Annotated in this window: 25 protein-coding genes (1 of these 25 cut by a window edge); 12 read left to right on the top strand and 13 right to left on the bottom strand. The window is 67.1% G+C overall.

Features of this window, described 5'->3' with window-relative positions; translation table 11 throughout:
- Nucleotides 1-82: 82 nt before the first annotated feature.
- Together ACAG21_RS22735 and ACAG21_RS22730 are read right to left on the bottom strand one after the other, a co-directional pair.
- Nucleotides 83-934: an aldo/keto reductase gene (locus ACAG21_RS22735; RefSeq protein WP_370498526.1), complete on the bottom strand. Its 852-nt coding sequence runs from the start codon at nt 932-934 to the stop codon at nt 83-85.
- Nucleotides 935-1,780 carry an aldo/keto reductase gene (locus ACAG21_RS22730; RefSeq protein ID WP_370498525.1) on the bottom strand — a complete coding sequence of 282 codons (846 nt, stop codon included), beginning with the start codon at nt 1,778-1,780 and terminating at the stop codon, nt 935-937.
- Between ACAG21_RS22730 and ACAG21_RS22725 the strand changes: the two genes are divergently transcribed.
- From ACAG21_RS22725 to coaD, 6 genes are all read left to right on the top strand, one after another.
- A complete protein-coding gene (locus tag ACAG21_RS22725; protein WP_370498524.1) occupies nt 1,779-2,897 on the top strand; it encodes an alpha/beta hydrolase in 1,119 nt (372 codons plus the stop codon). The two genes, ACAG21_RS22730 and ACAG21_RS22725, sit on opposite strands and share 2 nt — an antisense overlap.
- 90 nt (nt 2,898-2,987) lie before the next feature.
- Nucleotides 2,988-3,755 carry a DsbA family protein gene (locus ACAG21_RS22720; protein WP_370498523.1) on the top strand — a complete coding sequence of 256 codons (768 nt, stop codon included), beginning with the start codon at nt 2,988-2,990 and terminating at the stop codon, nt 3,753-3,755.
- A complete protein-coding gene (locus ACAG21_RS22715) occupies nt 3,752-4,390 on the top strand; it encodes a vitamin K epoxide reductase family protein (protein ID WP_370498522.1) in 639 nt (212 codons plus the stop codon). Before ACAG21_RS22720 ends, ACAG21_RS22715 begins: the two co-directional genes overlap by 4 nt.
- Nucleotides 4,391-4,400: 10 nt before the next feature.
- Nucleotides 4,401-7,784: a pyruvate carboxylase gene (locus ACAG21_RS22710; RefSeq protein ID WP_370498521.1), complete on the top strand. Its 3,384-nt coding sequence runs from the start codon at nt 4,401-4,403 to the stop codon at nt 7,782-7,784.
- The gene (rsmD, locus tag ACAG21_RS22705; RefSeq protein ID WP_370498551.1) at nt 7,781-8,335 is read left to right on the top strand and encodes a 16S rRNA (guanine(966)-N(2))-methyltransferase RsmD; all 555 of its coding nucleotides are present in this window, start codon (nt 7,781-7,783) and stop codon (nt 8,333-8,335) included. Before ACAG21_RS22710 ends, rsmD begins: the two co-directional genes overlap by 4 nt.
- 24 nt (nt 8,336-8,359) lie before the next feature.
- On the top strand, nt 8,360-8,833 hold the full coding sequence (coaD, locus tag ACAG21_RS22700; protein WP_370498520.1) for a pantetheine-phosphate adenylyltransferase: 474 nt from the start codon (nt 8,360-8,362) through the stop codon (nt 8,831-8,833).
- Between the two features lie 17 nt (nt 8,834-8,850).
- Here coaD and ACAG21_RS22695 read toward each other — a convergent pair whose 3' ends face one another.
- Nucleotides 8,851-10,401: an HNH endonuclease signature motif containing protein gene (locus tag ACAG21_RS22695; protein ID WP_370498519.1), complete on the bottom strand. Its 1,551-nt coding sequence runs from the start codon at nt 10,399-10,401 to the stop codon at nt 8,851-8,853.
- A gap of 293 nt (nt 10,402-10,694) precedes the next feature.
- On the opposite strand from ACAG21_RS22695, the gene ACAG21_RS22690 reads away from it, so the two are divergent.
- The 3 genes from ACAG21_RS22690 to ACAG21_RS22680 all read left to right on the top strand — a co-directional run bounded on the left by ACAG21_RS22690 (nt 10,695) and on the right by ACAG21_RS22680 (nt 26,552).
- Nucleotides 10,695-12,215: a PfaD family polyunsaturated fatty acid/polyketide biosynthesis protein gene (locus ACAG21_RS22690; RefSeq protein WP_370498518.1), complete on the top strand. Its 1,521-nt coding sequence runs from the start codon at nt 10,695-10,697 to the stop codon at nt 12,213-12,215.
- 646 nt (nt 12,216-12,861) lie between these two features.
- Nucleotides 12,862-19,176 carry an SDR family NAD(P)-dependent oxidoreductase gene (locus ACAG21_RS22685; RefSeq protein ID WP_370498517.1) on the top strand — a complete coding sequence of 2,105 codons (6,315 nt, stop codon included), beginning with the start codon at nt 12,862-12,864 and terminating at the stop codon, nt 19,174-19,176.
- A gap of 5 nt (nt 19,177-19,181) precedes the next feature.
- Nucleotides 19,182-26,552, top strand: a complete 7,371-nt coding sequence (locus ACAG21_RS22680; RefSeq protein ID WP_370498516.1) for a beta-ketoacyl synthase N-terminal-like domain-containing protein — start codon at nt 19,182-19,184, stop codon at nt 26,550-26,552.
- On the opposite strand, the gene ACAG21_RS22675 is transcribed toward ACAG21_RS22680, so the two are convergent.
- On the bottom strand, nt 26,546-27,715 hold the full coding sequence (locus tag ACAG21_RS22675; RefSeq protein WP_370498515.1) for a permease: 1,170 nt from the start codon (nt 27,713-27,715) through the stop codon (nt 26,546-26,548). The genes ACAG21_RS22680 and ACAG21_RS22675 overlap by 7 nt on opposite strands.
- 171 nt (nt 27,716-27,886) lie before the next feature.
- Between ACAG21_RS22675 and ACAG21_RS22670 the strand changes: the two genes are divergently transcribed.
- From ACAG21_RS22670 to pks2, 3 genes are all read left to right on the top strand, one after another.
- On the top strand, nt 27,887-28,138 hold the full coding sequence (locus tag ACAG21_RS22670; protein WP_370498514.1) for a hypothetical protein: 252 nt from the start codon (nt 27,887-27,889) through the stop codon (nt 28,136-28,138).
- Between the two features lie 110 nt (nt 28,139-28,248).
- Entirely contained in the window at nt 28,249-29,988 is a 1,740-nt protein-coding gene (locus ACAG21_RS22665) for an AMP-binding protein (protein WP_370498513.1), read from the top strand.
- Nucleotides 29,985-36,497, top strand: a complete 6,513-nt coding sequence (gene pks2, locus ACAG21_RS22660; RefSeq protein WP_370498512.1) for a sulfolipid-1 biosynthesis phthioceranic/hydroxyphthioceranic acid synthase — start codon at nt 29,985-29,987, stop codon at nt 36,495-36,497. Before ACAG21_RS22665 ends, pks2 begins: the two co-directional genes overlap by 4 nt.
- Nucleotides 36,498-36,531: 34 nt before the next feature.
- Here pks2 and ACAG21_RS22655 read toward each other — a convergent pair whose 3' ends face one another.
- The 9 genes in view from ACAG21_RS22655 to ACAG21_RS22615 are tightly spaced (at most 44 nt apart) and all read right to left on the bottom strand, a layout consistent with a single transcriptional unit that may run on beyond the window.
- The gene (locus tag ACAG21_RS22655) at nt 36,532-36,894 is read right to left on the bottom strand and encodes a VOC family protein (RefSeq protein WP_370498511.1); all 363 of its coding nucleotides are present in this window, start codon (nt 36,892-36,894) and stop codon (nt 36,532-36,534) included.
- A 6-nt stretch (nt 36,895-36,900) separates the two neighbouring features.
- A complete protein-coding gene (locus ACAG21_RS22650) occupies nt 36,901-38,154 on the bottom strand; it encodes a trans-acting enoyl reductase family protein (protein ID WP_370498510.1) in 1,254 nt (417 codons plus the stop codon).
- Entirely contained in the window at nt 38,151-39,407 is a 1,257-nt protein-coding gene (locus tag ACAG21_RS22645; protein WP_370498509.1) for an acyltransferase, read from the bottom strand. The genes ACAG21_RS22650 and ACAG21_RS22645 overlap by 4 nt, the downstream gene beginning before the upstream one ends.
- A gap of 12 nt (nt 39,408-39,419) precedes the next feature.
- Nucleotides 39,420-40,250 (bottom strand): ABC transporter permease, encoded by an 831-nt coding sequence (locus tag ACAG21_RS22640; RefSeq protein WP_370498508.1) that lies wholly within the window; start codon nt 40,248-40,250, stop codon nt 39,420-39,422.
- Nucleotides 40,250-41,026, bottom strand: a complete 777-nt coding sequence (locus tag ACAG21_RS22635) for an ABC transporter permease (protein ID WP_370498550.1) — start codon at nt 41,024-41,026, stop codon at nt 40,250-40,252. Before ACAG21_RS22635 ends, ACAG21_RS22640 begins: the two co-directional genes overlap by 1 nt.
- Nucleotides 41,027-41,070: 44 nt before the next feature.
- Complete coding sequence (locus tag ACAG21_RS22630; RefSeq protein ID WP_370498507.1) at nt 41,071-42,060, bottom strand: ATP-binding cassette domain-containing protein; 990 nt, start codon at nt 42,058-42,060, stop codon at nt 41,071-41,073.
- Between the two features lie 9 nt (nt 42,061-42,069).
- Nucleotides 42,070-46,473 carry a type I polyketide synthase gene (locus ACAG21_RS22625; RefSeq protein ID WP_370498506.1) on the bottom strand — a complete coding sequence of 1,468 codons (4,404 nt, stop codon included), beginning with the start codon at nt 46,471-46,473 and terminating at the stop codon, nt 42,070-42,072.
- Nucleotides 46,474-46,475: 2 nt separating this feature from the next.
- Nucleotides 46,476-51,848: a type I polyketide synthase gene (locus ACAG21_RS22620; protein WP_370498504.1), complete on the bottom strand. Its 5,373-nt coding sequence runs from the start codon at nt 51,846-51,848 to the stop codon at nt 46,476-46,478.
- On the bottom strand, nt 51,848-57,671 hold the 3' portion of the coding sequence (locus ACAG21_RS22615) for an SDR family NAD(P)-dependent oxidoreductase (RefSeq protein WP_370498503.1). 677 nt of this gene lie beyond the right edge of the window; only the last 5,824 of its 6,501 coding nucleotides appear in the window; its start codon lies beyond the right edge, outside the window; it ends in the stop codon at nt 51,848-51,850. Before ACAG21_RS22615 ends, ACAG21_RS22620 begins: the two co-directional genes overlap by 1 nt.

The raw sequence follows: 57,671 nt of genomic DNA, 5'->3' as shown, positions 1-57,671 counted from the left end.
CGGGATCCAGCCAGGGCGCCTGCCGTTCTGCCAGCCAGCGCCTCGCCGATCACCCCGGCGACGCGTAAGTCGTGCCGGCTCGTCAGGTGCCTTCGTAGGTGTCGGGATCCGGGCGCAGCCGGGTTCCGTCGTTGAGCGCGTTGATCGCGTCCATGTGCTCGGCGGCCAATTCGAAATCGAAGATGTCGAAGTCGGTGGCGATGTGCTCCGGTGATGCCGAGCGGAAGACGACCGCGTTACCCAATTGCACGTTCCACCGTAAGAGCACCTGCGAGGCCGTCTTGCCGTACTCACCGGCCACCGAATTCACGGTCGGGTTGTCGTTCAGCTTGCCCAGGGCCAGCGGTGTGTAGGACTGCGTCGCGACATTGTGCTGCGCGTTGGACTTGCGCATGTCGTCCTGGTTCAGCAGCGGGTGCAGTTCGATCTGGTTGACCGCCGGGGTGGTGAAGGTCAGGTCGATCACCATCTCGAGGTGCTCGGCGGTGAAATTCGAGACACCGATCGAGCGGGCGTGTCCGGCGGCGCGGACCTGCAGCAGTCCACCGAAGGAGTCCACATACTTGCCCAGCGCCGCGGCCGGCCAATGGATCAGATACAGATCGAGGTAATCCAGGCCGAGCCGTTCCAGACTGGCTTCGCAGGCATCCTGCGCGCCCTTGAGACCCTGGTCGGCGGTGGCCAGTTTGGTGGTGACGAACAGCTCCGCGCGGGGGATCCCGGATGCGGCAATGGCGCGACCGACGGCTGCTTCATTGCCGTAAGCCGCAGCGGTGTCGATCAGCCGGCAGCCGATCTCCAGCGCCGCCGATACGGCACGTTCGGTCTCGTCTTCCGACAAATCCGCGACGCCGAGGCCAAGCACCGGCATCGTGTTTTCGTCATTCAGAGTGATCGAGGGCACGGCGAGGCCCGCATCGCCAGTCAACGTCATTCACCTACCTGTGAAACTGAAAGTTCGTGGATCAGGACCAAGCCGAGTTCCGTCGTCGAGCGAGGAAATCGTCGCCATTTCATCGGCGCTGAGTTCGAAATCGAACACGTCGAAGTTACTCGCAATCCGGGCAGGGTTCACTGACTTGGGGATCACGATATTACCGAGCTGGATGTGCCATCTGATCAACACCTGGGCGGGTGTCCGCCCACAACCTTGCGCAACGGCGGTGACGGTCGGATTTGTCAGCAGGGCTCCTTGCCCCAGCGGCGCCCAGGCCTCGGTCGCGATTCCGTGCTGGGCGTGCACCTTTCGTAATTCCGTCTGAGGAAAACGAGGATGCAGCTCGATCTGATTGACCGCGGGAACGATGCCGGTGGCATCGATCAAAACCATCAGATGCTCGGGTGCGAAATTGCTGACTCCGATGGAACGGATCCGGCCCTGGTCGCGCAGATGCGCGAATGCCTTGAAGGTTTCCACAAACTTCCCCAGCGCCGGCACCGGCCAGTGAATGAGGTAGAGGTCGAGATAGTCGAGTCCGAGCCGGTCCATGCTGGCATCGAAGGCCGTCAACGTGCTGTCGTAACCCTGCTCGGAGTTCCACAGCTTGGTGACCACGTAGAGTTGATCGCGCGGCACGTCGGAGTCGGCGATCGCGCGCCCGGTTTCCCGTTCATTGCGGTAGGCGGCAGCGGTGTCGATATGCCGACAACCGGCTTGCAGCGCGGTACGTACCGCCTGCTCGGTCTCTGCCGGAGGGACCTGGAAGACTCCGAACCCGACGGCGGGGATCGCATGACCGTCATTGAGGGTGACTGAGTTTGTTTCAAGGGGGCCGGACATGACACCGAGTCTGCCAGGTGCGCCGGACCTGCATCACGGAGCTCGACGCGGATCGACGCGCTGGGCCGATCGCGTGCAGGAGGTCGTCACCAACGTCGGCGTCAAGGCCATTCCCTGGATCCCGACACCGGCGAAGCGCCTGATATTCGGCGGCCGGTCGATCATCATCGACGGCAACACGCTCGATCCCACGCTGCAGCTGGTCCTGTCCGCGACCCGGCTCTCCGGCATCGAGGGGCTGGACGTCAATGACGACCCGGTGGCCTCGCGGGCGCAGATGCGCCAGACGCTGCTGTCGCTGCCCGGTCCCCAAATTCACGTCATGGTCGACGACCTCACGATTCCTGGCCCGGCGGGCGAGATCGGAGCCCGCCACTACCGTCCGGCCAGCGATGGGCCCGCGGACTTGCTGGTCTTCTATCACGGCGGCGGCTGGACGATCGGAGACCTGGATACCGCCGATGCGCTGTGCCGCCTGACCTGCCGCGACGCCGGCATTCAGGTGCTGTCGATCGACTACCGGCTGGCGCCGGAGCACCCGGCGCCGGCCGCGATCGACGACGCCTACGCGGCATTCAAGTGGGCCCACGACCATGCCGCGGAACTCGGCGCGAACCCGGGGCGCGTCGCGGTCGGGGGAGACAGTGCGGGCGGCAACCTGGCCGCCGTCGTGTGCCAGTTGGCGCGCGACGAGGGCGGCCCGGCGCCGCTGCTGCAGTGGCTGATCTACCCGCGGACCGACTTCACCGCGCAGAATCGCTCGCTGAGCCTGTTCGCCCGCGGCTTCTTGCTGACCAAACGCGATATCGACTGGTTCACCGCGGAGTACCTCAGCGGTACCGGCATCGACCTGACGGATCCGCGCGTCTCGCCGGCGTATGCCGAATCATTGTCCGGGTTGGCGCCCGCGCTGATCGCCGTCGCGGGGTTCGACCCGTTGCGTGACGAAGGTCAGGCTTACGCCGCCGCACTGCAGGATGCCGGCACCCCGGTGGACCTGCGGTACATGGGCTCGCTGACACACGGATTCGCCAGCCTGTTTCAGCTGGGGGGCGCCAGCGCGGCCGCGACCAGTGATCTGATTTCCGCACTGCGCGCTCACCTGAGCCGGGCCTGATTTGCCGCGCCGCGCTCGCCGGTAATCTAGTAGCGCGGTCTCCGACGCAACGCCCGCACGCCGACCCAACACAGAAGGATCACCGAAGCTGTGGCCGACAAATCGAAACGTCCCCCCCGATTCGACCTGAAGGCGTCAGACGGGAAGTCCGGCCGGCTCATCCAGATCGGCGGCACCGCGTTCATCATCGTCTTCGCGGTCGCGCTGGTGTTCTACATCGTGACATCGCACAAGGACAAGAAGGGCGGCATCGCCGGTCAGGGTGACACCGTTCGCGTGACGTCGAGCAAGGTGGTCAACCAGCCCGGGACCAACAACCCCAAGGCTGTCGTGACCTTCTACGAGGACTTCTTGTGCCCGGCCTGCGGCAATTTCGAGCGCACCTTCGGGCCGACGATCTCCAAGCTGATCGATTCCGGAGCGATCGCGGCCGACTACTCGATGGTGGCCATTCTCGACAGCTCCAAGAACCAGAACTATTCGTCGCGGGCGGGGGCGGCAGCGCTGTGCGTCGCCGACGAGAACATGGACGCGTTCCGCCGGTTTCACACCGCGCTGTACACCACCGGGATCCAGCCCGACGAGCGCGGCAGCAGCTTCCCCGACAACGCGAAATTGATCGAACTCGCCCGCGAGGCCGGCGTCGTCGGCAAGGTGCCGGATTGCATCAACAGCGGAAAGTACATCTCCAAGGTCAGTGGCGAAGCTTCGGCCGCGGGCATCACCGCGACCCCGACGATCAAGATCAATGGTGAGAATTACGAGCCGTCGACACCCGATGCGCTGGTCGGAAAGATCAAAACCATCGTGGGCGACGTGCCGGGTATCGACGCACCCGTCGCTCCGCCGGCTTCGTGACGGTCCCGGTGTCGGTCGAGCCCGCCGGGCGATCCGGCGATCCGACATCGGCTTCGACGCGTGAGTCATCCGTACCGGCGCGCAGCGCGTGGTGGGTGCTGATCGCCGGGGCGATCGGGCTGGCCTCCTCGGCGACCCTGACCGTCGAGAAGATCGATCTCCTGCTCAACCCGTCGTATGTGCCGTCGTGCAACCTCAACCCGATCCTGTCGTGCGGTTCGGTGATGGTCACACCGCAGGCGTCGTTGTTCGGCTTCCCGAACCCGTTGCTGGGCATTGGGGCGTTCACCGTGGTGCTGGTTGCCGGCGTCCTGGCGGTGGCGAAAGTCCCTATACCTCAATGGTATTGGATTTCGCTCGAGGTCGGACTGCTGGTCGGTGCGGGGTTCGTACACTGGCTGATCTTCGAAAGTCTGTACCGGATCGGGGCGTTGTGCCCCTATTGCATGGTGGTGTGGGCGATGACGATCACGCTGCTGGTGGTGGTCGGGTCCATCGTCTTTCGTCCGGTACTCGACAGCACCGCGGCGCTGCTGCTCTATCAATGGCGATGGTCGATCACCGCGCTGTGGTTCACTGCGGTGTTTCTGCTGATCATGGTGCGGTTCTGGGACTATTGGTCGACACTTCTGTAAGGAGTCGCGGGTGATCTCCAAGGTGCTGGTGGCCAATCGCGGTGAGATCGCGATACGCGCGTTCCGTGCGGCCTACGAACTCGGCGTCGGCACGGTGGCCGTGTACGCGTACGAGGACCGCAATTCGGTACATCGGCTCAAGGCCGACGAGTCGTATCAGATCGGCGACGTCGGTCATCCCGTGCGCGCTTACCTGTCCGTCGACGAGATCGTCGAAACCGCCTCCCGGGCCGGCGCCGACGCCGTGTATCCCGGGTACGGATTCCTGTCGGAGAATCCGGCCTTGGCCGCCGCCTGCGCGGCCGCCGGTATCACGTTCGTCGGTCCGAGCGCCGAAATCCTTGAGCTGACCGGCAATAAGGCACGGGCAATCGAGGCCGCCCGCGAAGCCGGGCTGCCCGTGCTCACATCTTCGGCGCCGTCGGCGTCGGTCGAGGAGCTGGTGTCCGCGGCCGCCGACATGCGGTTTCCGTTGTTCGTCAAGGCGGTGGCCGGTGGTGGGGGACGAGGGATGCGGCGCGTCGCCGACATCGATGCGCTGACCGAGGCGATCGAGGCCGCCAGCCGGGAGGCCGAGTCGGCGTTCGGTGACCCGACGGTCTATCTGGAGCAGGCGGTGGTCAAGCCGCGCCACATCGAGGTGCAGATCCTGGCCGACAACACCGGCAACGTGATCCACTTGCACGAGCGCGACTGCAGCGTGCAGCGTCGCCACCAGAAGGTCATCGAATTGGCGCCCGCGCCAAACCTTTCCGCCGAGTTGCGGGACAAGATCTGCGCCGACGCCGTCTCCTTCGCCCGGCATATCGGGTACAGCTGTGCGGGCACCGTCGAGTTCCTGCTGGACGAGAGCGGTCATTACGTCTTCATCGAGATGAATCCGCGGATACAGGTGGAGCACACGGTGACCGAGGAGATCACCGACGTCGACCTGGTGTCCAGCCAATTGCGCATCGCCTCCGGTGAGACGCTGGAGGATCTGGGCCTGAGCCAGCAGAACATCCGGCCGCACGGCGCCGCATTGCAATGCCGGATCACTACCGAAGATCCGGCGAACGGGTTCCGCCCCGACACCGGCCGGATCAGCACCTACCGCAGTCCCGGTGGTGCCGGCATCCGTCTGGACGGCAGCACCAACCTCGGCGCGGAGATCAGCGCCCACTTCGATTCGATGCTGGTCAAGCTGACCTGCCGGGGCCGCGACTTCCACACGGCGGTGTCCCGGGCCCGGCGCGCGATCGCGGAGTTCCGGATTCGCGGGGTGTCGACGAATATTCCTTTCCTGCAAGCGGTTCTGGACGATCCGGACTTCCAGGCCGGCCGGATCACCACGTCGTTCATCGATGAGCGCCCACACCTGCTGACCGCGCGTGGTTCGGCGGACCGGGGCACCAAGATCCTCAACTACCTGGCCGATGTCACGGTCAACCATCCGCATGGCACGCATCCGTCGACGGTGTACCCACACGACAAGCTGCCAGTGGTCGATCTCGAGGCCGAGCCGCCGGCCGGATCGAAGCAGCGGCTGGTTGAGTTGGGGCCCGAGGGTTTTGCGCGCTGGCTGCGCGAGTCGCCCGCGGTGGGCGTGACCGATACGACCTTCCGCGATGCCCACCAGTCGCTGCTGGCGACCCGGGTGCGTACCAGCGGGCTGATGATGGTGGCGCCTTATCTGGCCCGGACGATGCCGCAACTGCTGTCGGTGGAGTGCTGGGGCGGCGCGACTTACGATGTGGCGCTTCGCTTCCTGAAAGAAGATCCGTGGGAGCGGCTGGCCACGCTGCGCGAAGCGATGCCCAACATCTGTCTTCAGATGCTGCTGCGGGGCCGAAACACGGTGGGGTACACCCCATATCCGGAACTGGTCACCTCGGCGTTCATCGAAGAGGCGACCGCGACCGGTATCGATATCTTCCGCATCTTCGACGCGCTCAACAACTTGGACTCGATGCGCCCGGCTATCGACGCCGTCCGCGAAACCGGTTCGGCGATAGCCGAAGTCGCGATGTGCTACACCGGTGACCTCTCCGACCCGGGGGAGCGGCTCTACACGCTGGATTACTACCTCGACTTGGCTGAGCGCATCGTGGACGCGGGTGCGCACGTGCTGGCCATCAAGGACATGGCCGGCCTACTGCGGCCACAGGCCGCACATCAGCTGGTCAGCGCGCTGCGCAGTCGGTTCGACCTGCCCATCCACGTGCATACCCACGACACCCCGGGTGGCCAGCTGGCCAGCTATATGGCCGCCTGGCACGCCGGTGCCGACGCCGTCGACGGTGCCGCCGCGCCGCTGGCGGGCACCACCAGCCAGCCGGCACTGAGCTCGATCGTCGCCGCCGCCGCGCACACCGAGCACGACACCGGTCTGTCGCTTTCGGCGGTATGCGCGCTGGAGCCCTACTGGGAAGCGCTGCGAAAGGTCTACGCGCCCTTCGAATCCGGTCTTCCAGGTCCGACGGGGCGGGTTTACCGCCACGAAATCCCGGGCGGCCAGTTGTCGAACCTGCGCCAGCAGGCGATCGCGCTGGGATTGGGCGATCGATTCGAAGAGATCGAAGAGGCGTACGCGGGCGCCGACCGCGTGCTGGGCAGGCTGATCAAGGTCACCCCGTCGTCGAAGGTGGTCGGAGACCTGGCGCTGGCCTTGGTCGGTTCGGGGCTCACCGCAGACGAATTCGCTTCGGATCCTTCGCGATTGGACATCCCGGAATCGGTGGTGGGATTCCTGCGTGGCGAGCTCGGGGATCCGCCCGGAGGCTGGCCGGAGCCGCTGCGCAGCGCCGCGCTGGAGGGTCGCGGGCCCGCCAAGCCGGTTCAGCAGCTCAGTGCAGAAGACGAGGCCGGGCTCGCGCTCAGTGGCGCCAAACGCCAAGCCACTCTCAATCGACTGCTATTCCCCGGTCCGACAAAGGAATTCGAGGAGCACCGGGAGACCTACGGTGACACGTCGCATCTGTCGGCCAACCAGTTCTTCTACGGTCTGCGCCAAGGCGAAGAGCACCAGGTGACACTGGAACGCGGGGTCGATCTGTTGATCGGCCTGGAGGCCATCTCCGAGCCCGACGAGCGCGGCATGCGCACGGTGATGTGCATCATGAACGGCCAGCTGCGTCCGGTGCTGGTGCGCGACCGCAGCATTGCCAGCACGATCCCGACCGCCGAGAAGGCCGAACGAAACAACCCCGACCACATCGCGGCACCCTTCGCCGGGGTCGTCACGGTGTCGGTGGCCGAGGGCGATCGGGTGAGCGCGGGCCAGACGATCGCCACGATCGAGGCGATGAAGATGGAAGCGCCGATCACGGCTCCGAAGGACGCCACGGTGGGGCGGGTGGCGGTATCGAGCACCGCGCAGGTCGAGGGTGGAGATCTGCTGGTGGTGCTGAGCTGACGCGCATCATCGGAGGCGTCGCCGGAGGGCGACGCCTCGCAGTGCCGCCGCGCGGGACCCGGCCGACCACCGATCGGGTGCGCGAGTCGTTGTTCAACATCGTCACCGCGCGGCGTGATCTGACCGGCTCGGCGGTGCTCGACCTCTACGCGGGCTCGGGCGCACTGGGTCTGGAGGCGCTCTCGCGCGGTGCGGCCTCGGCGCTGTTCGTCGAGTCCGATCAGCGCACCGCGGCCGTCATCGCACGCAACATCGAGGCCCTGGGTCTGCCGGGCGCAAGGGTACGCCGGGGCCCGGTGGCCGCGGTGCTGGCCGGTGGGGCCGCATCCCCGGTCGATCTGGTGCTGGCCGACCCGCCCTACGACATCGAGGCCGCCGAGGTCGAGGCGGTCCTGGACGCGCTGAGCACCCATGGCTGGGTGCGCGCGGCAACGATCGCAGTCGTCGAGCGGCCCGCCGGCGGCGCCTCGCTGACCTGGCCGGACGGCTGGACCCCATGGCCGGAGCGGATCTACGGCGACACCCGCTTGGAGCTGGCCGAATATGACTGAGACGCCCTGCTACCTTGGTCGCTTATGAGCGGCGCCGTATGCCCGGGCTCATTCGACCCGGTGACGTTGGGCCACATCGACGTCTTCGAACGCGCCGCGGGTCAGTTCGACGAGGTCGTCGTGGCGATCCTGACCAACCCCGCCAAGAAGGGCATGTTCGAGATCGACGAGCGCGTGGCGATGATCGAGGAAGCGACGGCTCATCTGCCGAATCTGCGCGTCGAGGTCGGGCAGGGCCTGGTGGTCGACTTCGTCACCTCCCACGGGATGACCGCGATCGTCAAGGGCCTGCGCACCGACACCGATTTCGAGTACGAGTTGCAGATGGCGCAGATGAACAAGCACATCGCCAACGTGGACACCTTCTTCGTGGCGACCGCGCCGCAGTATTCGTTCGTGTCGTCGTCGTTGGCCAAAGAGGTCGCGATGATGGGCGGCGACGTCTCGAAGCTGCTGCCGGAGTCGGTGAATCGCCGCCTGCGCGACAGGCTGTCGTGAGGTTCTCAGTGGGCTTATCAATAGGGCGGGTCGTCGGGCAACCGCGTCGGGGCGTCGGGGACCCAATCAGCGGATAGTTCCTCGGGCTCACGGGGTTCGTTGATCCAGGTGCAGAACGGACTGGTGCTCGATGCGCCCTTGAATGCGAACAGGCTGTCGCGCATATAGTTTCGGAACTTGCGTGCGGCGACTTCCTCTTGGCGGGCTTTCGACCGCCGATTATGCATGCGCGCTCGACTGATCCGGGCACGTCGCTGCTTGGAACGGTCACGACGCACCGGGGTCGGCGTGGCACACGCCGGTCCGCGCGGCTCAGCGAAAAGATCCGCCCCTGCCGGGTGCGTCCGGTACACCTGCCCGGTGGGGGAGGTCCAGCTGACGGTGCCGTCGGCAAGTTGTGTGTCGCGCCATCCGCCGTGGAAGGTCTTCAGCCGATGATGTTGGCGGCAAAGGCATTTGAGGTTGTGTGCCACCGTCAGGCCACCGGCCGTTGGATCCTGGTGGTTGAAGGGGATGGTGTGGTCGATATCACATCCCACTGCGGGACGGCTACATCCCGGGAAGCGACAGGTCAGATCCCGGCAACGGACGAAGCGTTCGAGTGCCGCGGATGGCTGGTAGCGCAGTGCCTCCGCCAGACTGGCGAGCGGGTCGGCAACGAGTTGTGCTGCGGTGCCGGACAATTCACGGACCTGTTCGGCGCCGATGACCCCGTATCCCTCGAGGTAGCCCGGCTCATCGCTGTTGGCATAGACCGTCTGTTCGCTGGCGACCACGTTGATGACCACTCGCACACCGGCTGAATCCGGTTCGCTGTCGCCGGCGCCGGCCGTGGCAGGACAGTCCGGCTGTTCGCAGCGGCAGACCAGGCCGCGCCCCTGAGTCAGCGCGGCCAAGGCATCGGCGCGGCGCTGATCCATCGTCCGCGGGTCGGCGGCGCAGACTTGGCCCGCGAGTTGGGAGAGCCGACGATCAAAGGCGGTCGCGGCCGTGGCCCCGACGGTGCCGTAGATGTCCGCCATCCCGTTGTCCAGCGAGCTGATCGCGATATACCGGTCCTTCTCGGCGGTCTCGCGTCGTTGCCGGGCGGCATCGGGATCGACCGCTCGCACGGTGGCGTCGACCGCATTGACGATGCGTTGTCGTGACCAGCCGTGCCATTTGCCGATGCGGCTGGCCAGCGAACGGTCGACCTCGGCGATCAACTTGTCATCGGTGATCAGGTCGGTGCGGCTGATGATCAATCGGACGGTGCGCCAATCGGTGCGGCCCTCGGACAGCAGCGCCGCGAGGTTGGGAAGCCTGCTATCGAGTGCCTCGGCGTACGACACCAGATAACTTGCTGCCATCGGGGACAGGTTCATCGCGGCGGCCACCTCGGCCGCGGTCCGCTCGAACCCGTCGATCACGGCATAGCCCCGGCGACGTTCGGTCTGTTCGGTGGCGGCCACTCGGTGCCGAAGCAATGCCGCCACGGCGGCCATCCGCCGCGCCACCAGCATCGACTCCTGCCGGTGCGTTGACTCGATCTCCGTCACCAGATCGCCGGGATCGGCTAGGTCGAACATAGGTTCGATTCTAGCGACGGCCACCGACAAGTTTCTGGACGGAGTTGAGATTCCTCAGCCGCACGGTCGCGGTCCATGAGAAGCTCATTCTTGATTTTTCGATAGATGGCTTCGGCCACCGCGGGGGATACGCGTCAACGCTGTGATGGAAGGACTCGGCAGTGGATGAGCGACCTACCGCTGTATTAAGCGATCGCACCGAAGCGGCTGTGAGCCCGAGTTTGGGCGGGTGGCGAGCGACGACCGCACCGGCCGCATTCGCGCCGCAAGATATCGCTCACATCCTCCAGTACGTGCGCCACCCGGTCCACGTCGTCCGCGAGGACGCCTCCGGCCAGCTGGGCCTGGCGATGGGCGGCGAGCTGGTCGGCGCCGGTGCGTCCGACATATCACTGATGGGGACGCTGCCCCCGATCTATCCGGAATGGCTCGGCGACCGCGAGTTCTGCGAGGCGCACGGGATCCGCTTCCCCTATGTCACCGGCGCCATGGCCAATGGGATCGCCACTCCCGCACTCGTGGTGGCCATGGCGGAGGCCGGGATGCTGGGCTTCTTCGGCGCGGGCGGTCTCTCCTTCGCCGCCGTCGAACGAGGGCTGGCCGAGATTCAGGCGAGGCTGGCCGGCAGACCACTTGCCTGGGGCGCCAACCTGATCCACTCGCCCAACGAGGTTGCGCTCGAGGGACGGGTCGCCGAGCTGTTCATCGAACGGGGCGTCCGCGTCGTCGAGGCCTCGGCGTTCATGAAGCTGACCCCCGCGGTCGTGCACTACGCCCTCTCGGGCTTGTCGACCGACCCGGCCGGCGCGATCGTTCGCAAGAACCACGTAATGGCCAAGATCTCGCGTCCCGAGGTCGCCCGCCTGTTCATGGAGCCCGCGCCCGCGGCGTTGGTGTCGGCGCTCGTAGCGTCCGGCAAGCTGACTCAGCGGGAAGCCGAGCTCGCCCAGCATGTACCGGTGGCCGAAGACATCACGGTCGAGGCCGACAGCGGCGGGCACACCGACAACCGCCCGCTGCCGGCGTTGTTCTCCGAAATCGTGCTGCTGCGCGACAAGCTGGCACAGCTGCGAGGCCTGGCCACCCGGATCCGTGTGGGGGCCGCAGGGGGTCTTGGAACACCACAGTCCGTCGCGGGCGCGTTCGCGATGGGCGCCGCCTACGTACTGACCGGCTCGGTCAACCAGTCGTGCACCGAGTCGGGCCTCTCGCCGCACGCCCGCGGCATGCTGGCCAAGGCCGGAGTGGCCGACGTGATGATGGCCCCGGCGTCCGACATGTTCGAGATGGGGGTGAACCTGCAGGTCCTCAAGCGTGGTGCGATGTTCGGCCCCCGGGCCAAGAAGCTCTACGAGTGGTACGCGGCCAACCCCAACCTGAGTGCCGTCGTGGACAAGCACGGAGCGGAGCTGGAAAAGATCCTCGGCAAGAGTGTCGGGGAGGTCTGGGCCGAGACACATCAGTACTGGGAGCAGCGCGACCCCGCGGTGCTTGAACTCGCGACCCGAGACTCGAAATATCAGATGGGGCTGGTCTTCCGCTGGTACCTCGGCAAATCAAGCCGGTGGGCGATCGACGGGCAACCGGATCGGGTCCTGGACTACCAGATCTGGTGCGGCCCCTCGATGGGAGCCTTCAACAGCTGGGTGGCGGGTAGCTACCTCGAGGATGCTGAGCAGCGCAAAGTCGACCAGGTGGCGCTGAATCTGCTCGAGGGCGCCACCCACATCAGCCGCGCCCATCAGGCGCGCAAATGTGGCGTGCCCGTTCCGGCGGATGCGTTCAATTACACCCCGCGGCCGCTTTCTTTGTAGGCATCGTCGGCGTCCGGCGGACAAAAAGCTGAATGATTTCGCATGGCGACCAACTGGGCCGGCGTTGGCGGAATTGTGATGCCGCTGACGTGCGGTTAGCGCATTGGTGATCCGATAATTCCGCTGGGCCGACCCGCATTCGGCACGCACCAGAACTGACACGGTTTATTCAAGTGCCGCAAAACGCGGCGGAACTCGGACAATATCCAATCATTTCCTGTTACTCGCCAGTAACTGCGAACTGACACATTTGGAGACGCCCGAATTGCACGCCGCCGACCGCTGCAGCGACGCAAGCGCACGTCTTAGCAAAGCTCGCCGGGTGTGTTTACGCCTGCGCGCGGGGGCTGTTGCGGCGGCGACCGTATGAACGGTGTACCGCACCGGAAATTGCTGGCAGAAGCGCCCGCACCACGCACAACCGGCTATGTCAACCCAGGAAACCGTTGGTCACTAGCGGCCTCGAATGTCGGTCAAACGGTATTGACAGTTCGTCAGTACAAGAGGCGCGGTTCTGATATGGTCCCCGCGAGCGCTCGGCCTGTCTGGGGGGACAGGTCAATGCAGCAAAACCCGGACGATCAATCTTCGGCGTGCCGCAAGTAAACACTCGATGTTGCTCGTCTAGCCAATGCAAAGGTGATCGATGGCATCCAAGCACCCCCCTGTTGCGGTTGTTGGCGTCAGCGCGCTGTTTCCCGGGTCGCCCGAAGCCGAGCGCTTCTGGCGCAACATCATCGGCGGCGTCGACCTGTTCTCCGAGGTCCCCGAGTCGCACTGGCGCATTGACGACTACTACCACCCCGATCCGCATATGCCGGACAAGGTATACGCGCGTCGCGGCGGATTCTTGCCCGATGTCGACTTTTCACCAATGGATTTCGGCATTCCGCCGAATGTTTTGCCCGCAACCGATACCGCCCAGCTGCTCGCACTGCGGGTCGCGCAACAAGTTTTAGAGGACGCCGCGGGGGGTGATTTTTCTCACATCGATCGCGAGCGGATCAGCGTCATCCTCGGCGCCTCCGGCGGCACGGAGCTGATCACCTACATCAGCGGCCGTCTGCACCGGCCGGTCTGGGAGCGAGGACTGCGCGCTGCCGGTCTGTCGGAACCCGAGGTGGCGGCGTTCAGCGAACGCGTGACGTCGAACTACGCGAACTGGCAGGAGAACACCTTCCCCGGGCTGCTCGGCAACGTGATCGCCGGGCGGATCGCGAACCGCTTCGATCTCGGCGGTACCAACTGCGTGATCGACGCGGCGTGTGCCAGCTCGCTGGCGGCACTCGAAGCCGGGCTGCACGAGCTGTACCTCCGCGAATCAGACATGGTGCTCGCCGGCGGGGTCGACGCCTTCAACGACATCTTCATGTACATGTGCTTCGCCAAGGTGACGGCGCTGTCGGCCAGTGGCGACTGCCGCCCCTTCTCCGACCAGTCCGACGGCACGATGCTGGGCGAAGGGCTGTCCATGTTCGCGCTTAAGCGTCTCGACGACGCCGAGCGCGACGGCGACCGGATCTACGCGGTGATCCGGGGCATCGGCACCTCCTCGGACGGCCGGGCAAAGAGCATCTACGCACCCAGCCCCGCGGGTCAGGCGAAAGCCCTTCGGCGCGCCTACGAGGCCGCGGGCTACGGCCCGGAAACGGTCGGGCTCGTCGAAGCGCACGGCACCGGGACCAAAGCCGGGGACGCCGCCGAGTTCGAAGCGTTGCGGGAAGTCTTCAACGCGTCGGGGCGCGAGGATCGGCAGTGGTGCGCTCTCGGCTCGGTCAAGTCCCAGATCGGGCACACCAAGGGTGCGGCCGGCGCGGGTGGGCTGTTCAAGGTGGTGATGGCGCTACATCACAAGGCCTTGCCGCCGACGATCAAGGTCGACCGTCCGAACCCCGCACTCGCGATCGAACAGTCGCCGTTCTACCTGTCCACCCAGGCCAAGCCATGGCTGGCCGACAGCGGCGTGCCGCGGCGCGCGTCGGTCAGCTCGTTCGGCTTCGGCGGCACCAACTTTCACGTCGCCGTCGAGGAGTACACGGGCACCGGAAAGCGTGCATATCGGTTCCGCTCCTGGGATTGCGAACTGGTCGTGCTCGGCGCGCCTTCCGCGGCGGCGCTCTCCGGGCAAGCGGCTGCACTGTCCGCGTCGCTGGTCGAGGATCCGGACATGCTCAGCTGGATCGCGCGCAGCACGCAAGCCGCGTACAACGCCGCGCAGCCGCACCGCCTGGCCGTCGTCGCCGACAGTGTTGAGACCTTGCAGACGATGCTCGACGAAGTCGCCGCGAAGCTCGGCGCGGCGGATGTCCCGTCGTCGTTCGCTTCGCCGAGAGGCTACTTCTACTCGGCGCAGCGACCCGGGCCCGTCGCATTGCTATTCCCGGGCCAGGGCAGCCAGTACGTCGGCATGGGCGCCGACCTGCCGCAGCTCCATGAGCCTGCGTTGGCGGCATGGGAGTGTGCGCGAGCTGACCGGTTGAATGCCGATCGCGATCTGCACGACGTCGTCTGGCCGAAGACGGCATTCACCGATGACGAGCGCGCGCGGCAGTCCGCCGAGCTGACGAAAACCGAATGGGCACAACCGGGCATTGGCGCGCACAGTCTGAGTCTGCTCTCGGTGATTCACTCGCTGGGCATCGCACCCGTTGCCGTCGGTGGTCACAGCTTCGGCGAAGTCACCGCGCTGTGTGCCGCAGGCGTTTTCAGCGGCGAGGTGGCGCTGCAGATCGCGCGTAAGCGCGGTGAGCTGATGGCCGAAGCGGCCACTAACAGCGACGGCGCGATGTGTGCGGTGACCGCGCCCGTCGAGCAGGTCCGCCAACTGATCGGGGAGTGGGGGCTCCCGGTTGTCATCGCGAACCACAATGCTCCCAATCAGGCTGTGCTGTCAGGAAATAGCACCGCGATCGACCACGCGGCGCAGCGGTTCGCCGCGGCGGGCATCAACGCCCGACGTCTGGATGTCGCCACCGCATTCCATTCCGACATCGTCAGCCCGGCTGCGGTTCCGTTCGGTTCCTTCCTGGCCGGTGTCGCGTTCGGCATGCCCGAGGTGCCCGTCTACGCCAATGCGACGGCGCAGCCGTATGCCGGTGACGCGCAACAGATGCGGACCACGCTCGCCAACCAGATCGCTCAGCCGGTGCGGTTCGTCGAGCAGATTCAGGCAATGTGGCGCGCCGGTGCGCGCACCTTCGTCGAGGTCGGCCCCGGCGGCGTGCTGACAAATCTCGTCGGCAAGTGCCTTGCCGGCGAGGAGCACTCTGCGGTGGCACTGGATACCAAGGGCCGCAACGGTATTCGATCGCTGTGGATCGGATTGGCCCAACTCGTCGCCGCCGGAGTTCCGATGAATTTCGAGGGGCTGTGGGCCGACTATCGCATCGGTGACGATCCGCGTAACCGCGAAAAGCCGAAGCTGACGCTGAAGATCAATGGTTCCAACTATGGAAGGCCGCCAATCAGCGACGAGCTGGTGCGGCGGCCGTCCGATATCGAAACAATCCTCGACCGCAGTGGCCGCAGCAACGGGCACAGGAGCGAATCGGAGTCCACATTCATGCCATCTGAATCCATTACCCCCTTCGTCCACATCAACCGCACGCCGTCTGCGGTTCCGCCACCGGCGCCGGTTGCCCCGACGGTGATGCCGGCCGCTCCCGCGGCCGCGCTCAACGGTCATGCCGCGAGCAATGGCAATGGTCATGCCCACCTCGGTGCCTCCGCGACTGCCGTGATCGCTGCGCCGGTGACGGAGGCGGCTCCTGCGCCGGTGGCGGCTTCTGCACACTTAGCGGCACCCGTGCTGAGTGCCGAAGCGGTGACGGAGATGATCGCAGCGGTAGGAACGCTGCGGGACGCCTTCGACAGTCTGCAACGCGTTTTGCAAGGTCTCGTGGCCCCGTCAGCGGTAGCCGCGCCCCCCGCCCCAATTCCCGTCATTGCCAACGGAACTCCGGTGGTGGCCCCGGCCGCTCCGGTGGCTCCAGTGGTGGCTCCGGTGGCGGTGCCTGCGCCGACTTCGGGGGTGGATTTGGTGGGTGAGATGTTGGCGGTGGTGGCGGAGAAGACGGGTTATCCCGTTGAGATGCTTGATTTGTCGATGGCGTTGGAGGCGGATTTGGGCATCGATTCGATTAAGCGGGTGGAGATTTTGTCGGGGGTGCAGGAGCGGGTTCCGGTGTTGCCTGATGTGGAGACTGCGGCGATGGGGGCGTTGGGGACGTTGCAGGAGATTGTGGATTATTTGCAGTCGCTGATGTCCCCGGCGGTCCCGACGGCTCCGGCTGTTGCGCCTGCGCCGGTGGCTCCGGTGGCTCCGGTGGCGGTGCCTGCGCCGACTTCGGGGGTGGATTTGGTGGGTGAGATGTTGGCGGTGGTGGCGGAGAAGACGGGTTATCCCGTTGAGATGCTTGATTTGTCGATGGCGTTGGAGGCGGATTTGGGCATCGATTCGATTAAGCGGGTGGAGATTTTGTCGGGGGTGCAGGAGCGGGTTCCGGTGTTGCCTGATGTGGAGACTGCGGCGATGGGGGCGTTGGGGACGTTGCAGGAGATCGTGGATTATCTGCAGTCGCTGCTGGCCCCCGTCGCCCACACGGGCGCCCCACCGATGCCTGCACCACCGCCGGCCCCCGCCATCCCCAACGGCGCCGTGGCGGGTGACCGCCTCCCTTTTGAGTTAGCCGGAGTAGCGATTGCGCGCCACGCGGTGCGCGCAATCGCTGCTCCGGCAAGCGGAATGGCGATGCCGGGCCTCTACAGCGCCAGCAACGTAGAGATTGTCGCTACTGCATCGGGCGTCGGTGAGGCCCTGGCCGCCATCCTGCGCACGCACGGGATCAGCGCCACCACCGTGACCGAACCGAGCGCCAATGCCGAGGCCGTGATCCACCTCGGCGGGCTGCAGCAGACAACCAGCCGGGCGGACCTGCTGACGCTTAACCGCGTGGTCTTCGCCGATGCCCAACGCGTCGCCGCGCAATTTGAAGAGCACGGCGGCGTCTTCGTCACCGTTGCGGACACCGGCGGCACCTTCGGTCTGCTCACCGAGCCGGGCTCGCGCGCATGGGCCGCCGGCATCAGCGCCCTGGCCAAGACAGCCGCGCAGGAATGGCCAACAGCACAAGTCAAGGCCATCGACATCGCGGCCGCACAGCTTGGCCCGATCGCCATCGCCGAGCACGTCGCGCACGAGATATTGGCGGGCGGGGCCGAACTGGAAGTCGGTCTGGGCAGCACGCACGGACGAGTCACGGTGGTCGCCGACCCGGCGCCGGTGGCCACCCACACCCGTCGCATCGACCAGCATGACGTCATTGTCGTGTCGGGTGGCGGCCGCGGTGTGACCGCCGCGTCCGTGATCGCCCTGGCCGAACAGACACGGGCCAGCTTCGTGCTGATCGGGCGCACCGAACTCGGCGACGAACCAGCCGCCGTGCAGGGGCTGACATCTGACGCCGAGCTCAAGCGAGCATTGCTGACTCGCGCTGCGGCACAAGGACTTAAGCTCACGCCCAAACAGCTGGAACAGCAGGTGCAGCGCATTCTGGCCGATCGTGAGGTGCGCGCCACGCTTGCGGCCCTGTCCGCCGCCGGCTCCCGGGTCCGCTACGCCACGGCCGATGTGCGCGATGCGTCTCAACTCGGTGTGCTGCTCGACAACGTGCGCGCCGACTTCGGGCCCATCACCGGGTTGGTCCACGGCGCCGGTGTATTGGCCGACGCGCCTTTGCGCAAGAAGACCCTGGACGGGTACGACCGTGTCTTCGAGACGAAGGTCGGCGGTCTGTGTGCCCTGCTCGATGCGACAGCCGGTGACCCGCTGAAGCTGGTGTGCCTGTTCTCTTCGGTGGCAGCGCGCAGCGGCAACGTCGGCCAAAGCGACTACGCCATGGCCAACGAGATCCTCAACAAGGTTGCCCTGGCCGAACAGGCGCGCCGCGGCCCCGGCTGTCTGGTTCGCGCATTGGGCTGGGGCCCTTGGGATTCCGGTATGGTGACGCCGGGTCTCAAGGCGATGTTCGAGTCCCGGGGTATCTCGTTGATCCCGCTTGCCGACGGTGCCCACGCATTCGTCTCCGACGTGCTGGACGCGCAGACGGCTAGTCCGGAGGTGATCCTCGGAGACGGCGTATTGGCAGGTGTGCCAACCCATCCGGTGTCCGCGCAGGGCCGGGTCGCACGTGTGGTGGCCCATGCCGCACGCCAGCCGTATCTGGCCGACCACCGCATCCAGGGCAACGTGGTCCTGCCCATCGTCCAGGCGCTGGAATGGTTTGTGCGGATGGCGCAGGCATGCCGGCCCGGCCAGCGGGTGGATCGCGTAGTCGACCTGCGGGTGCTGCGGGGCGTGACGCTGTCCGAGTTCGAGCAACGCGGGGACGCACTGCTGGTGCGTTGCGGGTCGATTGACGGTCACCCACACCGGCTGGCGTGTACGTTGTCCGACGCGTCCGGATCGACCGCCTACTATTCCGCGACGCTCGAATTGGGCCGGGGCTCAACGGCGGTACCGACCCTCGCCAGCGCGCCGGCCGGCGGTAAACAGCTCAATCGCGATACCTGTTACACCAACGGTGCGCTCTTCCACGGACCGGCCTTCCAGGTCCTCGAAAGCGTCGACTGCCAGACGTCGTCCGCCACGGCCCCCTTGTCCGGACTGACGGTGGCGGGTTGGGCGGGCGAAGGCTGGGCGACCGATCCGGCCGCGCTCGACGGCTGCCTGCAAGCGGCACTGGTGTGGAGCTTTGAACAGCTCGGGGCCAAGGTGCTGCCGCTGCGGGTCGGCGAGATCGTGCGCTACCGAGCTGGTGCGCTCGGTGCTGGGTTGCGTTGCGTGCTGTCCAATGGCGTGGCGAACAGCAGCCGGGCCGTCTGCGACCTTGACCTCGTTGACGCAGACAATCACGTGGTCGCCAGCATCAAACGGCTTGAGATGTACCCGTACGGCAGCTGATCGTCTTGAAATTTGAACCCATCGCGATCGTCGGCCAGGGCTGCGTACTGCCCGGCGGCCTGAGTCCCGACGGGTTGTGGGACACGGTGCGTGCGGGCCGCGACGCGCTCGGCTCGGCGCAGCCCGGCTATTGGGGCGTATCGGCGGAGCACATCCTGCGCGACCCGAAGAACTCCGCATTCCTGGACCACACCTGGTCGGACCGCGGTGGCTATGTGCGCGGCTTCGATCAGGCCTACGCGCCTGGGGACCTACTCCTGGACGCCAAGGCGCTCGAGGGTCTCGATCCGCTGTACCTCTGGGCCATCGAGGCGGCCCGGCAGGCCATTGTGGGCGCGGGCTGGCGTGCCGGTGAAGTCCCGGGCTCGGCCGGGGTGGTCCTCGGAAACTTGAGCTATCCGACCAAGACGATGACGGACCTGGCCGAAAAAGTCTGGCGCGCAGCAGCACACAGGATCGACTGGCGTAACCGGTTCATGTCCGGCCTGCCCGCTCATCTCGTCTCGAACGCGCTCGGCCTTACCGGGGGCGCCACCGCTCTGGACGCGGCGTGCGCTTCATCGCTGTACGCCATCAAGCTCGCCTGCGACCGGCTGCACGACCGCACCGCGGATGTGATGCTGGCCGGCGGCGTCAACGGGGCCAGCGATTTGCTGTTACACGTCGGCTTCAGCGCGCTGCAGGCGCTGAGCCGGTCCGGCAGGTCGCGTCCGTTCCATCAGGACGCCGACGGTCTGGTGCCGGCCGAAGGCGCGGCGATTCTGGTGCTGCGCAGACTGGAGGACGCGCTCGCCGACGGTGACACCATATGGGGCGTCATCAGGGCGGTCGGCCTCAGCAACGACGGCCGCGGACACGGTCTGTTGGTGCCCTCGCAACAGGGGCAAGAACGCGCGATGCGACTCGCCTACGAGATGGCCGAGCTTGAGCCGCAAGACATCTCCCTGATCGAGTGCCATGCCACCGGAACCGCACGGGGCGATCTGACCGAATTGATGAGCATGGCAAGCATTTTCGACGGAATGACGAACGTGCCGATCGGATCGCTGAAATCCAATCTCGGCCACTCCATCACGGCATCCGGCGCTGCGGGAGCCATCAAGGTGCTCGCGGCGATGCGGGCGCGAGTACGTCCGCCGACACTGCACGCCGACGACCCGCTGCCGTTTATCGCCGACTCGCCGTTCCGACTGCTCACCGAAGCCGAAACCTGGCATTGTGTCGGGCCGCGCCGCGCCGCGATCAACAACTTCGGCTTCGGCGGCAACAACGCCCATCTGCTGCTCGAAGAATGGGTCGAACCTGCCAACAAACACCTCGCCCGTCCGCAACGTCCGGTGACCGCGACCGCGGTCGACGCTGACATCGCGATCGTCGGGCTGGGACTGCTCGTAGGCGATGGGCACGAAACCCTTTCGGTAGCTGATCATCTGGTGAAGAACCAGCCGATTGTCCACCGCGACGACAGCGGTGCGGTACGGGCGCGGATGTCTGAGGTTTGCCTCGATCTTACTCAGACACGTTTCCCCCCAACCGATCTCAAGCAAACATTGCCTCAGCAAATCGCCCTTCTCGGTGCGGCGATGAATGTCGGCGGTCTGATCAAGGATCTCCCGCCGGACAGCACGAGCGTTATCGTCGGGATGGGCTGCGACGCCGAGGTGGCCCGACTCGGGGTGCGTTGGCGGCTGGCCGGCGAGATCGATGACCCGGATCTGCTGGCGACGGCGCGCGACGCCGTGGTGCAAGGATGGACCGCCGCCGGAGTGGTCGGCGCCATGCCCAACATTGTGGCCAACCGGTTGAACAGCCAATTCGACCTGCGCGGACCGAGTTTCACGGTGTCTCGCGAGGAGCTTTCCGGCACCACGGCACTGGAGATGGCCGCGCGCGCACTGCGGGCCGGCGAGATCGACGCGGCAGTGGTGGGGGCGGTGGACCTCAGCTGCGAACCCGTGCACGAAGCGGCGGCCCGGGAGCTGCTGGGAACCGGTGCGCAGATACCCGGTGATGCCGCCGTCGTGCTGGTTCTCAAACGCGCCGACGACGCACGCCGTGATGACGACACGGTTCTGGCCACTGTGCCCGCGGGGCGGCGACCGAACGGCGATTGCCTTCGGTTGGGCACCGCACCCGGCGCAACGGACCTCTCGCCCCTACTCGGGCACGCCCACGCCGCATCCGGGCTGTTGCACGTCGCCGCCGGTGTGCTCTACGGCTTTCTCGGCGTGCGTCCCGACGGCACGCAATGGTCGTCGCAGCGGCGAGAAATCGTCATCGCCCTCGACGCGCTGGCCGGCCAGGAACAGCAAATCGTGCTGGTGGCACCGCCGGTCGACCAGCATGACGCCGGCGCGCTCGACGCACACCGGACCGAGACGGGATCCGGGTCGGGGAAGTCGACGTGGCTGCGATTTCCCGGTCATCTTCCCGACATTCTGCTACCGGAAAATGTTGTTGACGTAGAACGGGATTCACGCTTGATCAAAGGGAAGCAGCGCATGGCAACACACCTCCCGGTTCCGCCGGCTTTGCCTAAGGCGCAGCAGGCATTGGTGCGGGTGCCGCTCGGCACGGCCCTGACCGCGCGGACGCCGCCGGAGCCGCTGGTGGTTGCCTACGACTTCGACACGCGCCCGCCCGCCACCGCAGACAGCGCGCGCAACGGCTCTGCCCACAACGAGGCCACATCCACTGTGCACAGTGGCGACGTCGTCTCGAAACCATTGGCGCCCAACGAGGTCGACCAGCTGCCCCTTGCCGGTGCCTGCAGAGCGGTTCAACCGGTTCGGCCGGCGGACAAGCATGTTCCGGTGCCCACACCCAAGCGCGCGCCGGTCGGTCTCGCGCTCGACAAGGACGGCCTGCGGGTGCACGCGTCGGGGAAGATCTCCGATATCTATGGCCAGGCGTTCGCGCCGCAAGACAACTACCTTCGTCAGGTCCGGATGCCGGAACCGCCGCTGCTGCTGGCGGATCGCCTCCTGGGCATCGACGCCGAGCCGGGCCGCAACGGCACCGGAACCCTGTGGACCGAAACCGATGTCACCTCCGATGCGTGGTATCTGCATCAGGGCCGGATGCCCGCGGGCGTCATGATCGAAGCCGGGCAGGCCGACCTGATGCTCGTCTCATGGATGGGCGCCGACTTCGCCAACAAGGGTGATCGGGTGTACCGCCTGCTGGGCTGTGAGGTGACCTACCTGGGCGGCCTACCCGAAATCGGGGACACGCTACGGTTCGACATCCACGTCGACGGCCACGCCCGTCAAGGCGACATCCGTATCTTCTTCTTTCACTACGACTGCACGATCGACGGTGTCGAGCGCATGTCGATGCGCAACGGCCAGGCCGGATTCTTCTCCGACCAGGAGCTGGCCTCCTCCGGCGGAATCCTCTGGCGTCCCGAGGATGAGACCGTCGACGGTCCGATGGAACCGACGCCGTCGCAAACCTCGCGGACCTCGCTGACCCGTGCCGATCTGGAGGCGATGTCGGGCGGTGAGATTTGGCGCACATTCGGCCAGGGGTTCGAACGCGCGGCCAGCCACACGCGCACGCCCAGCATCGGCGGCGGCGACATGTTGTTCGTCGACGAGGTCGTCCAGCTGGATCTATCCGGTGGCCCGTGGGGGCGCGGCTACCTGCGGGCGGTCGCATACATCGACCCCGAAAAGTGGTACTTCGCAGGACATTTCAAGAACGACCCGTGTATGCCAGGCACGCTCATGTTCGAAGCGACCATGCAGACCATGGCGATCTACATGACCGCGCTCGGGATGACGCTGGAATGCGACGGTTGGCGCTTCGAACCCGTGCCGTTCGAGACCTACAAGTTGTCGTGCCGAGGGCAGGTCACACCGCAATCGCGGGAACTGGTCTACGAGGTGTTCGTACGTGAGGTGCTCGCCGGGCCCGAGCCGACGCTGTTCGCCGACCTGCTGTGCACCGTCGACGGGTTGCCGGCGTTTCACTGCCGCCGGATGGGTCTGAAGCTGTCGCCCGGCTGGCCGATGGACCTGGGCGTCAAGGAGTTGGTCGGATACGTCGAACCCGCACCCGTCGCCGAAGTCGACGGCTTCCGGTTCGACTACCAAGCGATGCTGGCAAGCGCTATCGCCAAGCCTTCTTTGGCGTTCGGCCCGCTGTTCGAGAAGTTCGACTCCCATCGCAAGGTGGCCAGGTTGCCCGGCCCGCCTTACCACTTCATGTCCAGGGTCACCGAGCTGGCCGGTGAGATCGGGGTTGTGAAAGCCGGTGCGCAAGTCGTCGTGGAGTACGAAGTCCCCAGCGATGCTTGGTATTTCGCGGTGAACGGGACGCCGACGATGCCCAACGCGGTGCTGATGGAGGTCGCCCTGCAGCCCTGCGGCTGGCTGGCCAGCTACGTCGGCTGCCCGTTGAACAGCGAGAAGGATCTTTACTTCCGCAACCTCGATGGCACCGGTAGACAGCACCGCGAGGTGACACCGTCGACCGGAACCCTGCGGACCAAGGTCTGTTTGAAGAGCATCGCCCAGGCGGGCGGGACCATCATCGTGACCTTCGACGGTCAGATTCACGCCGACGAGGGGTCCGTCTACACCTTCGACACGGTGTTCGGATACTTCGGTCGCGAAGCGTTGCAACAGCAGGTGGGGCTCCCGGTTACCGACGAGCAGCGCGCCATCGCGCAGCGCCCATGCGACGCACCGGTCATCGACCTTTCCGCGCGTCCGCACGAGTTCTTCGGCCCCGGAGCGCGGTTGGCCGATCCGATGCTGTTGATGATCGACCGCGTGACGGGACGATGGCTGACCGACGGTGAGGCCGGCCTCGGCCGGTGGCGCGCCGTCAAGGACGTCGACCCGGCGGAATGGTATTTCAAGGCCCACTTCTATCAGGATCCGGTGCAGCCCGGTTCGTTGGGCATCGAAATGATGCTGCAGCTCCTGCAATTCGCGATGCTGGACCACGGGCTGGGCAAAGAGGCGGGACCGTCGGCACGTTTCGAGCCGGTGGCGCTGGGCGATGCGATCACCTGGCGCTATCGCGGACAGATCGTGCCGACGAACAAGCAGATCTCCTCCGAGCTCGAGATCACCCGCATCGCCCGCGACGACGAGGGCATTCTGGCCGTCGCCGACGCCTCGCTATGGGTGGACGGTAAACGGATCTACACCGCGACCAACCTCGGCATGCGCATCACACGCCGTGTGCCGCAAGGGCAATCGGAAACGCAGCTCGGCTCGACGACGTCACCCGCCTTGCCCGCCACGCCCACGGCCCCGCCGGCTTCGACGCCGCGGGCCACGACGGTGGAGACGACCATCGATCCCGCCACCGACAGCTGGATCACCGACCACTGTCCGACGTATGTCATTCCGTCACTGCCGATGATGTCGGTGCTGGATCTGCTGGCGCAGGCGGTCAGCCGCGCCGCCGGCACGGCCAAAGTGGTCGAGGTCACCGACTTGCGGGTGCTTCGCTGGATCATCGTCGATTCACCCAAGCGGCTGCGGGCCATCGTCGAGCCCGTCGGACCCGGACGTTTCGAGGGCCGGCTCGAAGTGTGGCGAGACGCCCCGAAAGCGGCGTTGTCGCGCTGGGAGACTCACGCCCACGCCACGATCGTCACCGCGGAGCAGTACGCCGGTGCACCGGCAGCTCCGGCCCCGCTGACCGCAGCGGTGCCCTTCGCCACCCCGTATGCCAGCAGTGCGGTGTTCCACGGCCCCGCATTCGCCACGCTGACCGACGGGGCCCGGATAGGACGCAACGGGTCGTCCGGGACGCTTGCGGTGCAACGGTGCAAGGTTCCGGCGGGCCTGCAGCAGCCGGGACTCCTCGACGGTGCGCTGCACATCGTTCCCCACGCCGCGATGAGCGTATGGACCACGGACAGTTGTGCGGTCGAGTCGTATGCGGACGCGGCGGACCCGACCGTCGCATTTCCGAGCCGGATCGTCTGGGCGCGGTTCTTTCGCGACGCCCCCACCGAGGGCACCGTGGACGTGGAATCCCGATTCGTCGGTTTCGACGACGACGACGCCCGCTTGCCGGTCATCGATCTGTGGTTGAGCGCCGGCGGCGAGCCGTGGGCCCACCTCCGGCTCGTCGAAATCCTGCTGTCCAAGGGACCGCTCGCCCGGGCCGGGGGCTTGCAGCGCCGCGCGTTCCTGGCCGAACGCCGGGCGGTGCCCGCGATGTCGCTGAGCGAGCGGCTCGACGATGGCGTGGTCACGCTCGATTCGGTCCGCGCGGCAACGCTGGACTGGTTCAAGGGCACCCTGCATGCCGTGTATCGCACTGACAGTCAAGGGGATTCGCTACTCGTCGACATTGCCGCCAAGGAAGCGGTCGCCGATGCCGCGCACAACGCCATACACCCCTGCCAGGTTCTGGTTGCCGAGGGGCAGGTGAGCTGCCCGGCGCTGCCGCTGGAGCGCATCCGGATCGAGATCGAGCAACCGCGCCAGCGGGTGTGCCGCGCCAGCGCGTCGTTGCAGACCGATTGGCGACCGGTGCGCGACTGGTGGGCCGCCACGCTCGGGATGCAGCGCGACGGTTTCGCAGATGTGCTCCACGGGGCCCTGCTGTCACGTTATGTCCGGCATGTCATCGTCGTGGACCCGCCGGCGATGGCGGCGATTCGGGGTCGCCCGGCCCTGCTGCTGGGCAACCACCAGGTGCAGATCGAATCGCTGTTGGGCACCACGATCGCGTCGTGGCTGACCGGCACGCAGGTGGTGCCGATCGCGCATGCCAAACACGAAAACCGTTGGATCGGTGAGCTGTTGCGGTTGCTCGACGCTGTGGCGGGCAAGCGGCTGCGCACCATCAGATACTTCGATCAGCAGAACCCGCAGCAGTTCCTGCACCTGGTCGAGGAAGTCAAGCGCGATATCAACGCCCGCGCCGTGTCGACGTTGGTGCACGCCGACGGGACTCGCCATGTCCGCTCCGGTCAGCGCGTCGAGCGGCTGACTTCCACCCTGCTGGACATGGCGATCGAGATGTCACTGCCGATCGTGCCGGTGTACTTCGCCGGGGGTTTGCCCGAGGATTCGGTGCGTCACAAGCTCGAAGTGCCGTATCGCCAGGCCGCGCAGGACTACATCTTCGGCCGGCCGATCATGCCGGAGCAGCTGAGTGCATCGCCGTACGCGCACCGACGGCGTCTCGTCATCGACGCCATCAACGAACTCGCTCCGTTCAGCGATGCGCCCAACCCGCCAAACCCGGCCGTGGAGAACCGCATTGCGGCCGCCGCCCCCGGTGCATCGCCCCTGGAGTCGGTATGGGCCTGCATCGAGGACGCCCTGGATTCCGTTGGCGTGAATTGGCGCGACATGATCAGCACCGAGCAATGGACGGCGGCGCTGGCGCGTCAGTGATGGTGACCGTCGGCCGCCTCGGGGGAGCCGCCCATCATCCGTACCATCGGCATTCCCCCGGACGTGACGAACCGGACGATCAGCACCGCCGCGATGACGAGAAAGACGATGTTGAGCCAGCTGGTGTAGTTCCACGAGATCGACGCTTCCATCACCGTGGCGTTACGCTCGGCCGGTATGAGGTTCGTTGTGCCGAACAGCAATTCGACGAGATACCCGGCCCCGACCATCGAGGCGTAGAAGGTGCCGAGCAAGGTCAGCATCATTGCGGTGCCGTAGTACTTCCGATAGATGTTCAAGATCGGCAGGATCAACAGGTCGGCGTAAATGAAGGCGATGACGCCGCCGAAGCTGATGCCGCCGTTCCACAGCACCGCGGCCAGCGGCACGTTGCCGATCGAGCACACGAAAGACACCATCGCCACGACCGGCCCGACGATCGGGCCCCACACCGCGGCCCAGCCGGGGTCGTCGGCCAAGAAGAAACCTCGCCAGAAGGTTTCGGGCACCCACGCCGCGATGGCGCCGGCGATCAACAGACCCAGCACCAGGTCCCGCAGGATCGCCAGCCATTCCATGACAAACACGTGCGACACCGACGTGAAGCCTTCCGCGGAAAACAGGCGCTGGGTGAATGAACCGTCCCTCTTGATGGACATGTCCATGGCGGCGTGTCCTTCCATCGATCCGGCGATGCCGCGCTCGGCCTGCTCGCGCGCGGCGGCGACGAGGCGGGACCGGACGAACAGCCGGAACAGGACAGCCAGGATGATGATCATCAGCGGGCCGCCGACGAACTCGGCGGCGGTGAACTGCCAGCCCATCAGCAGCGCCAGGATGATGCCCAACTCGACGACCAGGTTGGTGGAGCCGATCTCGAACGCCATGGCCGCGGTGAAATGCGCACCCTTGCGGAACAACGACCGGGCCAGGGCGACCGCCGCATACGAGCACGACGACGATGCCGCCCCCAAGCCGGCCGCTATCGCCAGGGTGCGCGGACGATCGTCGCCCAGCAGCGCCACGATCGTCGAGCGCCGCACCACCGCCTGCACCACCGCCGACAGCACGAAGCCGAGAATCAGCGCCCATAAGATCTCCCAGGTCATCGACCCGGCCAGCGCCAGGGCGTGCTCGATTGCTGCCAGCGCCTTGCCTGTCATGGGCCGCTTCCTCTCGTCGGTGTCGATCATCGCGCATGCGCCGGCGCCGTGCAGCGGCTATTTGTGGGACCAGCGTGCCGATCACCGGCCGATATTGGCTGGTCAACGATATCGCCGATTCGCCAACGTGGCCGCGAGAGAACGGGTAGGTTGCTCGCCGTGGAGGTGGTGATGACCGCGGGCGCTCGCCCCTGTCAGCTCAGCGCGCCGGCGGTGCTACACCGGGCGCCGGAAAAGCGCGGGCAGACTGGGTCGTCGCTGAACCGCCCGGCGGTACACTTCGTCGAACAGCGGGTGGAGCAGATCGTCGGAGTGCAAGCCGGCGCGGTCGCGCAAGCCACGCGCTCGCGGACTGGCGTCGCCGCCGCGGACACCCGCCTCACCTATGAAGTCTTCTCATCCAGGGTGGTGCTGCACAGATAGAAGTTCGTATCGGTTAGTGGCATGGGGTGGTGCCGCGAAAAACCAGGCCGCGGCATCCCGTGGGGGACGCGATGCGCACCGATATTTTGAAGAATCAGAAGGGTAGCGTTATGTCCGTTATCGAGTCCTCCATCCCCGCGGTGCTGAGCGACAATGCTCGCCGGCAGCCTAATGACACCGCATTCACATTCATCGACTACGACGTGGATCCGAAAGGCTTCGCAGAAAGCCTGACCTGGTCGCAGCTGCACCGGCGCGCATTGACCGTTGCCGCGGAACTGCGGCGCTGCGGAACGACCGGGGATCGGGTCGCGATATTGGCTCCGCAGAGCCTCGACTACGTCGTCGGTTTTCTCGGGGCGCTAGAGGCGGGCTTCATCGCGGTTCCGCTGTCGGTCCCGCAATTCGGCGCCCACGACAGCCGCATTTCGTCGGCACTACAGGATTGCACTCCCGCCGCCATTATCACGACGTCCGCCGCCGTTGATGGAGTCGTTAAATATGCGGAGTCGCACGGCGGATCGGCCGCGCCGACGGTCCTTGAAATTGACTCACTCGACTATTACTCCGCCGGGGAATTGACGGCCGAATACGAGCATCCCAAGGAAGCGTATTTGCAGTACACGTCGGGGTCGACGGGCCAGCCCGCCGGCGTCGTGATCACCCACGAGAACGTGGTGACGAATTGCCAGCAGCTCGAGTCGGGCCTGTTCGACGTTTCCGGGCCGCCCGAAACGCTGGTGTCGTGGCTGCCCTTCTACCACGACATGGGGCTCATCCAGGGAATCTGTTACCCCATCGTGTGGGGGCTGCCCGCGGTGCTGACCAGTCCGATCGCATTCCTGATCGAGCCGGCCCGCTGGATGCGGCTGCTGGCGAGCAACCCCCGGCCGTTCTCCGGCGGACCGAACTTCGCCTTCGATCTGGCGGTGCGCCGAATCTCGGACGACGACATGGCCGGGCTCGACCTGAGCGGCGTGGTGGGTCTGGCCAATGGCAGTGAACGGGTGCAGCCGGCCTCGATCGCTCGCTTCATGGAGCGGTTCTCCCGATACGGCCTCCCCGACACGGCGATCCGTCCGTCCTACGGCCTGGCCGAGGCGACGCTGTACGTCGCAAGTGCGAAGACGGGGCAGGCGCCCAAATCCGTGCGCTTTCAGTACGAGCAGTTGTCGGGCGGTCGGGCCACGCCGTGCACCGAGGCGCAGGGCGGCAGCGATCTGATCAGTTACGGCGCCATGAAGTCACCGCTGGTGCGAATCGTCAACCCCGACACCAGGACCGAGACGGCGCCCGGAGTCATCGGAGAGATCTGGGCGCACGGCCGCAACATCGGCAACGGCTATTGGCGCAATCCGGAACGGAGCAAGCGTACATTCGGTGCCCGGATCACCCAGCCCTCCGCGGGCACACCCGAGGGCCCCTGGCTGCGGACCGGCGACCTGGGGTTCATCTCCGACGGCGAACTGTTCATCATGGGCCGGCTGAAGGATCTGCTGATCGTGGACGGCCGCAATCACTACCCGGATGACATCGAATCGACGATCGGGCAGATCACCAAGGGACGGGTGGCGGCGATTTCGGTTGCCAACGACACCACCGAGCAACTTGTCGCCATCGCCGAGGTCAAGAGCAAGGCCGGCTCCGACGAGGATGCTCAACAGAAGCTCCGTTCGATCAGGCGCGATGTCGCCGCGGCGATTTCGAGTGCGCACGGTGTGCGTATCGCCGATCTCGTGCTGGTGGCGCCGGGTTCGCTTCCCCTCACGACGAGCGGCAAGGTGCGACGGTCGACGTGTGTCGAGTCCTACCGGCTCGAGGAGTTCGAACGTTTGGACGTTTCGGCGTGACGTCGGCCGGTCCTGATGCGGCCGGGGGGCTCGAGCGCTGGTTGATCGACTATCTCGTCAGCGAGATCGGTTGTGATCGTGGAGATGTCGGCCTCGATGTGGCGTTCAACGACTTGGGAGTGGGTTCGCGCGATGCGGTCGTACTCTCGGGCGAGTTGGCGACATTGGTCGGCCGGTCGGTCTCGCCGCTGGATTTCTGGCAGCACCCCACGATCAACGAATTGGTGCGGTTCCTGACCACACCCGAGTCGGAGTCCGAGCTGACCGCCGACCCGGAACGTGGTTGGGCCGACGAGCCCATCGCCGTGATCGGACTGGGATGTCGTTTTCCCGGTGACATTTCAGGACCCGATGCGTACTGGCGGTTCCTTTGTGAGGGGCGTTCGTCGATAACCGAGGTGCCCGCGGACCGATGGCTGCCGTTCGACGACGGCTCACCGGAGATCACGAAGGTGCTGGCCGGCACCACCCGGTGGGCTTCGGTGTTGAGCGACGTCGACGGTTTCGACGCCGAGTTCTTCGAGATCTCCCCGCGTGAAGCGGCCGCGATGGACCCGCAGCAGCGGCTGTTGCTGGAAGTGGCCTGGGAAGCGTTGGAGCACGCCGGGATTCCCGCGGAATCACTGCGTCGTTCCCAGACCGGGGTCTTCGCCGGTGCGTGTGCGACCGACTACGGGTACCTGGCCGGGACCGATCTGTCTCGTGTCGACGCGTGGAGCAACATCGGCGGCGCGCTGAGCATCATCGCCAACCGGTTGTCGTATTTTCTGGATCTTCGCGGCCCGTCGGTGTCGGTGGACACGGCCTGTTCGTCGTCGCTGGTGGCCGTGCACCTGGGATGTCAGAGCCTGCGCACCGGGGATTGCGATCTGGCCATCGCCGCGGGAGTGAACCTGCTGTTGTCGCCGGCCATCTTCCGCAGCTTCGACGGAGCCGAAGCGCTGTCGCCGACGGGGCAGTGTAAATCCTTCGACGCCGACGCGGATGGATTCGTCCGCGGCGAAGGGTGCGGCGCGGTGATACTCAAGCGGGTCAGCGACGCTATGCGCGACGGTGATCGGGTGCTGGCGGTGCTGCGTGGATCGGCCGTCAATCAGGATGGCCGATCGAATGGGCTGATGGCACCGAATCCGGCTGCGCAGATGGCGGTGCTACGTGCGGCGTGTGCCAACGCCGGCGTCGCTCCGCATCAGGTCGATTACGTCGAAACCCATGGAACGGGAACGCTTTTGGGCGATCCCATCGAGGCGCGTGCACTGGGTACGGTGCTGGGCCGCGGGCGCTCCGAAGACGGTCCGCTGCTGATCGGGGCCGTCAAATCGAACATGGGTCACCTAGAGGGCGCGGCGGGAATCGCCGGCCTGATCAAGGCGGTGCTGGCGGTACACCGCGGGCATATCCCGCCGAACCTCAATTACCGCACCCCGAACCCGCACATTCCGTTCGACCAGATGCGGCTGAAAGTCGTTGCCGAACCTACTGATTGGCCGGACACCGGGCTGCCGCGACGGGCGGGCGTGTCGTCCTTCGGCTTCGGCGGCACCAATGCCCACGTGGTGATCGAGCAGGCCCCCGAGACGGATCCCGTTGCTTCCCAACCGGGCCCGGCGGTGAGCACACTGGTGCTGTCGGGCAAGACGACCGAACAGGTGAGTTCGCTGGCGTCGGCGTTGGCGGACTGGATGGACGGTGACGGCGCGGATGTGGCATTGCCCGATGTCGCGCACACGCTCAACCACCACCGGTCCCGGCACCCCGTGTTCGGCACCGTGTGCGCGCGCGATCGCAAGCATGCGATTGTCGGACTGCGCGCGCTGGCCGACGGCACGCCGGCTGACGGTGTGGTGGCCCCGCACCACGCACCGTCGCGACCCGGCACCGTGTTCGTGTATTCCGGGCAGGGCTCGCAGTGGGCAGGGATGGGCCGCCGGCTGCTGGCCGACGAGCCGGTGTTCGCCGCCGCGGTCGCCGAGCTGGAGCCGATATTCGTTGCGCACGCCGGGTTTTCGCTGCAGCAGGTGTTGGCCGGCGGCGAGCCGGTTACCGGTATCGAGCGGATTCAGCCGCTGCTGGTGGCAGTGCAGCTGGCGCTGACGGCGTTGTGGCGCTCCTATGGCGTCGAGCCGGACGCGGTGATCGGGCATTCGATGGGCGAGGTCACCGCGGCGGTGGTCGCCGGAGCGTTGAGCGTTGCCGACGGATTGCGCGTGATCTGTACCCGGTCGCGACTGATGTCGCGGCTGTCCGGTCAGGGGGCGATGGCGCTGGTGGAGTCCGATGCCGCGGCCACCGAGGCGCTGCTGGCCGACTACCCGCGGGTGAGCCTCGCGGTGTACGCCTCGCCCAGGCAGACGGTGATCGCCGGCCCGCCCGATCAGGTCGACGCGGTGATAGCCGTCGTGGCCGGCACCGACCGGCTGGCCCGGCGCATCGAGGTCGACGTGGCCTCTCATCACCGAATCATCGAGCCGATCCTGGACGAATTGCGTTCTGAACTAGCCGATTTGGACCCGGATACGCCGGCGATCCCGGTGATCAGCACGACGAGGGGCCCCGGCGACGACACGCCGGGCTTTGATGCCGACCACTGGGTGGCCAACCTGCGCAACCCGGTTCGGTTCAGCCAGGCCATCGCGGCGGCCGGGCAGAGCCATGCCACCTTCGTCGAGATCAGCCCCCACCCGTTGCTCGCCCACGCCATCAACGACACCCTTGGCGCCGGGGACCACCGGATTGTCAGCACCCTGCAGCGTGACGCCGACGACACCCTCACTTTCCACACCAATCTCAACGCGAGCCACACCGGCCATCCACCCCAGACCCCGCACCCGCCCGAACCGCACCCGGCCCTGCCGTCGACGCCGTGGCACCACACCCGCCACTGGCTCGGCGCCGCGGAGCATCGTGCGCAGCTGCCGGCCCGCGACTCCGAGACAGCCGGTGGCCGAACCGTTTCCGTGCATCCCCTGTTGGGTGCACACGTGCGGCTGCCCGAAGAGCCCGAGCGTCATGTCTGGCAGGGCGAAGTCGGCACCGCGGCGCAGCCGTGGCTGGCAGACCACCAAGTGCACGGCGTTGCGGCTCTGCCCGGAGCCGCCTACTGCGAGATGGCGCTCGCGGCGGCGCGCGCGACGCTGGGCGACGCGTCGGAGGTCCGCGACATCCGGTTCGAGCAGATGCTGTTGCTCGATGGTGAGACGGCGCTGAGCGCCGACGCGGCGGTCCAGTCGCCCGGCGTGGTGTCCTTCGAGGTGCAAACCGATGAGGAGGGCGAGTACACGCGGCGGGCCGTGGCAACCTTGCAGGCCATCGACGAGCTGGGCCAGCCGCCCGCACACGATGTCGCCGCGCTGCTCACTGCCCATCCGAACCGGATCGACGGGACGTCGCTGCGGGAATGGTTCGACAACCGCGGAGTCCGGTTCGGCGCCGCGTTCGCCGGCCTGACGGCGGTGCGCACCGGCAGTGCAACGACCGGCACCGTGCTGGCCGAAGTCGCGGCACCGCAGCACGTTAGCCTGCAGCACAGCGCGTTTCGTGTGCATCCCGCGTTGCTCGATGCCTGCTTCCAGTCGATCGCGGCTCATGCGCGCAGCGGTGAAATCGCCGAGGGCGCCCTGCTGTTGCCACTGGGGGTCCGTCGGCTGCGCAGTTACGGATCGCTACGGGACGCTCGGTACTGCCTGAGCCGGGTGACCCAGGCCAACCAGACCGGGATGGAAGCCGATCTCGACGTATTCGACGAGAACGGAACGGTGCTGCTGGTCGTGCGTGGGCTGCGAGTGGGCGGTGACGTCTCCGAAAGTACTGTGCGCCAACGAGTACTGGCCGAACGTCTGTTGGCGATCGAGTGGGAGCCCCGCGAGCTGCCCGCCGGCGAGAGCGCTGATGCCGGGAACTGGCTGCTGCTGGCCGACGACGGCCCGCTGGCCGCCCGGCTGGCCGAGGCTCTGAAAAGCCAAGGCGCCCAATGCGAGATCGCTGGACAGCTCGGCACACCGCGCAACGATGTCGCCGGTGTGGTGGTGCTGGCCGGACCGCCGGCCGCCGCCGTCGACGAGAAGTCCCCGGCCCGCGGCCGCGAGCAGGTGCGGGCTCTGGTGCGGATCGCCCGCGCACTGGACGAGGGCCAGGACGAGCCGCCCCGGTTGTACGTCGTGACCCGCAATGCCCAGACGGTGTTGCCCGGCGACCAGCCCAACCTGAACCAGGCGGGCCTGCGCGGCTTGATGCGAGTGATTTCCGCCGAAGACGCCGAACTGCGGGCGACCCAGATCGATATCGACGAGGAAACCGACGCCGCGCAGTTGGCGCGCCAGCTGCTGGCCGGATCGGACGAGGACGAAACCGCCTGGCGCGCCGGACAATGGTATGTCGCGCGGCTGCGGTCGGCCCCGCTTCGCCCCAGCGATCGGCAGACCGCTGTCGCGAATCATCAGCTTGACGGCATGCGCCTGGAGATCCGCACGCCCGGCGACCTGGAGGGTTTGGAACTGGTTGCGTTCGAACGCACCGCACCGGGGCCGGGCCAGATCGAGGTCGCGGTCACCGCGTCCAGCCTCAACTTCGCCGATGTGCTCATCGCCATGGGCCGATTCCCCAGCGTCGACGGGCGTCAACCGTGCCTCGGTATGGATTTCGCGGGCGTGGTGACCGCGGTCGGGCCGGATGTCACCGACCATCAGGTCGGTGACCGGGTCGGTGGTGTATCCGAAAATGGCTGTTGGGCAACGTTTGTCACCTGCGATGCCAAGCTGGCCGTGACGCTTCCGCCCAGTCTGGATGCCGAGCAGGCCGTCGCGGCCACGACCGCGTATGCCACCGCCTGGTACGGCCTGCAGGACCTGGCCAGGCTCAAGCCGGGGGAGCGGGTGCTGATTCACTCGGCAACCGGCGGAGTGGGGCGGGCCGCAATCGCGATAGCCCGTTCGGTCGGGGCGGAGATCTTTGCCACGGCGGGCAGCCCGCAGCGGCGGGCGCTGCTGCATGACATGGGCATCGAGGGTGTTTATGACTCGCGCAGCACCGAATTCGCCGACCTGATTCGCCGCGACACCGACGGGTATGGCGTCGACGTCGTGCTCAACTCGGTCACCGGTGCCGCGCAGCGAGCGGGCTTCGAGCTGCTGGCCATCGGTGGACGGTTCGTCGAGATCGGAAAGCGCGACGTCTACGGTGATACCCGGCTGGGCCAATATCCGTTCCGCCGCAACCTCACATTCCACTACCTCGACCTCGCGCTGATGGCGGCCAGCCAGCCGCGGCAGGTCGGGGATCTGCTGCGTACGGTCTACCGGCTCGTCGGAGCAGGTGAGTTGCCGCCGCTTGAGCACACAACGTACCCACTTGACCAGGCGGCCAAGGCAATTCGGGTGATGGGTGCGGCCGAACACAACGGCAAACTCGTGCTGTCCGTACCGCGGGAGGGACACAGCACAGTGCTGGTGCCCCCGGAGCGGGCCACTGTGTTCCGCGGTGATGGTGCCTACATCATCACCGGCGGGCTGGGCGGGCTCGGGCTGCTCCTGGCAGCCGAGATGGGCAAGGCAGGCTGCGGCCGGATCGTGCTGACCGCCCGGGCCAATCCAACTCCCAAGGCGCGCCAGGTCATTGATCGGATCCGGGCCGGCGGGGTCGACGTCGTCGTGGAGTCCGGCAACATGGCCGAGGCCGATACCGCGGCCCGGGTGGTGGCCGCGGCCACGGCCACCGGGCTGGCGCTGCGCGGGGTGCTGCATGCCGCGGCGGTGGTTGTGGACGCCACGCTGGCCAACATCACCGACGAGGTGATCGACCGTGACTGGGCGCCAAAGGTTTACGGCGCATGGAATCTGCACCGCGCCACGCTGGGCCAGCCACTGGACTGGTTCTGCTGTTTCTCCTCCGCGGCAGCCCTATTGGGCACGCCGGGACAGGGCGCCTACGCGGCCGCCAACAGCTGGGTGGATGCCTTCACGTCGTGGCGGCGCCGCCAGGGCCTGCCGTCGCTGGCTATCGCATGGGGGGCGTGGGGCGAGGTCGGGCGTGCCAAGCACCTGGCCGACGGCGGACGTACCACGATGATCACCCCCGACGAAGGGGCGCAGGCGTTCACCGAGCTGCTGCGCTATAACCGCGGCTATACCGGCTACGTCCCGATGACCGGTTCGTCGTGGCTGGCCGAGTTGGTGGCGCGCCGTCCGTTCGCCGAAGCCTTCCGGCACGCGGGACCGCACCAGGCCGGCGAGACCACGTTGCGCACCGAACTTCGATCGCTGCCGCAGGACGAGTGGCCCACCCGGCTTCGGCGTCTGATCACCGAGCAGACCGGTCTGATCTTGCGTCGCACCGTCGACCCGGACCGCCCGTTCGTCGAACACGGACTGGACTCGTTGGGCAATCTGGAGCTGCGGACTCGCATCGAAGCCGAGATCGGTATCCGTGTGACGCCGAAGGCCATTGCCACCCACAACACGGCCCAGGCATTGAGCGTCCATCTGGCCGAGACGCTGGTGGCCGAGAAAACGTAGCGGCTCTGTCGGATCGCTGTGGCACGACCGCCGGCTACCCGGGGCCAGACAACATAAAGCGGTGTCCTTCCGGCGATCTCAAGCCCATCTCTCGTCGGCCCCATGGTTCGGTCGTGGGTGCCTTGATCACCTCGGCATTCAAGGACACGGCTCGCGCGTGGTAATCATCCACCCGGTCGACGTGCAAGTAGGCGATATAGCTGTGATCGCCCAACTCCGATGCGGGAACCACCTCGGGGCAGCGGCCGAGTCTGAACGTGACCGCCCCCGCGGTGCAGAATATCCAGTTACCCGGGTCGGGTTCTGACGTGGTGCATCCGAGAACTGAACGAAACCACTGGGCTGCCTGGGCCAAATCGTGTACCGCCAAGACGGGGTCGGCGCCGAGAAGCTCCATGGTGGTTCAGGCTAGCCGGGTGGTGGTCAGGGTCACCCCGGCGGCCGGCAGTCGCGCCACCAGTGCGTCGCCCATTGCCGCAGCGGGAGTGAGCACACCGGATAATCCGGACAGGCGGTCGCGATCGAGTGCGAGCGCCAGCCCGCTCTCGCCGAGCATGACCGAGGTCGCGTGGTACGCGTCGCAGTTCTGTGCGTACGTCGCCAGGTAGCGGGCCCCGGTCGTGGTGGTGGTGTAGGTCTGCATCGTGAAGTGACCACGTTGTTGGGAGGCGTCACTCGGACCGGCGCCCGATTTGGGCAGCAGCCGCTGGACCCATCGCCGCGGCAATCGGTGCGAATGCCGATTCGCCAAGCGGAAGCCGCCCGCCAGGGCAGCCGTGACGGTCCTGGCGGCGACCGGAGCCACAAGCGACCTTCCCAGACTCATCGTTTCCGAATAACGGAACCGCCGGCCATACGCCCATTCTTGTAATGCATTGCTGCGTCGGACTATTCGGTCGTTGTAAGGACCTTGAAAGAACCCTCCAACCGAGAACCCGGCCAGTTCGGGCGCGATGTCGCGGCCCCGATGCCACGAAAAGTCGGGCTGCGGACCAAGTTCGGGTTCGGCGCCGCGGTCGGTGGTCAGCGTGTAAGGATCCTCGACGAGGCGGCGCGCATGCGCGTCGGCAGACGCTGTGCGCATCGCATCGAAATACGATGCCAGGGTTCCGCCGGAGGCCCCGGTTTGGCGAAACGCACGCAACACCATGGTCGTGTCGGTGAGCTCCCCGGCCCCGTCTTCGCGCGCCTTGCGATACAGCCGGTAGACGTTGAGATCCGAAGGGATCGAGTCGAATCCGCACGACAGCACGATCCGGGCACCGGTGTCGACGGCCTGCTTGTGGTATTGGTCGATGGCGTCGCGGGCGAACATCAACTCGCCGGTCAGGTCGGCGTAGTCCGTTGCGGCCGCGGCGCAGGCGGCCACCAGTGGCAGGCCGTATTGGGCGTAGGGCCCGACGGTCGTCAGCACCACCCGGGTTCGCGACGCCATCGCGGCCAGCGTCGACGGTTGCGCGGCATGGGCGACGATCACCGGCCAATCCGCTGCCTGCCTCCCCAGTGTCTGCCGCACGGCCAGCAGGCGTTCACTGCTGCGGCCGGCCAGGGCGACGCGTGCCGGGGATCGGCAGCGGGCGAGGTATTCCGCGGTCAGCTTGCCGGAAAAGCCGGTGGCCCCGTACAAGACGATGTCGAACTCACGCTCGGTGGTCACTCCATCATCCAGCTGTCCTCGGCGGGTGCTGCGCACAACAGGGCATGGACTTGCTTCAGAGACTCCTCGTGGCCCGGCAGGTTGGAGTGGCGCTCGATGTACAGCTGACCCGCGAAGGTCCAGCAACTGTAGAGGTCGACCGGCGCGTGGGCCGCGAAGTGGAATTCGCCGCCGACGTCAGTGATCTCGATGCCTTCGGGCGTGCGCAGGCCGGGGATCGAGCCGACGTCCGTGCACATCACGAACGGGGGAAGCCCGGGCAGGCTGCCTTCGTACTGCAAGCTGAAGTGCAGCGACGACTGTTGGATCAGGCCTTCGGACAGGTCGGCGCGAAACGCCTCCACGATGTCGCCGGCCAAGCCGACGAGATCGGTGTCGGCCCCGATTTCGGCCAGATAGCTCGCCAACCCCAGCGGCATCGTGGCATCGGTTGCACCGACCGGGGGCGTGAGGTGATAGCGCAGGTCAACCGGATAGAAGTAGGGAATCGGGATGTGCGGGGTGTTGCGGATTTCCCATTCGGCCAGCAGCAGTGCCGCGGCCACCAGGGAGTTGAGGCTGAGCTGGTTGTCCCGGCCCAACTCCAGCAACGCCGATGTCTCCTGCTCGGTGAAGCGGACTCGCGCCACCGGAATGTGTTGCATTAGATCGGAATTCGTCATGATGACCGGCTTCTCGACGATGGGCAGGTCGTAGGCGAAGGCCGCCGGGAAAAGTCGCTCCAGTCCCGAACGCTGCTGCTTGGCCACGCCGCGCTGTTCGAGCAGCGCCTCGAGCGATTCGGGAGCGGGTCGCGGGGTTACCGGGCCGGCATGACCGGTTTCCACCACGTTGGTATAGCGGGACAGCAGCTCTTCGAACAGACCGAAGACGTGGTGCCCGTCGGCCAGCGCGTGGTGCGCGTATAGCGTCAGTTCGCTTTGTTCGCCGCTGATTTGCAACCGAAGATTCAGCAGGGATTGGTTCTGATCCAGGCGCATGCCCGCGATCGCGGCCTCCGACGTGTGCTCATCGACGATCCACACCCCCGGATGCATGACGTCTTCGGCGACAATCTGATGCCGGTCGTCGTCGGCCTGCTCGAGGTGGCCGGCCCAGATCGGGTACATCTGCAGAAGCGCGTCGAACGCATCTGCCATTGCGTCGATATCGACGTCGCCGGTGATGTGTATCTTCAGCCCGAAAAAGGTCTCATTGGCCGCGAACACTTCTTCGCTGTGCGCGAGCTTGCGGATCACGGATCCGGAAAACACTGCTGACTTCCCCTATCTGCGTGTGCTGGCCCGTCGATAGCCCAGCAGCGTTGGTCCGATGCAGACCGCGGTGATGCCGGCGACCCACAGCAATGTCTCGATCATCGGCGAGCGCACCGGCCCGCCCAGCGCCAGTGCGCGCATCGTGTCGATCGCGCAGCTGATCGGCTGGTGGGCAACCACCGGCTGAATCCACTTGGGAAATTGGTCTATCGGCAGGAATCCGGTCGAGAAGAGGATCGCGAGCAGATGCACCAGCGTAATCGCCTCGAGGAGAAAGTTCTTCGACGCATACCAGGCGATCGTGGTGATCAGGGTCGCGAACGCGAGCCCGAACAGCACCGGGATGCCCAGCCACACCAGGGTGGGCAGGATGCCCTGTTTGAAGCGGAAGCCCAGCACCATGCCCGCGACCAACACGATCCCCGTCGTGACGACGATCCGGACCATCTCCGCGACGATCCGCGAGCAGACGCCCGACGCCCGATGCACGGGCACCACCCACAGCCGGCGCAACAGGCCCTCGTCGCGCTCGACGATCAGGCCGATCGCACCGACCGCCGAACCGTTGACCGCCGCGGCGAGCACGTTCATCGGAACCGTGTTGAACAGCGCGTCGTATCCGGCGACTTGGGTAACGGCATGGCCGAGAACAATATTCATGGTGATCAGAAACAGCACGGGCAGCACCGTGACCATGATGATCGCGGTGATGTCGCGTGACCACTTGGTGAGTATTCGCCGGGTCTGCACCAGAGTTTGCGGGAGCAGCAGGCGCGCCGAATTCTCGTGCACGCGCGGCGCGGCCGCCCGGCGCATGGTTTCCTCGTATACCAGAGTCATCAGGCCCGCTTCGACAAAACGATCACCGATACCGGGACCAGCAGGGCGGCCAATCCGCACAACCACGCCAGCGTCGGCGCCAACACGGACCAGGTCAACGACGTGTGGAACGGTGCGACGTCGCCGGCCGCGGCATGCAGGCTGTCCACCAGCGCGGAGATCGGCTGGTTGCGAACGAAGGGCTGGACCCAGCGCGGGAACTGCTCCACCGGTTGAACACCGACCGACAGCAGCCCAAAGATCAACGGCGGCAACGTCAGCATGGGTGCCATCGCCTCGGGGTTGCGGGATCCGGTGCCTAACAGGTCCGCCGCGAATGACAGCACCGCTCCGAACACGAGTACCAACGCGCAGAAGGCAACCGTGTCGACGGCCGAGCCGCGAAAGCGAAATCCTATGGTGTAACCGCAGATCAGGGCGACCGTCAGGGACACCGTGCACCGGTACAGCGCGGCGGAGATGCGGGCGGCCACCGGGGTGAACGGTGGGATCGGCATGGAGCGGAACCGGCGGTTGACGCCCTGCACCGAGTCCGTCGCAGCCCGAAACGCCGTCGACATGGCGGCGAAAGTGATGGCCTCCAAGGCGATCAGCGGCATCAAGTACTGCGCGTAGCTGCTGGCCACACCCCTGGTGACGTTGCCCATGATCTGGTGCAGCGGGATGTAGAAGCCCGCGGTGAACACCACCGAGACCGCGATGGTGATTGCGAGCTCACCATTGCGCACGGTGGGCGCGATGAAACGGGCGGTGAGCACCCACCACTGGGCCCGCATCGAGGGGTGGGGTCGCGCCTGGGATCCCGTGAGGCCGGCGGCGGTCACCCGATCGCCTCGGCAATGGAGGTGACGGGGTCTTTTGTCAAAGCCAGGAATACGTCGTCCAGCGACGGGCGGCGCAGCGCGACATCGGCAACGGCGATATCGGCGGCGGCGAGCCGCCCGACGGCCTCGAGGAGGGTGTTGGCGCCGTCGAGAGCCGGCATGGCGATCCGGTCGGAATCGGTTGTCAGCGCGGTCCGGTTCTCTTCCGGCAACAACGAGCGCAGGATCTCGGCGATCACCGCCAGATCGTGCAGGTCCCGCGGAACGACCTCCAGGTAACTGCCGCCCGTGCGTGCCTTGAGTTCGTCGGCCGTTCCCTCTGCGATGATCCTCCCGTGGTCGATCACGATGATCCGATCGGCCAGCGCGTCGGCTTCCTCGAGATATTGGGTGGTCAACAGCGTGGCGATGCCGCGGTCCTTGAAATTGCTGACCAGATCCCAAATACCTTGCCTGCTACGGGGATCCAGGCCGGTGGTCGGCTCGTCCAAGAAGACCACCTGCGGCGGGACCACCAGACCGCAAGCGATGTCGATCCGTCGCCGCATGCCGCCCGAGTATGTCTTCACGCGCCGATCGGCGGCATACACCAGATCGAATTCCTCGATCAGTTCCTTGGCGCGGCTGCGCGCGGCCGCCTTTTTCAACCCGTAGAGCCGACCGAACATGAAAAGGTTTTCCAGGCCGGTCAGCGTGTCGTCGATCGCCACCTGCTGTCCGGTCAGCATGATCGACCGGCGCACACCGGCCGGCTCGGTCACCACGTCGTAGCCGGCGACGAGCGCGCGGCCTGCGTCCGGGCGGCTCAGGGTCGACAAGATGTCGACCAGCGTGGTCTTGCCGGCTCCGTTGGGCCCGAGCAGGCCGAGCACCTCACCCCGGCCGACTTCGAAGCTGACCTCATGCAGGGCCACGAAATCACCGAAGGTCTTGCGCACCCTGTCGACGACGACGGCCTTGTCGAAGTCGCGCTCTGCGTTGTTCATCGAGCCCCCTCAGTCGAACGACGACAAGTCCACCAGCGCCAGCTCCACCGGCGGTGAGCCCGTATCGCCATCGTCGGGGATGGCATCGACAGCGTCGGAGACCAGGGTCCGCAATGCGATGGGGAAACATTTGACCAGCGCTTGCGCCCGCTGCGGTGCGACGCGGCGGGCGTCGTACCACCAATCCATATGCAGCGCAGCGGAATAGCGGTATACGCGAAGTTCGATCGCATGCCCCAGCCCGGGAATGGGATCCCGCACCGGCAGCGCCGCGTCGGAGTCGAATTGCACCGGCGCGTCCAGCGGCGGCGGCTCCGGGACCGTGCCGACGTAGCGCAGGTGAATGTCGGAGGCGCCGGCGGCGGCCAGCGTCCGCGCGGTCGGCGCATAGACATAGCGAAGCAGTCCGTAGCCGACCCCGAAGTGCGGCACGGATTTCAGGGTGTCGTTCACGCCTGCCAGCAGCTCGGTCGCAGCCGCGGCCTTCGAGCACCGCAGCGCGGCCGGATAGATCGTGGTGAACCGGCCGATGGTGCGCCGCAGATCGACGTCCGGCCTCAGCACCGAACGGCCGGTGCCCTCCAAGTCGACCAAAACCACACCCTCGCCGACGGTTTGGGCGATCGTTGCGCTGAGCGCCGCCAGCAGAACCTCCTCGATCGGTGCGCCGAGCCGGCGGCGGGCGTCGTCGACTTCGGCTGTCTCCGCGATGTCCAGCGCCGACGGGAGCCTCAGCAGGTCGCCGGCGCTCGGCGGGTCGGTGATGGCCGGATCGCCCAGTTGCATTGTCGCCGCGGTCAGGGTCTGCAGCCAGAAGTCGCGAGTGTCCACGACGGCGGGATGCGTTGCCAGGGCCCCGGTGCGCAGCGACCAATCACGCCATCCCGCGGCCGTCGGGGGCAGCAGGATCTGTTCGCCCGCAAGGTGTTGGGACAAGGCGGTGAACAGATCGGTGAGCAGGATTTCGCGCGAGGCGATGTCCGCGATCATCTCGTGGGCGGACAACACCAGGTAGGAACCGCCGGTGCCACCGGCGACATGGGTCGCGGTGAACAGCGCGGTCAGGTCGTCGCGGGCCACCAGTTCGGCCACCACGTCGCGCACCGCGGCGCGCTCGTCGGCCACACCGCCGGGCAGCGTTCGCGACGACAGGCGGCCGAATTCCTGGGGTGCGGCGATGTGCTGCTCCCAGGTGCCCGCCCGGTCGACGAGTTCGAGGCGCAACGCGTCATGGTGATTGGCCAACGCGGTCAGCACGGCCCGGATGTCGTCGACCGTGACGCTGGGCGCCAGTGAGAAGATCAGCGGGACGCGCCAGCGACCGGCTTCTCGCACACCGTGTTCGAGGAAACCGGCGATATTGGCGGGCACCGGTGAATACGCGTCGGCGTCCGGTGGTTGCGTCAGCCCGGCCCCGGTGAACTCGGCGTCGACGGCAGCGGCCAGGCTGGCCAGGGTCGGGTGTTCGTAGAGATGCTGCGGGGTGACGACCAACCCGGAATTGTTGGCACTCGTCGAGATGCCGATCGCGATCAGCGAATCTCCGCCGAGGTCAAAGAAATTGGCGTTGCGGTCCAAAGAGGTGACGCCCAGGCATTGCATCCAGATGCGATGCAACGTCGCCTCGGTGGCCGATTGACCGTTGACCGGGGCCGCGACGACGGCGACGCCGTTGGTGGACGAACCGTTGAGCTCCGCGGGCGTCCCGGTCGACACGACGGGCTTGGGGTCAATCCAGTGCCGCTCGCGCGCAAAGGGATAACCGGGCAGGCTGACGATGCTGTTCGTTGATCCGGTGACCGGCGACCAGTCCACGGCCACATCGGCCGCCCACAGCTGGCCGAGGCCGAGCAAGAAGGCGTCCCGGTCGTCGGTGTTCTGCACGGGGTGGCGCATCAGCCGCACGGCGCGGTGCTTGCCCGACCACTTGGAGTGCCGGATCGCCGATCCGGTCAGGCTGCCGCCCGGGCCCATTTCGACCAGGACCCGGTCCGGATCGGTCAGCAACACGTCGAGTTCGTCGGCGAACCTGATTGTCGCGCTGATCTGGCGCGCCCAGCTGGCCGGGTCGGTGGCCTGCTCGTCGGTCATCCAGGTCCCGGTCAGGTTGGACAGCATCGGCGTGTTCGGCCGGTGCAGCTCAACGCCGCAGAGGAAGTCCTGGAACTGTGCAGCCATGGAATCCATTGCGCTGGAATGGAATGCGTGCGTCGCGCGGACCCGTCGAGCGTTGATGCCGCGCTCGCGCAGGCGCCCGGTGAACGCGCGAATCTGGTCGTTGGGTCCGGCGACGACGCAGTTGCCGGGATCGTTGACCGCGGACAGGTCGACCCCGGGGGTAAGGAATTCGGCGATGTCGTCGGGCCCCAGTGCGACGGCGACCATGGAGCCCGGCGGGGATTCGTGCATCAGGCGGGCCCGCAAGGCCACCGTCTTGATCGCCGTCCGAAGATCGAAGACCCCCGCCAGCGTGGCCGCGATGTACTCGCCGGTGCTGTATCCGATGTACGCGCCGGCGCGCACACCGAAGGTGTCGACCAATTTGGCCAACGCGTACTCCACCGTGAACAGGGCCGGCTGGGAACGGTCAATGCGCTCCAAATCCGTTGTGGCGTCCCCGAATATCTCGGCACGCAGATCGATGCCCATCTCGTCGTTGAATCCGGCCACGCAGGCGTCGAAGTGTTCGGCGAAAACCGGCTCGGTGTCGTACAGGCCCCGGGCCATCCCGACGTGCTGAGCGCCTTGCCCGGGAAACATGAAAACGACCCGGTCGGACGTGGATTCGTCGGTGTCGGGGTGACTGACGGACTCCCCGACGAAAACGTTGTCGTGCTCGGCGGCCTGCAATACCTTCGCCGCGTGCTCGCGATCGTGCACCACGGCCGCCATGGCGATGCCGTGCTTGCGACGAGCGGACAGGGTGAAAGCGGCGTCCGCCAGGTCGGGTCCGTCCGGGTCGGCCAACGTCGCGGCCAGGGCGGCACGCGCTTCATGCAGCGCCGCCGGCGTTCGTGCGGACAGCAACAGCACCTGGGGACGGTCGGGCTTGGCGGCCGGCGGAACCGGCGGCGCTTCTTCCAGCACGACGTGCACGTTGGTGCCGCCCACCCCGAACGAACTGACACCGGCCCGGCGCACGCCGTCGCATTCCCATGGGCCGTATTCGCTTTGCACGGTGAACGGAGTCTCGTCGAGATGCAGCTCCGGGTTGGGACTGGTGAAGTGCAGGGTGGCGGGAATCGCCTTGTGCTGCAGGCACAGAATCGCCTTGACCAGACTCACCACGCCCGCGGCCACCTCGAGGTGGCCGATGTTCGATTTGACCGACCCCAGCACACACGGTCCGGGCCGCGGCGTCTCGGACACGGCGAACGCGGCTTTGAGGCCCTGGACTTCGATCGGATCGCCCAGCGCCGTACCGGTTCCGTGTGTCTCGACGTAACTCACGGTCGAGGCGTCGATACCCGAGACCGCATGGGCTTCCGCGATCACATCGGCCTGCGCGGCCGGGTTCGGGGCCGCGTACCCCATCTTCATGGATCCGTCGTTGTTGATCGCGGACCCGCGGATGACCGCGTGAATCCGGTCCCCGGCATCGATAGCGGCTTGCAGTGGCTTGAGAACCACGATCGCGGCACCGCTGCCGAACACCGTTCCGTCGGCGCGCACGTCGAACGGGCGGCAGTGGCCGGCCGCCGACACCATCGCTCCCGGCGAGTTCCAGTAACCGACCCGGTGCGGGATGGCCAGCGACGAACCGCCGGCCAGCGCCATGTCGCATTCACCGGACAACAGGCTCTGGCAGGCCAGGTGGATCGCGACCAGCGACGACGAGCACGCGGTCTGAACCGAGATGCTCGGGCCGCGCAGATCGAACTGATGCGATACCCGCGTGGCCAGGAAGTCCTTGTCGTTCTGTAGGAACAGGTTGAACTGCTCGAAGTCGAGTCCGGTCGCCATGAAGGCGCCGCCGCCGTGATGCGAGGCCAGGTTGTGCATCAGATAACCGCTGGGGGAACTGGTTCCGTAGACGCCGATCGCGCCGTCGAACGTTGCCGGGTCACAGCCGGCGTCCTCGAAGGCATGCCACGCGCACTGCAGGAACAACCGGTGTTGCGGATCCAGCTTGCGGGCGAGTTGCGGTGGAAATCCGAAGAACTCGGCATCGAACTCGTCGAAACCGTCGATCAGCGGCGCGCGCCGCACGTACCCGGGGTTCGCCAGCACCTCGTCGCTGACGCCGGCCGCGCGCAGGTCGTGCTCGGACAGCGTGGTGATCGACTCCTCGCCGCGCGCAAGGTTGTCCCAGAAGTCCGCAACATTGTTGGCGCCCGGGAATCTTCCGGCCATGCCGATCACCGCGATGGCGTTGTCCGGCGGTGCCGTTGCGTAAGCCTCTGGCGTGCTCATTACTAGCGTCCTCGCTTCCGCCGCTGTGCGGCTTGTTGGCGCGCCGCCGCGCGCTGCTGTGCCCGGTCGCGAACAGCACCTTCTTGCTGGTGTGCTTGCGCGTCACCGGTAAGCCCGAGCTGGCGCAGCAGCTCGGCCGTGAGATCGTTGAGCGTCGCGCCCTGCAGCAGCAACGCCACCGGCGGCTCGGCGCCGAAATCCGCTCGCGCGGAGTTGCGGATGCGCACGGCCATCAGCGAATCCATGCCCAATTCGACCAGCGGCAGGTCCGCGTCGACGGCCGACCGTTCCGCGTAGCCCATCACTGCGGCGATGCGCGCGTGCAGCCGGTCGGCGATCGCGACTTTCGCTTCGGCGGGATCCAAGCCGTGCAGCGCCTCGGGTCCGGCCCAGTTGCCACCGTCACCCGCGGCCTCGAGTTCGGCCACCACGCTGGTGAAGTAGCCGAGGTTGCGAATCTCGGGGAAGGCGATCAGCGCCCGGTCCGGACGCAGCCGGGCGACGCCGGTGTGGCAGCGACCGGTGGCCAGCAACGGCTCCAGGGCCGCGACACCCTCGGCCGGGGTGATCGGATCCAGCGGCCCGCCGGTCAGCGTGCGGGCCAGCCCGACCTCGGCCCACGGTCCCCAGTTGATCACCGCCGCAGGCAAACCCGAGGCCCGCCGCCAGTCGACCAGGGCGTCCAGCCAGGCGCTCGCGCAGGCGTAGGAGGCCTGTCCCGGGCCGCCCAGCAGCGACGAGGTGGAGGAAAAGCCGAGCCACCAGTCCAATTCGCATCCGAGGGTGGCCTCATGCATCCGCGCGGCGCCGATGACCTTGGGCGCCCACACGCGCTCCACGCTGTCCTTGGTCATGGAGAACACCAGGCTGTCGTCGAGTACCGCGGCAGCGTGCAGGACGCCGCGCAATGCCGTTTCCCCGGCGGCCGCCACCAATTTCTCTGCCACGGCGTCGACCGCGAGATCGCCTAAGACCACCGCGATCTCGGCCTCGCGTTCCAGTTCGGCCAGCACCGCACGCTGCTCGTCGGAAGGTTCGCTGCGCCCGTTGAGGACGATGCGGCCGGCCCCGCGCTCGGCCAGCCAGTGCGCGAACACCAACCCGAGACCGCCGAGGCCTCCGGTGATGATGTACGACGCCCCGGCGCGCACCACCTCGCCGCCGGCGGGTTCGTCGAGCGTCGCCCGGGACAGCCGCTCGACGTAACGCTGGTCGCCGCGCCAGGCGATCACATCGTCGATCGAGCCGGAAACCGCGGACCCCAGTTCGGCGTTCAGCGCGGTGACCGGATCGCAGGTGAGGTCGAGATCGACCAGCGTGGTGCGCAATTCGGGGTGTTCGTAGGCCAGCACGCGCACCAGGCCCTTGACCGCCCCGATGCCCGGCTGGCCGGCTTGCGCACCGATGGGCAGGCCACCGCCGGACACCAGCCAGAGCCGCGGTGGCCGGCCGTGCCAGCCGCCGATGATCGCGCGCACGACGGTCGAGACCGCCCAGACCGCTTCGCGGGACTGCGCGATGCCCTCGCGGTCCACGCTCGGGTTGTCCGCGAGGAAGACGACCACTCCGACGGGCGGGCGCTCGGGATCGCCGGCGGTGTCGGCGAACGCGGCGAGCACGGCGGACTCGTCATGCAGGTCGGCGGTGACGACGCGATGCGCCGGTGAACGCCATCCGGCGACGAACTGGTCGGCCCAGGTGTTCGTCTGATCGGTGAGCACAAGCCAGCTGCCGGGGACCTCCGACGGCCCGGCGCCGACTGCGCGGGGCACCCAAGAGGTATCGAAGACCTTCTGCGACAAGGGAAGCGGCACGCTACGGCGTTCCACCCGTCGCACGTAGATGTCGTTGATCTCCGCGGTGACGGTCCCGGCGTCATCGGTCAAGACGATTCGGCCGAGCTTTCCCGCACCCCCCTCGTCCAGACCGGACAGCTGCGCCCGGCAGTGGGCCCGCCGGCCGGGGTTGCCGTACACCCGCACCGACTCGAAGGACACCGGCAGATAGCTCGCCTCGGCGGATCCGGCGAGTTCGTCGTCGGGGATCGCGGCCGCCAAACTCTGCAGAGCCGCGTCCAGCATGACCGGGTGCAGCCGAAAGTCCGGGTGCCACGGCGACTCGTCGGGAAGAACGATGTCGGTTTCGACAGCACCGCCGGGCAGCCGGCGGATCGCCGTCAGGGCGGCGAAAGCCGGACCGTGGAATTGACCGGCCCGCCGTAGCGCGGCGTATACCTCAGCCGGGCTGATCGCCGTCTCGGCGCTGCCGCCGGCGGGAGCCGGCTGTTCGAGAGGGGCTTCCGGCGTGCGTACTTCGGCCCTGGCCGTCGCGTGCCGGGTCCAGTCGTTACCCGCTGAGCGGGAATAGATTTCGATCCAGATCTTGTCGTCGGCGCCACGCATCAACTGGGTGGTCAACTGGGTGTGGTCGTTCAGGGTGAGCATCTGCTCGACTTCGAGCTGGTTGAGCGACACGGCGTGGGCCGGCACGTCCAACGCCTCACTGGCTGCGGCCAGGGCGATTTCGGTGAACCCGGCACCGGGCATGGTCGCCTGCCCGAACACCTTGTGGTCGGCAAGCCAGGGCGACACCTCGGTGCCGACATCGGCCTGCCAGACGTGGTCCTTGCTGGACGGAATCTCGATGTGCACACCGAGCAGTGGGTGGCTGGCAACGGAATTCGACACCGCCGACCGGTCGGCGATCCAGTACTGCGTGTGCTCCCACGGGGTGACCGGCAGGTCGGCCAGCCGGCCGGGCGTCGCCGTGTGCGCGTTGCCGGCGGACTGCGCGGCGAGCTGCGCGTGGAAGGTGACGGTGTCGTCGGTGTCGCGCTGCAGGGTGCCGAGGGTCTGCGCGTTCGCCTCACCCAGGGTGTCGTTGATCGAGTGAGTCAGCAACGGGTGTGGGCTGATCTCGATGAAGGTGTGGTGCTCGGCACCCGCGGTGCTGACCGCTTGGTGGAACCGCACCGGGTTGCGCAGGTTTGCCGCCCAGTAGTCGGCGTCCAGCAGCGGAGCCGGACCCTCCAGCACCGTGGTGATCATCGGGATGGTCGGCGGCTTGGGTGCCAGATCGCTTAACGCCGAACGCAATTGCGGCAATATCGGGTCGATGATCGGGTGATGGGAGGCCACGTCGACCTCGATGCGCCGGGCCAGCAGGTTAGCGGCGGTGACCGCCGCGATGACCGCATCCACCTGGTCGGGTGGGCCCGCGATCACCGACTGACTCGGCGATGCGTGGACGGCGAGCGTGACGTCGGGGTACTCGGTGATCAGCGCCTCGACGGCGAGGGCGTCGAGTTCGAGCAGGGCCATCGCGCCCTGGCCGGACAACTGCGCCATCAGCTTCGAGCGGGTGGCGATCACCCGCAACCCCTCGGCAGCGGTGAGCGCCCCGGACACCACGGCCGCCGACACCTCGCCCATCGAGTGTCCGATCACCGCGTCGGGTTCGACGCCGTAGTGGCGCCACAGCGCGGTCAGTGCCAGTTGGATGGCCACCAGCAGTGGCTGGATCTTGTCGATGCCGGTGACCGGGCTACCGTCGGCCAGCGTCCGCTGCAACGAAAAGCCGGTTTGGGCAACGAATTCTGGCTCCAACTCGGCGACGGCGGCGGCGAAGGCCGGTTCGTCGGCCAGCAGCCGGCGGCCCATGCCGGCCCACTGCGCGCCCTGACCGGAGTAGAGGAACACCGTGCCGGATCCAGAACGTGCCTCGCGTGCGGCCACCACACCGGGTGCCGGCGTGGCGGTGGCCAACGCCCGCAGCCCGGTCACCGCCGCGGCGTGATCGCGCGCGACGACGGTGCCCGCCCAGCTGTGCCGGGCCCGGCGATGATTCACGGTGTGCGCGACGTCGGCGAGCGGCACCGCGGCGCCGGGACCGGCGAGCCAGTCGGCGAGGCTTGCGGCCGCCGACGCCAGTCGCTGCGGGGTCTTGCCCGACACCACCAACGTGGACACCACCGGCTGGTCCGCGGGTGGTGTGGACGCAGCGGGCGGCTGCTCGACGACCACGTGTGCGTTGGTCCCGCTCAGACCGAACGACGACACCGCGGCGCGGCGGATGCCCTCGGTGGGCCATGCGGTGCCCTCGGTCGGCACGAACAGCCGCGTCCCCGACGGGTCGATCGCCGGGTTCCACCGGTTGAAGTGCAGGTTGCGCGGAATGTATCCGCGGTTCACCGCAAGGATCGCCTTGATGAATCCGGTGACGCCGGCCGAGGCTTCCAGGTGGCCGATGTTGGTCTTGACCGAGCCCAGCGCGCAGCGGCCCTCGCCACCGCCATAGGTCGCGGCCAGCGCCTCGAATTCGATCGGGTCGCCCAAAATCGTTCCGGTGCCGTGGGTTTCGACATAGTTCACGGTGTCGGCGGTGGCGTCGGCCATCTTCAGCGCGGCGCTGATCACGTCGCGTTGTGCGGCGGCGTTCGGCGCGGTCATGCCGTTGGACCGGCCATCGGAGTTGATCGCCGAACCGCGCACGACGCCCAACACCCGGTCACCGTCGCGAACCGCGTCGGCCAACCGCTTCAGCACCACCACGCCGCAGCCCTCGCCGCGCACGAACCCGTCGGCCAGCGCGTCGAAGGTCTTGCACCGCCCGGTCGGCGACAGGGCCGACCACTTGGACAACGCGATGCTGGTGAACGGCGACAGGGACAGATGCACCCCACCGGCGAGCGCCACGTCGCTTTCCCGCAGCCGCAGGTTCTGGCAGGCGAGGTGGATGGCCACCAGCGACGACGAGCACGCGGTGTCGACGGCCACCGCCGGACCGCGCAACCCCAGCAGGTACGAGATGCGTCCCACCGCGGCACTGTGCGGGTTACCGGTGCTCATGTAGGCGTCGATCTCGGTGTTGCGCTCGAGGTTGAGGATGGTGTAGTCCCACGCCGACACGCCCATGATCGCGGCGATCTGGCTGCCGCTCAACGAATCCGGCGCCAGCCCGGCGTGTTCGAGGGCCTCCCAGGCGACCTCGAGCAGGATTCGCTGCTGCGGGTCCATCGCGACGGCTTCGCGTGGGGTGATGCCGAAGAAGTCGGCGTCGAATCCGGCGACGTCGTCGAGGAAGCCGCCCCACTTGGTCGTCATGCGTCCCGGTGCCTGCGGATCGGGATCGTAGAACGCGTCCCCGTTCCACCGATCCGCCGGCACCTCGCCGACGGCATCGCGACCGTCGAGCAGCAGCTGCCAAAAGCTTTCGGGCCCAGTCACATTCCCGGGCAACCGGCAGCCGATCCCGACGACCGCTATCGGCTCGGCGATGTCGGTGGGAAATGCCGTGCCCGCGCGAACCAGCTCACGCGCGAGCACCTCGCGCGCCTTGGGGGACATCTGTGCCGCGCGTTCGGCGAGACTCGTCATTACTCACTGCCCCCCGTGGCTGTTTCGAGCTCGCTCGCCGCAACGAGGTCGGACAACAATTCCATTTCCTCATCGGATAGCTCGGTCTCGGCGTCGGCCTCCGGTTCGGCAGCGGCCACCGTGTCATAACCCAGGCGTTCGCACATCGCACCGGCCAGATCGTGGATCGTCGGGTAGGCCCAGACCAGGGCGGCCGGCAACGTGGTGCCCAAGCTCGCCTCCAGTCTGTTGCGCAGTTCGAGGGCCATCAGCGAGTCCAGACCGAGCGACTCCATCGGCCGGTCATCAGCGATCGGCTCGGTGGAGCGCAGCACCGCCCGGATCTGGTCGGCGATCGCGGCCGCCAACCGACCCGGACGCTCGGCGGGGTCGCTGGCATCCAATTCGGCGCGGATCGCGCCACCGCCGCGCCGCTGCGCCTTGGCGGAGTCGTGCAACCTCGCGAACAACGACGAACCACCCGCGGCAGGGAAGGATTGAAACCACTGCCTGGCGTCGAGGTGGATGACTCCGGTGCGGGCGCGGTCGGCCGTCAGCAGCCGCTGCATGGCCGCCAGCCCTTCTTCGACCGTGATCAGCGAGACGCCGAGATCGGCGAAGAACTGGGCGCGGCCGACTTCGGCCCATGGGCCCCAGTTGATTCCGACAGCGGGCAGCCCGCGCGAGCGCCGATAGGCGACCAGTCCGTCGACCCACGAGTTGGCGGCGGCGTAGGTGCCCTGGCCGGGCGTACCCAGCAGCGAGGATGCCGACGAGAAGGTGAGCCACCAATCCACATCCAGCCCGGCGGTGGCCTGATGCAGCCGCCAGCTGCCGGTGACCTTGGGGGTGAACACGCGTCGCGCGGCCGAATCCGAGATGTTCAGCACGATCTCGTCGTCGAGGACCATGGCGCTGTGCAGGACTCCGGCCACCCGCAAGCCGGCGTCGTGGACCGCTTGTACCAACCGGTCGGCCGTGCCGGGTTCGGCGATATCGCCGGTCACGACTTCGATCCGGGTGCCCCCGGCGCCGAGTTCGGCGATCGCCGCCGTCACCTCCGGTCCGGGTGCCGAACGACCATTCAGGACAATCAATCCCGCGCCGTGGCGCGCCAACCACTGGGCCACGACGAAACCGAGACCACCCATGCCGCCCACGATGAGGTAGCCGCCGTCGGGGCTGACCAGTTGCTGTGGAGTTGCCGCGATCGCGTCGATGCTGCCGGAAGCCGGCACCGTCACGGCGATCTTGCCAGTGTGCCGTCCGGAGGCCATCAACGCGAAGGCGTCAGCCGCGTTGTCGAGGGAGAACGCGGTGACGGGAAGGACCTGCAGGGTGCCGTCCGCGACGTGGCGCAGGATTTCGGTGAGCATCGCGCGGTAGCGCGCGGGCTGCAGCTTGAGATTGAGGTCGAGGTCCACGACGGAGAACGACGCGCTCTTGGTCAGCGCCGCCAAGCCCAGGGTGGCGTTGGCGTAGACGTCCTTCTTGCCCAGTTCGATGAACCGGCCGCCGGGTGCCAGGATCTGCACGCCGCGCTGAATCGCCTCGTCGGGAAGCGAGTTGAGGATGACGTCCACGCCGTAGCCGTCGGTGATCTCGAGGATCTCGTCGGCGAACTCGGACGTGCGCGAATTGCCGACGTATTCGACGCCGAGCGCGGCGAGCATGTCGCGCTTGGCATCCGAACCGGCCGTCGTGTAGATGCGGGCGCCGATCATCTTCGCGATCGCCATCGCCGCTACGCCGACACCGCCGGTGGCCGAATGGATCAGCACCCGTTCGCCCGGGGCCAGCCGTCCGACCTCGACCAGCGAGTGCCAGGCGGTCAGATACGCGATGCCGAACGCGGCCGCCTCGGCATCGGGCAGCGTGTCCGGGATCGGGGTGCACAGGTCGGCGAGCGTCGTCATGTGCGATCCGAAAGTGCCCGGGCCGATGGCGATTACGCGCTGCCCCACTTCGATGGAGTCGACGTCGCTGCCGACGGCGGTGACGACGCCGGCGCACTCGCCACCGATGACGGGCGCGGCGCCGTCGAGGGTGGGGTAGATGCCCATCGCCTTGAGGACGTCGCTGAAATTGAGGCCGGCCGCGGCGATGCGGACCTCCACCTCGTCGGGCTTCGGCGAAATGCGATGCACCGCATGCAGTCTGAGGGCATCCAGGCGCCCGGGCTCGTCGATCTGCAGCCGCACCGCGCCGCCGGTGTCCAGGTTCACTTTCGCGTGCCGGGTCTCGCCGACCAGCTCACCGGAGGCCGTGGTGGGGGCCGGCAGCAACCGGTTCAGGTAGCGATGCCCGTCGCGCAGCGCGACCTCGTCGGCGTCGGAGCCGGCCAGCAGCTCGCTCGTCAGCGCGGCCGCCGAGCCGGTGCCGTCCGGGTCGACGTCGACGATCGTGGTCTGCAGCTCCGGATGTTCGAAGGTCAGCACCCGCGCGATGCCGCGAAGCTCCGTCTGCGCCAGCGTGACTGGTTCACCCGTGCCGACTTGTTGTGCGCCACGGGTGACGATCCACAGCCGCGGGCTGTTGCGGGCGCCCATGCGGGTCACGGTCTTGGCGATGTCGGCGATCAGCAGGGTGCGCGTCAGCGCCAGGTCCAGTTGAGCCGCCTCCGGCAGCGAGTCATCGGCGGCCTGCGGCGGGCACAGGACGACGATGCCGTCCCAGGGGTTCCGCGTGATCGCCGCGCGCAGCTCGGGGTCGGTCGGGGACACCAGGTCGACTTCGGCGGCGCCGTCACTCAGCGACGACCGCAAAGCGGCCGGCAGCGGATCGCCGGCGCCGGCGTCACCGATCAACAGCAATCCGCCGAGGCTGGCGGCCGCCTTGTCCAGCGGTGCGGGCTCCCATTCCAATGCCAGCAGGTGATCGTTGAGATGTGCTGCGCCACTTGCCGACCCGAGCACCGCCATTTCCACTTCGTCGATGACGAGCAGCAGCCGTCCGTTGGCGTCGGTCAGCTCGACATGCCCGAGCAGCCGATCCGGGCTGTCGGTGGCGGCAAGTGAGCCGGTCGAACACACACCGTCGGCGATGTCGCCGTACACGTGGATGCCCGCGAAACGGATTGGCAACACCAGGGTTTGCCTTGTGTTCTGCTCTCCGGCCAGTTCGGTCGCGGCCCAGGTGGCGCCGAGGGCTTGCACCGCGATATCCATCATGACCGGATGCAGCAGGAAGTTGCGGGCACCGGCCTTGGCCGACGCGGGCAGCCGCACCTGCGCGCGAGCCGCACCCGAGGCCGCCACGGCCAGCCCGGTGATCCCGCGAAACGCCGGACCGTGTTGTTGCCCGGCGGCGCGCAGCCGGTCGTACAGCTCATCCGGGTTGATCTCGGCCGCAACATCATTGGCGGCAATGGTGGGATCGGCCGGCCGGTTGCCGGTTTCGCGCGCCACGGTGGCACTGGCATGCTTGATCCATCCCGACGATGCGCTGCGGGTGCGCATGTCGATCTGGCACGACTGCTCATTGCCGGTGAGCGTGGTGACCAGCACCGTGTCGTCGGTGACCTGCAGCATCTGGTGCAGGCTCAGCTCGCGGATCGTCCATCCCCGGTCGTCGGAGTCCGACGCGAATGCATCCGTCGCCGCCGCCAGCGCGACGTCGGCGTAGGCGGCGCCCGGCAGCACACACAGATCGTCGATTACGTGGTCGCCGAGCCACAACAGCTCGGGATTGAGCTCGCATTCCCATACCCGAGTGCCGTTGGTCGGATCGGTGACGCCAAAGCCCAGCAGCGGGTGGGTATTTGGCGCGTGGTGCGCGGCGGTGCTGGGCGAGATCCAGTGATGGCCGTGCTGCCAGGGGGTGGTCGGCAGGACGGTCTGTCGTCCGCAGCTGTGCGGGGTCTGCGGGGGGTGGGTGGTGTGCGCGGTGTTGAGATTGGTGTGAAAGGTCAGGGTGTCGTGCGTATCGCGCTGCAAGGTACCGATGCTCAGATAACCGGCTTTGTCGTGGGCGTCGTCGCGCGCGGTCAGCGTTTCGGTGATCGCGTGGGTGAGCAGCGGGTGTCCGCTGATCTCGATGAAGGTGTGATGAGCCGCGCCCGCGGCATCGATCGCCTGCTGAAAGCGCACCGGGTTGCGCATATTGATGGCCCAGTGCTCGGCATCGAATGTTACTGGAAGACCGAGGTTTTCGTACGTCGTCGAGATGATCGGAATGGTCGGTGTCTGCGGTCGCAGACCGGCCAGCTCGGCGCGCATCGCCGGCTGCAGGGCATCCATCGCCGGGTTGTGCGGAGCCACTTCGATGTTGACCTTGCCGGCGAACTGGCCCCGCGCGCGCACCTTGGCGATCAGTTCGTCGATCTGCCCGGTGGGCCCCGAGATGACGGTCTGGCGCGGCGAGGCGTAGATGCCGAGGGTGACTTGCGGATAATCCGCGATCAGCGCTTCGGTGGCGGTGGCGTCGAGTTCGAGCATGGCCATCGTGCCCTGCCCCGACAGCGGGGCCATCAGCCGTGACCGGGTCGCCGTCACTCGCAGACCTTCGGCGGGCGTCAGGGCACCGGCCACCACTGCGGCCGCCACCTCTCCCATCGAGTGACCGATCACCAGATCCGGCGTAATCCCGTAGGAGCGCCACAGCGCGGTCAGCGCCAGCTGCGTCCCGATCAGACCCAGCTGAATCTGCTCGATGCCGACCAATTCCTTGCCTGCGGCGATCACGTCGTGCAGCGAAAACCCGGCCTGTGCAACGAAAACCGGCTCGAGTTCGGTCAGCGCCGCGGCGAAGGCGGGCTCGTCGGCCAGCAGCCGGCGCCCCATTCCGGCCCATTGCGATCCGCGGCCGGAATAGACGAACACGGTGCCCGGCCCGGTGGATGTCTCCGGGCACCCGACCACACCCGGGCCGGGCTCACCGGCGGCCAGTGCGCGCAACCCGGCCACCGCCTGGTCGCGGTCGACGGCGGCCACGGTGGCGAACTTGGGGTGCCGGGCCCGGTGGTGGTTGAGGGTGTGCGCCACGTCGGCCAGCGGGATATCCGCACCCGGGCCGTCCATCCAGTCGGCGAGTACCGACGCCGTCGCCGCCACACGTTGCGCCGACTTGCCGGACAGCACCAGCGTCGTGACCGCCGGCGACGGGTCCTGCTGCGGCGCGAGCGCCGAAGACGGCGCCTGCTCGACCACCACGTGGGCGTTCGTTCCGCTCACACCGAACGACGACACCCCGGCCCGGCGCGGCTGCTCGGTCGACGGCCATGCCATGTCCTCGGTGGCGATCTTCAGCCGCGAAACACCTTGGCTCGCATGGGGAGTGAGCTCGGTGAAGTTCAGGTTTTGCGGGATGCGGCCGTGTCCGACCGCCAGCACGGTCTTCATGAACCCGGCGATCCCGGCCGCGGCTTCCAGGTGGCCGAGATTGGTCTTCACGGCGCCGAGCACCAGCGGCGCACGGCCCTCGCGATCACCGAAAACCGTGCTCAGCGAATCAAGTTCGATCGGGTCGCCCAGCGGGGTGCCGGTGCCGTGTGCCTCGATGTAGTCGATGTCGGCCGGCGTCAGCCTGGCCGCCTTCAGCGCCTGGCGCAGCAGTGCCTGCTGGGCCGGGCCGTTGGGCACCGTGACCCCGCTGCTCGCGCCGTCGGAGTTGACCGCCGAACCACGTATCACGGCGAGGATGCGGTTGCCGTCTTTTTGCGCGTCGGACAATCGCTTGAGCACCACCACGCCGGCGCCCTCACTGCGCACATAGCCGTTCGCACCGGCGTCGAAGGTCTTGCACTGGCCGTCGGGCGACAGCATTCCCCAGCGCGAGCACGCGATGCTGGCCACCGGGCTCAGCAGCAGGTTGGTCCCGCCGACCAGCGCCGTGTCGCTTTCGCGC

The organism is Mycobacterium sp. pR1184 (genome assembly GCF_041287235.1).
Classification (GTDB): Bacteria; Actinomycetota; Actinomycetes; order Mycobacteriales; family Mycobacteriaceae; genus Mycobacterium.
The sequence above is the reverse complement of the archived record's forward strand: the minus strand, read 5'-3'. Positions and strand labels throughout refer to the sequence as shown.

What these genes read in the sequence shown, in the direction of transcription:
- ACAG21_RS22735 (WP_370498526.1), bottom strand. Translation starts at nt 934, where the DNA reads ATGACGTTGACTGGCGATGCGGGCCTCGCCGTGCCCTCGATCACTCTG.
- ACAG21_RS22725 (WP_370498524.1), top strand. Translation starts at nt 1,779, where the DNA reads ATGACACCGAGTCTGCCAGGTGCGCCGGACCTGCATCACGGAGCTCGA.
- ACAG21_RS22730 (WP_370498525.1), bottom strand. Translation starts at nt 1,780, where the DNA reads ATGTCCGGCCCCCTTGAAACAAACTCAGTCACCCTCAATGACGGTCAT.
- coaD (WP_370498520.1), top strand. Translation starts at nt 8,360, where the DNA reads ATGAGCGGCGCCGTATGCCCGGGCTCATTCGACCCGGTGACGTTGGGC.
- ACAG21_RS22695 (WP_370498519.1), bottom strand. Translation starts at nt 10,401, where the DNA reads ATGTTCGACCTAGCCGATCCCGGCGATCTGGTGACGGAGATCGAGTCA.
- ACAG21_RS22685 (WP_370498517.1), top strand. Translation starts at nt 12,862, where the DNA reads ATGGCATCCAAGCACCCCCCTGTTGCGGTTGTTGGCGTCAGCGCGCTG.
- ACAG21_RS22675 (WP_370498515.1), bottom strand. Translation starts at nt 27,715, where the DNA reads ATGACAGGCAAGGCGCTGGCAGCAATCGAGCACGCCCTGGCGCTGGCC.
- ACAG21_RS22670 (WP_370498514.1), top strand. Translation starts at nt 27,887, where the DNA reads ATGACCGCGGGCGCTCGCCCCTGTCAGCTCAGCGCGCCGGCGGTGCTA.
- ACAG21_RS22665 (WP_370498513.1), top strand. Translation starts at nt 28,249, where the DNA reads ATGTCCGTTATCGAGTCCTCCATCCCCGCGGTGCTGAGCGACAATGCT.
- ACAG21_RS22655 (WP_370498511.1), bottom strand. Translation starts at nt 36,894, where the DNA reads ATGGAGCTTCTCGGCGCCGACCCCGTCTTGGCGGTACACGATTTGGCC.
- ACAG21_RS22640 (WP_370498508.1), bottom strand. Translation starts at nt 40,250, where the DNA reads ATGACTCTGGTATACGAGGAAACCATGCGCCGGGCGGCCGCGCCGCGC.
- ACAG21_RS22635 (WP_370498550.1), bottom strand. Translation starts at nt 41,026, where the DNA reads ATGCGGGCCCAGTGGTGGGTGCTCACCGCCCGTTTCATCGCGCCCACC.
- ACAG21_RS22630 (WP_370498507.1), bottom strand. Translation starts at nt 42,060, where the DNA reads ATGAACAACGCAGAGCGCGACTTCGACAAGGCCGTCGTCGTCGACAGG.
- ACAG21_RS22625 (WP_370498506.1), bottom strand. Translation starts at nt 46,473, where the DNA reads ATGAGCACGCCAGAGGCTTACGCAACGGCACCGCCGGACAACGCCATC.
- ACAG21_RS22620 (WP_370498504.1), bottom strand. Translation starts at nt 51,848, where the DNA reads ATGACGAGTCTCGCCGAACGCGCGGCACAGATGTCCCCCAAGGCGCGC.